Genomic DNA, 54,456 nt, shown 5'->3' on the forward strand with positions numbered 1-54,456 from the left:
CCCCCCCCCCCCCCCCCCCCCCCCCCCCCCCCCCCCCCCCCCCCCCCCCCCCCCCCCCCCCCCCCCCCCCCCCCCCCCCCCCCCACGCCGGGCCGCGTATTGATGCTGCGTTCCGGCATCTGTTTCCTGTGCCTTTCCAGCTGCCGCGCAGCTGCGAGTCTCCTGTTTGCGAAAGGGTCAGTATACGCGACAGGCGACGTCGTTCTGGCGATGCGGCCACTCGCCGGTGTCGATTTCTCCGATCACGTCGACGTCGACGTGATTGCGCCACGACGTCATCTGGGTGTCGTCGCAGTCGTGACGCGCGACGGTGCGGTCGCCGCTTCCGGTGTAGGGCCGTAGTTCCCTGGTCGACGAGCAGGCCTTCTGCCGCCAGGTGTTGTCCCGGCCGCTCTCTGGTGTGCAGCCGATCAGAGCCGTGTCTGCGGCCGTGCCGGTGGTCGTGGCCATCGGGATCATCCGGCCGGCGCGGTCCAGATATGTTGCGGTGCCTGCGGAACCCGACGGCGCGATTCCCGGCACCGCGACCGCAGTGTCCGTTGGCTCAGCCATCGCCTGTGCGGGCGTGGCAACGCCGACGAGGGCGAGGGTGGTTGCGGCCAGGGCGCTGAGCACCCGTGTTGCTTGTTTCATTGATCCTCCCCGTGCTGGAACAATTGAGGACACGCTACTGAGATAGCATTTCCTGCAGTCAGGGGTGAATTGTCGGCCGGCGAGTGGGGGTTGATCAATTCGCCCCGTACGACGACCAACGACCACGACGCTAATCGATTGACTCTCGAGGTGCAACCCGGGGTCGACGTGAAGCAGACCGATCATGAAAGCAGACCGATCATGAAACATGGGTGCGCCGGTGCGGCTCAGCTTGCGGACGCGGTTTCACCAAATGGTCGCCGACGCTTTGGATGCTCTGCGGACCGGCCTGATGGTGCAGGCGCATGTCGATGCATCTGCGTCATCAGGATGGCGGAGTCGCTTGCCCTGTCAGAGGGGCACGGTCGGGGTGACGGTCGACGGGGTGAAGGTGTGCGGGCGGCCGCAGTAGTCCGGGATCGGGGTGATGTCGAGCAGTGACACCCGGCAGACCTGGATGGCGACGCGGTCGATTCCTCGGACGGCGGCGTTCGCGCCGAGGACGAACTCGATCTCGACGACGCCGTTGTTCACCCGGCGGGCGGTCTCGTCGACGACCCGCTCGCCGGCGTACGCGGTATAGCTGGCGATGGTGTAACGGCTGTCGTCGCGGCAGACGGCTCCCGGGTCGTTCGGGAACGGACGGTCGGCGAGCATCCCGGTCACCCGTACCGCGCTGGTCGGCGGGGCGGAGCGCCACTCCAGGTGACCCAGGGTGTAGCCGTAGGTGCAGTTGTCCCCGGACGGGACGGAGAACCGCTGCAGGATCGACGGGCTGGCGGTGGCTCCGCTGGCCGCGAGGGCAGCGGCGGCGATCGCGGCGGCGAGGACGGTCGCCGCACGCAGGACTGCGCGCTTCATCTGCTTCCTTTCTGCTGTCTCGGATGCTTCGTGGACGGTCATCGGCACCTGGTGCGGGTGTGACGACAAATACATCAAAGATTACCGATGTACAGCTGTGAAGTCATCTGCTGGCCGATGGGCGTTGTGCGTGAAGGAGTCGCCTGTTGGGTACCGGCTCGGGCAGTGGCATCGACCCGACGAGTCCACCCCCGAAGGAGCCATGGCATGAGCCAGGTCACCGAGGCCGCGCCGCAGCGGTCGACCGGCGTACCCGAACCACCGACCGGCTGGCGCCGATTCCGCTACATCGGCCCCGGCGTGCTGTGGGCGCTCGCCGCCCTCGCCACCGGCGAACTGCTGTTCACTCCCCGGGTCGGAGCCCAGTACGGCTACAGTCTGATGTGGGCGCTGGTCGCCGTACTCGTCCTCAAGCTCTTCGTCACCCGGGAAATCGGCCGCTACAGCGTCGTCACCGGCCGCCGGCTGCTCACCGGCCTGGCCGGCCTGCCCGGCCCGGCCGGCTGGGCGATCTGGCTGATCCTGGTGCCGCAGCTGGTCGTCGGGATCGCCGCGATCGCCGGGATCGCCAGCGCCGCCGGCAGCGCACTCGCGCTCGCCGTACCCGGTCCGATCCAGGCCTGGACCGGCGCGGTCCTCGCGGCCGCCGCCGGGCTGGTGCTGGTCGGTCACTACACCGGCGTCGAATGGGTGTCCCGAGTCCTCGGCATCGCGCTCGCCCTCGGCGCGGTCGTCGCCGCGATCCAGGTCGGGCCGGACCTGACCGAGGCCGCCGCCGGGTTCGTCCCGGTGCCGCCGGACGATCTGCAGGTAGCCGAGATCCTGCCCTGGCTCGGCTTCCTGTCCAACGGCGCGGCCGGACTGATGTGGTACTCGTACTGGATCACCGCCAAGGGCATCGGCCACGCCGGGGTGGCGGCGGCCGACCGCCGCGACCCACGGGACCTCGACAGCCACCAGATCGACCGGGTACGCGGCTGGCTGCGGACGATGACCCTCGACTCGACGTTCGCCGTGGTGGGCGTCGCGCTGATCACCGTCGCGTTCCTGATCCTCGGCGCCGAGCTGCTGCGGCCGGAAGGCATCGTGCCCGCCGAAGCCGACGTCGCCCGCGACCTGACCCGCCTGTTCAGCGAGGTGTTCGGCAGCGTCGGCTTCTGGCTGATGGTCGTCGGACTGGTCTCGGCGTTCTGGACCGCCACCCTCACCAACATCGACGGGTGGCAGCGGCTCTACACCGACGGCGTACGGCGTGTGCTGCCGGAACGGCTCACCGAGCACAGCCTGGCCCGCCCGGCGGTGATCAGCCGGACCGCCGTCGTGGTGTGGCTGGCGACCCTGCCGTACGCCGTGTTCCTGATCTTCGGCAATCCGGTCGCCCTGCTGACCCTCGCCGGGTCGATCGAGGCCGTGCACATCCCGCTGGTCGCCGGACTCGTGCTGTGGCTCAACCGGCGGACCATGCCACGCGCGTTGCGCGCCGGGTGGGCCGCGACCGCACTGGTGGTCGCCGCCGTGGTCTTCTTCACCTGGTTCGCGCTCTACTACCTGTGGCAGCAGTTCGCCGGCTGACCGGAAGCGGCCAGCCGAAGAGGGCAGGCCGGTTGCGGTCGGTGGCCAGATCCGCCACCATGGTGGACATGATCACTTCCTACCGGAAGGGCGGAACCGCCCTCGCGCGGTGACCGCGCCCGCGCGGCGTGACGCCGCCCGCTCCACCTCCCCAGCACCAGCTTCCGATCGGCTCGTCGCCTACTGGCGGCTGGCCGAACCCGTCCGGCGCGAATGGCTCGACCACGGGCTCGACACCGCGCCCGCCGGCCGGGCCACCACAGAGGACATCCTGTCCCGCATCTATGCCCGGCACTCTCGTCGTCGACCCCGGTTCCGTTGGGTCGACTCACCACGTCAGGCACTGCCGCTGCTGGCCGGTCTGCCCACCCACGACCTGCTCCAGCAGTGGATCAGAGCTCGACAGCCGGCCGGGAAACCCCCACTAGCCAGCGACATCGCCGCCGGGCTGTCCCGGCTGCGCAGCGCCCTGGACGCGGCCGCCGACCATCCCGACCTGACCCCACCACAGGCCGGCCGGAAGAAGGACGCCCGGAAGAAGGACGCCCGGAAGAAGGACGCCTGGAAGAAGGACGCCGGCCAGAAACAGGACGGTGCCGGATCGAAATGGCCGGTGCTGCCGCCGATCGAGGCGCTCGCGGCCGGCGTACCGCTGCGGGTCGTCCTGCAGCAGGGGGTCCGCGACGCGCTGCGGACCAGCCTCGTTGACGGCTTCTCCCTACCGGTCCGCGCGGCACTCGCGGCCGTCGGGCGACAGCCCGTACCGACCGCCTGGTATGGCCAGCAGGACGCGCACTGGGTGGCGTACTACGACGTGCTGCGCCGGCTCGGGCTGGCCCGGTACCGGCGGGCCGACGAGACTCAGCTCGACGAGTGGGCGACGTTGGCCCGGTCCGCCGGCTGGTGGTGGCCGGGGGAGCGGACCTGCGTACTGGTCGAACGTCCGGCGGTGATCCGGACCGGGCCGGTGCCGGGCGCCCGGCACGGCGAGCAGCGCCCGGCATCGGGGGTGGCCGGCCCGGTCGGATACCGGGACGGCTGGCGACCACTCGGGTAGCCGTCCGGCGGCTGAGTCTGCCGGGCAGATGGTGGACAGACGCCTCCTCGCTACTGTGGTGCGGACATAGGCGATCATGATCTGCCCGGCGGCTCCCGGCCGCCGAGGCTCGAAGGGCGGTGGCTGTCCTGATGCACTCGCACCAACATGAACCCGTTGGCCGTACGCCGGGTGCTGCCCGTGGCAGCGGTGCACCTGCCCTGCGTCCGGCATCGAACCCGGCACACCACCTGCAGCGCCGGTACGGCAACCGGCAGACCAGGGCGATCATCCAGGCGAAGCTTGCGGTGGGCTCCACCACCGACCCACTCGAGCGGGAAGCGGACCGGATCTTGCGGCTGGCAACCGGCGGGTCGGCGCAGCGGGCACCCGAGGCGGTCGGGCAGGAGCCCGCGACGGCGGTGGGTGAGTCGGCGGGCGCGGCGGTGGAGCAGGGCGTGGCCCGGGCCCGGGCGGAGCAGGGCAGGGAAAGCCGGTCCGTCGCCGGGGCGGATCGGCGTCCACCCCACACGCGACCCCACGGCTCACGACCGAATCGTTAGACTGTGGACTGTGTCCAGGACCGTGAAGCGGGCGTTCAGGTACCGCTTCTACCCCACCCCCGGGCAGGCCGCCGAGCTCGCCCGGACGTTCGGTTGTGTCCGGCTGGTCTACAACATGGCGCTGGCCGCCCGCACCGAGGCGTGGACCCTGCGTCGGGAACGGGTCACCTACAACGCCACGTCGGCGATGCTGACCGGGTGGAAGAAGACCGACGACCTCGCGTTCCTCAATGAGGTGTCGACGGTGACCGTGTCGCAGGACCCGGCGGGCCGCTGGTTCGTCTCCCTGCTCTGCGACGACCGGATCGAACCGGCCCCGGCCACCACCGCCGCCGTGGTGGGGGTCGACGCCGGCCTCGACAGCTTGTTCACCCTGTCCACCGGGGAGAAGATCCCCAACCCGGGACATGAACGCCGTGACCGGCGGCGGCTGGCCCGCGCCCAGCGGAACCTCGCACGCAAGGCCAGAGGCTCGGCGAACCGGGCCAAGGCCCGGTTGGCGGTGGCCCGGGTTCATGCCCGGGTCGCCGACCGCCGCCGCGACCACCTGCACAAGTTGACCACCCGGCTCGTTCGTGAAACCCAGACGATCGTGATCGAGGACCTGGCCGTCCGCAACATGATGGCCAGTCACCGTCTGGCCCGCGCCGTCTCGGACGCGGGCTGGCGGCAGTTCCGCAGCATGCTGGAGTACAGAGCGGACTGGTACGGCCGGGATCTGGTGGTCGTGGGCCGCTGGTTCCCGTCGACCCGACTGTGCTCGGGCTGTGGCGTACTGGCTGAACACCTGCCGTTGGCGGTCCGGTCGTGGACCTGCCGGTGCGGGCAGGCCCATGACCGGGACGTGAACGCGGCCCGGAACATTCTCGCGGAGGGGCTCTCCGTGACTGCCTGTGGAGGCGGTGTGAGACCTCACCGGGAGTCCTCCTCTCGGACGGGGCGGTCGTCGGTGAAGCAGGAACCCCCTGGGGCGACCCAGGGAATCCCCGTCCCTTCAGGGCGGGGAGGATTGTCAAGGTCTGCAATGGTGCGGGCAGTGAGGTGCCCCGAGGATTCCGGACAGGGAGCGAGACGATGTCGGTGACCCCCAGCGACGGCCGGTTGGACAGGGCCAGCAGGTCGTGGACGACGCGGGGCGGGCCGACGGTAACCGGCTGGCACGGTTCGTCCGTTTCCATGCCAAGATCCACCCAGACGTGGACCGCGCTGCCGGTGGCGAGAGCGCGCAGGGTCACCGACCAGATGGCCGATCCCTGGCTGACCCGGGACTGAGCCTCGATCCCGTACATGTCGTCGCTGTCGAGGACGCGCAGGTGTAGCACCTTGTCACCGACGACGGTCTCACCGAGGTCGATCGGTGTCGCATCAGGATCGTCCAGTGCCCACCGGCTGAAACTCTCGTGTGCCAGCTCCACGACGGCCCGCTGGTCGGATTCCTCGGTGCAGTCCTTCCAAATGGCTCGGTAGAGAAGGCTCATCTGCTGCTCCCGAGTCACTCGGCGACGACACGTGGGCTGCGGACGAGCCCATCGCGTATCGCAGAGAGTACCGAGCTGATGCACGTACCGGCATCGACTGTACTTCCATGCCTGACCGACCCCGGCGTACGCCGCTACGGCGCCGAAGCGCCTACGTTGCCCCGACCCGATCCGGTGCCGACTAGCGGTAGAACGGGTAGCCCGGGTACACGTACCCGACGCCCCAGAACGGCGGGTAACCGTAGTAGCCGTACAGCTCCTCGTAGTACTTGTCCTGTGACACGAGCTCCGGATCGTAGGCCGGGGCACCGGCCACCCGCTCACTCGACTCGTTGATGTGCACGACGCCGTCGGTGATCCGGACGATCGCGTCGACCGGGACGAACGACGGAGTGGCCCCGAGACCGAGGATGCCGCCGTGCTCGACCCGCAGCAGCCGGACCTTGTGTTCTGCCTCGTCGATCAGCAGGTCGTCGACCTTACCGATGTCGTTGCCGTCCGCGTCGCACACCTTTCGGCCGCGAATGTCCTCGGCCGGATCGGCGACCATTTCGTGGGCGTCGCTCATCCTGACCAGCTTCGCCAACCCCTCGGTCATGGTGCCCCCCTCCTGCTCGCCAACTGCCTCACCCTTTCCGGGTTACCACTTCCGTCGGCCGGCAAACCCGCCGGCCGGCGGTCACAGCAGCAGGGCCCTCGGATCGGCGTCCATGGTGTGCAGGAGATGGGCGGCCTCGTGTGCGCCGGGGCAGGAAGCGGCGGAGAACGCCCGGGCCAGCGCGATCATCTCGGCAGCGGGTAGCAGGGTGCCCTCCCGGTTGCGCAGCGGCAGCCGGACGGTGCCGTCCGGGCCGCTGACGGTGAGCACCGGGGTGCTGGCGGCGCCGCCGCCGCTGTCCTGTTCCGTGCCGCTGTTCTGTTCCGTGCCGCTGTTCTGTTCCGTGCCGCTGTTCGGTTCCGCATCGGTGGTCGCGGGGGAGCCGAGCGAAATCGTCACGGTCTCGGCCGTACGCAGGTCGACGGTGCGGGTGGCGAGTCCGCGTACGGTGAGCTGGGTGCCGGACAGCCACGCCCCGGTCCGGGCGACCCGGGCGATCGGCAGGCCGATACCGGCGGACGCCCCCAGAGCGAGACCGGTGCCGAGCAGCACCGGCAGGGTCGGCTCGTCCCCGCCGCCCGAGACCACCAGCCCGAGCAGGCTGCCGAGGCAGCACCCGGCGGTGACCAGCCCGACGCCCAGTACCGACAGCACCGCGAGCCGGGTCGGCCGGCTGGTTGGGTATCCGATGGACAGTTCGAGTCTGCCGTGCCCGTGATCCATGGCGGAGATCGTGCCATTGTCGATCAAGGTCGGCGACGGCGGTGGTGGCGACCGGCCATCGCAGCGGTGGCGGTGGCCGACGGGACGGTGATGGGGAGGGATCCCGTCGGCCACCGGGATCACCCGCGCGAGGCGTGGGACCTACCAGCGTATCGGACGACCGCCGGTCTCGGCATCGGCCGGCGCGTCCACCGTCCTCGTTGGTCGGCGTCGTGGTGGGGGCCGATCGGGGCGCTGCCATCCGGATTCCGGACGACCTCCGAGGAGTCGACGAAGGTGAACCCGCAGCTGTTTCGGGGTTTTCAAACTCTCGGCGCGGTTTCACCGGCGCGTTGAGCGTTGCACCACTGTGGGTACCCTGGCAGACTCGATCTGCGTCCGCCGATGGCGGTCAATCGATGGTGTCCCAGGGTGAGGAGTTCGCGATGGCGAAAAGCCGTGGCACGCGCTGGGAGATCACCGACGGTGCTGAGCTGAATGATGCTCGGGTCGGCGCTCTCAATACGTCGCCCGGTGGCTATCCGTCACCACTGGCCGGTCTGCTCTTCTGTGCAACTTGCGAACGGCAAATGATCCCGATGGCCAGGCTCAACGGCTGGGTGTACGGTGCCCCGTGCGGCTGCCGGCTGAGCCCGGTGGACGCGCTCACCGTCGAACGTCTCGTGTTCAACGCGGTGGCGGCTCATCATCCGGATCTGTTGGCCGGCACCGCCGTCGGGGATCTTTCCTCGGCGTTCCGGGAGGTGCTCTCCGAGGTTCGGATCGGTGGTGCAGCCGACGAGTTGGAATTCATCTGGTCCACGTGACCAATGTCCGCCAAGCGCTCTCCCCGACCTGGATCTTCACGTTAGAGAAAACGACGTCCGGATCGCCTGCCGTGCTCCGGATGGCGACGCGTGCCCCCGGTGGCGCGTCCGATGATTCCGGCTGGATCGATATATATGACCTACAATGTTAAGAACGTGGAAGTTCCGGAGTTGCCGCCGGGTACGGTGCTCCGATTCGCCGTCTCCGAGTGGCAGTACGGGCGAGGTCCCGTGCCCGGCGAGCCCTTCGATCTGCTGATCACCTACGTCCGGATCGGCTCCGCCCGCAGCTACGGCGGGCAGTGGGTGTGGGTCGACGGCCACCACGTCGACTGTCGACCCGACCATCCACCTTGCCAACAGGCGCTGGTCAGCGTCGCTGCGGTGCGGCGGGCCGCCGTCGGCGAACACGCCAGTATCCAGCCGCCGCCCGCCGAGCAGGTGGTGGTCGACGGTGCCGCTGCTCGCCGATGAGTTCTTCCTGCTTGCCCACCACGATGTCACCGGTCGCGCCCGGCTGCACCCCCGGGCGGTCGGGCTCGGTCTGGCCAGCGCGGTCCTCGCCGAGCTGGTCACCGCGCAGGCCGTCGCCGTCGATGCCGGTCGCGTCTGGGTGGTCGATCCGGCGGCGCCAGCCGATGCGCTCGGTCGTTCCGCGCTGCGGCTGCTGCTCGACGAGCCGGAGCACACCAGCCTACGGGTCTGGCTGACCGTTCTGTCGGAGCGGGCCCCGGACCACGTCGCCCAGCGGCTGACTGCCGCCGGGGTCGTCCGACCCGAGCAGGTACGCCGGCTGATGCGCACCCGGACGATCTACGTACCGGTCGACATCAACCTCGCGGCCTGGCCGTGGGCGCGGTTGTCGCTGCGGCTGCGCCGGATGGAACCGCTCGACGAGCCCGACCTGTTCCTTGCCGGACTGGCTGCGGCGACCGGACTGGACGCCTATCTGCTCGACGGTGCCGAACCCGAGGTGGCCCGTCACCTCGATGTCCTGCTACGGGCGCTGCGGCCTGCGCTGCGCGACCTGTTGGGCCGGACCGGCGCGGCGGTCGGCAACGCTGTGCTGAGCGGGCGTACCTGAGCCTGAGTCGGCCAGCCGGGGCCGGCACGACCTGCCACCCGCACGATCCTCCTACCGCGCAGTCCCTCTACCGCGCGACCCAGCTGTTTCATTCCACCTGTTCCATTCCACCCACACTCACCCTCCTGGAGCGTGCCGATGAACGCGACCACACCCGCCATGACCGTCCGGGCCGCCACCCACGACGACATCCCTCAGGCGGCGACGCTGCTCACCGAGGCGTTTCTGATCGCACCGGTCTCCCAGTGGTTGGTGGGGGACATCGACGCCCGGGTCACCACGTTCCGGTCGCTGTTCACCATCGAACTCGAACACGCCATCGACACCGGTGCCGACGTGTACGTGGCGGGACCGTTCACCGGGGTGGCGATCTGGTACCAGCGTGATCAGCCGGAGTCGGCCAACCACATCACCGTCCACCAGCGTCGAATGATGCTCGCCGCCGGCATCTGGCAGCACCGCGTCGCCGCCCTGCACGGCATCCTCAGCGGACACCGGCCGGACCGGCCGCACCGGTATCTCGCGTACCTCGGGGTCACACCCTGGCTGCAGGGCCGGGGCGTTGGCACCGCCCTGCTGACCCACCAGCACCGGCAGCTCGACGCCTCGGGCACCCCGGCGTACCTGGAGGCCACCACGCCGCGCAACCGCGGCCTCTACCTTCGGCACGGGTACGTCGCCGCCGAACCGGTCCAGCTGCCGGACGGCCCGCCGATCTGGCCGATGTGGCGCGCGCCGGCTCAGGGCGACCAGCTCTCCGGCCGCGACGGCGACCAGCCCTCCGGCCGCGACGGCGACCAGTGTCGGGACCAGCGCCCCGGACCCGGGTGACGATCAGCTCTTGCCGGATCATCGGGACCGCCGGGAACCAACCGGCATCGGCGGCCGACCAATCCACCAAGCTCCCGCCCAGAGGCACCCTCGGCGGCCCGATGATCGAGAGGTAACCCGTCCATGCACTCCACCCTTCGTCGCGTCGCCCGGTCCGGTGCCGTCGCCGCCATCGCCGGCGGCGCCATCCTGCTCGCTGGCTCCCCGGCGGCGGCGCACGTCACCGTCACCCCCACCGTCACCACCGCCGACTCCTACACCGTGCTGACGGTGTCGGTGCCGCACGGCTGCGACGGCTCGGCCACCACCAAGGTGGCCATCCAGATCCCCGACCAGATCAACTCGGTGACACCCACCATCAATCAGGGCTGGACGGTCGAGAAGGTGATGGCCACCCTCGACCCGCCGGTCACCGACAGCCACGGCAACGAGCTCACCGAGCGGGTCGCGGAGATCGTCTACACCGCCAAGACCCCACTGCCCGAAGGTCACCGGGACGTGTTCGAGCTGTCCCTGCGACTGCCCGACGCGGCCGGGGAGACCCTCGTCTTCCCCTCCATCCAGACCTGCGAGCAGGGCGAGACCGCATGGGCCCAGGTGCCGGCGGACGGCCAGGACAGCCACGAGCTGGACTACCCGGCACCCTCGTTCGTCATCACCGCCGCCGACGCCGACGGCACCGCCGCCGGTGACGAGCCCGCCGACGACGCCGAGCCGACCGAGCTCACCACCGCCGGCTCCACCACCAGCGACGGCGGCTCCGTCGTCGGCTGGATCGGCCTGATCCTCGGCCTGCTCGGCTTCACCGCCGGTGGCCTGGCGCTGCAGCGCACCCGGAAGACCACATAGGCGTGTGGTCGCCGCACCGGGTACGGCGGGCCGCGCTGCTCGCCGTACCCGGACTGTTGTCCGGAAGCCTGCTCGGTCTGCTGCTCGCGCTCGCCGGGGCCGGCCCGGCCGCCGCGCACGCCACGCTGCTGACCAACGATCCGGCGGACGGCGCGTTGCTCGCCGAGGCGCCGCCGTCGGTCACCCTGACCTTCGACGAGCCGGTCCAGATCCGCGCCGAGGGCGTGCAGGTGCTCGACGCCGCCGGGTCCACGATCGACGTCACCGCCAGGTCGGTGGACAGCACCGTCGTCATCGACCTGCCGACCGGCCTGGCCGACGGCACGTACGTGGTCAGCTGGCGGGTCGTTTCCGCGGACAGCCACCCGGTGGCCGGCGGGTTCAGCTTCGCGATCGGCGCACCCACCGCCGGCAGCGTCGCGATCCCGGTCACCGAGCCGGACCTCGCCCTGCGGGTGCTCCGCCCGGCCACCGAGGCGCTGCTGTACGTCGGCGTGCTCGGCGGCACCGGGCTGGCCGTGTTCGGCCTGTCCTTCCTGCGGATCCCGGCGCGTCGACGACAGCTGCCCACAGTGGTCGGGCTCGGGGTCGTCGCCCTCGTCGCGGTGGCGGTGATGCCGCCGGTCACCACCGCATGGCAGGACGCGGCCGACGTCGGCGCGTTGGCCGGCCCGGCGCCTTGGCGGACCGGCTACCTGTCCGACCTCGGCCTGGCCGCCGCACTCACCGCCGCCGGCGTGCTCGCGGTCCTGGTCGGAGCCAGGCTGGGCAGCGGCGGTGCCGGTGCGGCCCGCCGCCCGGCCGGTGTAGCGGTGTTCGCCGGGGCCGGGCTGGCGCTCGGCGCGTTGGCGCTGGTCGGCCACACCCGCAGCTTCGGCCCGGCCTGGCTGACCCTGGGCAGCGACCTGCTGCACCTGGTCACGGCCGCGGTGTGGCTCGGCGGGATCCTCGGCCTGGGTCACCTGCTGTCCCGGCGGACCGACACCCCGTCGGCCACGCAGCGGGCCGGCGTCGTGGCCGCGTTCTCCCAGACCGCCGCGTTGCTGGTCGCCCTGCTGGCGGTGGCCGGAGTCCTGCTCGGTTGGCGGATCGTCGGCTCCTGGTCGGCGTTGCTCGGCACCACGTACGGGCTGGTGCTGCTCGGCAAGGTCGCGGCGGTGGCGGTGCTCGTCGGAATCGCCGGCTGGAACCGTTTTTTGCTGGTGCCGCGTACCCGCCGACCTGACACCGAGGCCGCCGCCCTGCGTTCACTGCGCCGCACCGTCCGGGCGGAGGCGGTACTGCTGGTCGGGGTGCTCGCCGTCACCGGTGTGCTGGTCACCCGAGACCCGACCAACCGGGCCTCCGAGACCGACAACGCCGCCACCGGTTCGGCCGACGGCCGTACCAGCTCCGTTGAGCAGGCCGTCGTCGCGGACGCCGCGCTCGGCGACGGCCGGGTGCAGATCCGGATAACCCCGGGTGCCACCGGGATCAACGCGCTGGAGTTGGCGCTGTTCGACGTCGCCGGGCAGCCGTTGGAGCCGGTCACGCCGCCGACGGTCACTGTCACGCTGCCCGAAGTCGGGGTCGGGCCGCTGGAGCGCCGGCTCGCCCAGACGGGCCCCGGAAGCTACGAGGCGGTCGCCGACTTCCCGTTGCCCGGCAGTTGGGAGGTCACCGTCAACGCGCGTACCTCCCGGTTCGACAGCCCGATCGCGATTATTCCGGTGGAGATCCGATGAACAGGTTCCGACGACGTGCCGTAGGACTACTCGGCGCGGCGCTGCTGGGCCTGGCACCGGCGGCGCTGGTGACGCTCTGGTCGGCGGCGCCGGCGGCGGCCCACACCCAGCTGGCCGGCGCGGCCCCGAACGGTGCCGGTGCCACCACGTTGACCTTCACCTTCGACCACGGCTGCGACAACGCGGACACCGACGAGCTGGTGGTCGAAATGCCGGCCGGGGCGATCGCCGGTTCGACGACCGGACAGCCGCCCGGGTGGGCTGCCGAGGTCACCCCCGGCCGGGTCAGCTGGACCGGGCCGGCGATCAGCGCCGAGCAGATCGCCGCCGGGGTCGCCGAGTTCTCGGTGCTGGTCCGGTTGACCGGGACGGCCGGGCAGACCTTCTGGTTCCCGGCGGTGCAGCGGTGCGTCGACGGCGACAGCTACGAGTGGTCGGACACCGGGCCGGGTGCTGAGCGGCCCGCCCCGTCGCTGATCGCGACCAACGCGGTGCTCGCGCCGGCACCACCGGCGGCTCCGGCCGATCAGCCGGCCGGCGGTGGCGGTGCCAGTGTGGCGCAGGCGTTGACCGCTGTAGGGCTGCTGGTGGTCGGTGCCGGTCTGGTCGGCTACCGACTGACCGGACGGTGACGGCGGAGCTTCATCGTGGCCAGTGGCCCCGGTTGATCGGCACCCGGTGCAGGGTGCGGCAGGGCAGTTCAGCGCCACACCGGCAGGTCCGCCGCCACCGGCGCCACGACCACTGTGGCCGGTGTCGGCGGGCCAGTGTCGCCGCGACGGCGAAGAGGTACTCGTCGTACGAGACCATGTCCCTCCCTCCACGACAGTCCTTCACGACGGTGCGAGCGCAACAGGGGACCGCCGAGCGGAGCCACAGGTGCGACCCGGAAGCCGGGGTGCGACACCGGGGGCTCTCCACTGACACCCGGCACCGCACCCCGTACTCATGACGGTACGAGACTGCAAGCGGATTCTGCGTAACGAGCGGTTACGTCGAATGATCCTCTGGCGAGAGTGGATCGATTCCCATCCGTACCGCGAGTTGCCGAAGCTCGTCGGAGCCACTACGGGGCGACGAGTCCCGCACGATGTGCGCGATGATCTCCCGGACGGTGGCCCGGCTGCGGGTCTCGTGCGGGGCGATCGCCTCGGCCCGCAGGAACGCCCGTACCGCCTCTTCGTTGCGCTTGGCGGCGTGGAACCCGCGCCCGGCGTCCATGTGCAACCTGGCCCGGCGCTGCGGGGTCCGCAGCGCGCTCTGGTCCACTTTGCGGGCGAGTTCCGGGGCGCGGCCCGGCTCGCCGTTCTCCAGCACCACCCCGACCCGCCACACCGCGACGTTCGCCGAGGTGAACTCCATCCGCCACGGATCACCAGCGGTACGCCGGGCGACGTCGGCGGCCTCGGCGATGTGCGTTTCGGCGACGTCGTGCTGACCTAGGCTGGCGGCGGACAGCGCGGCGTGCAGGTGCAGCATGCCGTACCACGCGCGGCCTTCGTCCGTACTTGTGTGAAGTTGGATTCGTTCGGCGGCGTCGCAGGCCAACGTCCAGGATCGCTTCCGCAGCCCGGTGGCCAGGACCGCCTGGGCCAGCGCGTAGTCGGCGGCGGCGACGCAGGCCGGGTCGTCGGCGAGCTGCGCCGCCCGGACGGCGCGCTCGGCGAGCCGCATCGCCAGGTCGACGTGGCCCTGTGGTTTGAGCGCCAGCGAACCGGTGACCAGGGCCTGCACCGCGATCCGCAGTGCGACTGGGTCTTCGTCGGCGTTGGCCGTGGAGCGGATCTCGGCGATCAACCGGGGCAGCAGGATGCCGAGGGTCGGGTTGTCGCAGGCCATCCGGGCCCGCATCGCCCGGTCGGCCTCGGCGGCGAGCAGCGCCGCCGGGCGGGCCGCAGCCGGCTCGTCGTCGTCCATCGCCTTGCGGATCGCCGGTACGGCGGCGTAGAGCGCCAGGTCGTTGCGGGACCGGGGCAGGTACGGCTGCGCGGTGAGGTCCATCGTAGAGACCCCGAGCGCGGTGGCGAGCGCGATGAGCATGGACCTCTTGGTCACCGCGCGCTTGCCGTTCTCGATCATGGAAACGTACTCGCGGCTTACCCCGATCTCGGCGGCGAGCTGTTGCTGCGTCATGCCGGCGATGTCACGCCACCGCGCGACCCGCAGGCCGATGTAATCCTCCGGCATGGGGGACCTCCCATGCTGACGGTACGGTCGAAACGGCGTGACGTCGACCAATGTAACTGGTTGTTACGCCTGTCCCGCCTGTTGGTGACCCAGGTGGTCGGCCGACCTCACTCTTCGTGGCCCGGTCAGCTGTTCGCCAACACCGCATTGGCCTGTGCGACGAACTCCTCGGCCGCCTGCCGAGGGGTCGCCGCGCCGATCTGTACGCTCTCCGCCGCCGTGACCAGTAGTGTCCGGACCGTGGTGTGGCCGGGCGGCGGGGGCACCGGTGCCGGACCGAACAGATCGGACATCTGCTGCTCGAACGCGACCGACGCCTGCATCTTCTCGTCGGCGAGCGTCGCCTGCACCGTCTCGCGGACTTTCAGGTTGGAGCTGAGGCCGCGCTCGGTGCCGAGGATGCGGCCAGCCTGCGGGTCGTTGACCAGGAAGTCGATCAGGTCCACCACTTCCTGCTGGTGCCGGGTGCCCCGGAATCCCGCCCAGTACATCGACGCCCGCGCCCACTGGCCCTCCGGGTCGCCTGGATAGGCGACCACGCCGAGGTCGGCGGTGGTGTGCTTTTGCAGCTCAGCCAGCTGATTGGACCACATGAACGACGTCGCCGCGTCACCGGTGACGACGAGTTGCTGGGTGGCGTTGCCGTTGTTCGCCGCCCTGATCAGCTCGACGCTCGGGGTGGCGTCCGCGTCGCGGGCCTGTTGCCACAGGTCGAACCAGGCTTTGAGGTCGTCGACCTCGAAGCCCAGTTGCCGTCCCCGGTACAGCTCGAGTTCGTTGCTACGTAGCCAGAGCCAGAGCGCCTTGTAGTCGGCCGACGGGTCCATCGTGCCGGCCACCTCGCCGTCGGTGAGCGCGGTGATCTGGCTGGCCCAGTCGATCAGCACCGGGTAGGTCATTCCGATCGTCGGTTCGTCGACACCGAGCTCGGCCAGCAGCGTCTTGTTGTACACCATCGCCGGGGTGTTCGCGGCGGCGGCGACCGCCACCGTCCGTCCGCCGATCTGTCCGTACTGGACCAGGCTGTTAGGGAAGCCGGAGAGGTCGAGCTCGCCGCTGTCGACGTAGGGGGTGAGGTCGAGTACGACGTCACGTTCGGCGTACTCGGTCAGGTAGTTGTCGTCGATCTGGAACAGGTCCGGCGTGTTGCCGGCGGCGGCCTGGGTGGCCAGCTTGTCGTAGTAGCCGGTGTAGCCCTGCCAGGTCACTCTGAAGGTGATCCCCGGATTGCGGGCGGCGTAGACGTCGAGCGCCTGCTGGGTCAGCTCGGCCCGGCGCTCCGCGCCCCACCAGAAAACGGAGAGTTCGATCGGCCCGTCCTCGGTCGGCTCGCCGGTGTCGTCGGTGGCGCAGGCGCCGAGTCCGATGGCGACCGCCATCAGGACAGTGAGTGTTCGGGCAACGGCTCCGCGTGTCGATACGGCGGATGATGACACGGGTTTCTCCTGATCAGGGCTGGGCTGGCCGGTCTACGGCCCGATCATTTACACAAGCGACCAGGTCGGGTGTCAACGGGCCGTCCGGCTGTTCGTGCCGCCTCCTCAGTCGATGCATTGACGGTGTGTGGGCTGATCGCGTAGCGTTCGTCCCACTGGAAAGCGTTTTCCTGAGGAATATCAGGGCCAGTACGCGTCGCTTCGTCGGCCCGGGTAACGCCGACGAAGCGGCGGCCGGCCAGGATCGAGCCCCCAACCTGGCCAGCCCGTCCGCCCGCCAGCCCGGGGCGGACGGGCACCCGTCTTCGCCGGCCGCCGTCGTGATGTACTTGCCGACGTGGAGCTGCTGCACTCGGGCAAGGTCAGGGACGTGTACGCCGACGGCAACGACCTGATCCTGGTCGCCTCCGACCGGATCAGCGTCTACGACGTGGTGCTGCCCACCCCGATCCCGGACAAGGGCAAGCTGCTCACCGCGCTGTCGCTGTGGTGGTTCGAGCAGCTCGCCGATCTTGTGCCGCACCATGTCGTCTCCGCCACCGACGTACCGGCCGAGTTCGCCGGCCGGGCCATCCGCTGCCGCCGCCTCGACATGGTGCCCGTCGAGTGCATCGCTCGTGGTTACCTCACCGGACTCGGGTTGAAGGAGTACGAGAAGTCGGGCTCGGTCTCCGGCATCGCGCTGCCCGCCGGCCTGGTCGAGGCGTCCCGGCTGCCCGAGCCGATCTTCACCCCGACCACCAAGGCCCCCGTCGGCGAGCACGACGAGTTCATCACGTACGCCGACGTCGTCACCCAGGTCGGCGCGGAGACCGCCGAGCGGCTGCGGCAGATCACCCTGGACGTCTACCGGCGCGGCGCGGCGCTCGCCGCCGAACGCGGCCTGATCGTCGCCGACACCAAGATCGAGCTTGGTTGGGCCCCCGATGGCACCCTGGTCCTCGCCGACGAGGTGCTGACCAGCGACTCCTCCCGCTTCTGGCCGGCCGACGCGTACCTGCCGGGCCGCCCCCAGTTCTCCTTCGACAAGCAGTACGTGCGGGACTGGGCCGCCGGCACCGGCTGGGACAAGCGCCCGCCCGCCCCGCAGGTGCCGGCCGACATCGTCGAGATGACCCGGGCCCGCTACGTCGAGGTCTACGAACGAATCACCGGCCACACCTGGTGATCCGGGCGCCTCGCCGCTACCGCCGAGCGCGCAGTTCGGCGACGCTGACCCCGAGTCCGGATCTCTCGAGGCGGTCAAGTACGTCGTCGAAGCTCCCAGGCGGGTTGCGCCACGAGTCGGCGATCTGCTGCACCGCGGCGTGTCCCGTGCTGCGGTCTAGACTGATCTGGTCGCGAACGAACTCGTCAGGTGACTTCGGGCCGATGTCCCAGCCGGTCAGCTCATCGGCGGGGAAATGTCGGAGGTTGCCGGTGACAGTGAGTTGAGCCCGCGCCCGGATCGCGGCGGCAAGCACGTGACGGTCGTCAGGGTCGGGCAGTTTGAGCGAGTCGACGAGCGGCTCGTAGCCGGTGATCTTCCAGTCCCGGACCGCAGTGCCCATCAACCTTCGTGTCCGTGCGAGTCTGGCCTCGTCGAGGTCTGGTCGCTGCCGGCGTAGGGCGGCGAAACCTCATTGAAGAATCTGCTCGGTCCATTTGGCGTCGACCAGACCTGACTGGGCGATTCGCAGCAGTAGATCCCGTAGCGTGCTCGGGTACGACACGCTCGCGTCGAAGATGACAACGAAGGTCATGACTCAGGTGAGGTCCATCTCCTGGGCGAGCCGGGTCAGCTCATCGGCTGCGGCACGACGGCGGGCGTCGTCCCGGTGTTTGTACGCCAGCAGTGATCCGGCGAGTACCCGCCGGTGGGTGCCCACCCTGCGGAACTGGATCTCACCCGCCTCCAGTAGGCCGATCAGATGCGGGCGGGAAACGTTGAGCAGCTCGGCTGCCTGCTGAGTTGTCAGCTCCGCGTGAGCCGGAACGACCGAGACGCTGTGGCCGTTAGCCATGTGGGCCAGAACGCGCGCCAACAACTCGATGGCTCCACGGGGCACCACGAGTGTGTCGCCAGCGCCGTCCTCCACGAGTCGAACGGCTGCCGCAGCCTCCTCGTGGGTGCGCAGGTAGGCCTGCACCCGCGTCAGCGCCTCAGCTGCCACCTCGACCGACTGCGGATCAGGCGTGACCGGACTGACCGCGAGAGTCATGATCACCTCCGGGAGGGCAGTCGAAACATGTGCAGCAAGTGTGGCAACCGAAACGACTGAGTTCGAGCGTTCGGTGAATCTGGTGGTTGGCGCCCAGACGAACCATGGGCACCAACCACCAGCACGACGACCTGACGCAAAGCGCGTTCAGCCGGCGACCGCGTCCTTCGTGGGATCCCCTGGCGACGGTTCCGGCTGCTCGGCTCGTGGCCGACGCTGCGGACCCCGGGCGAGCACGTAGCCGAACAGGAGCACCATCACCCCGACGCCCACCCACATCGCCTGCTGCCAGCCGTCGACGAACGACTGCTGTGCGGCCCGGACCAGCTCGTCGGCGTACGGGCCGGCGTCGTCGGCGGCGGCGAGAGCGGTGGCGATACCCTCCCGGGCCGCGTCGGGCGCGTCGACGGCCAGCTCGTCGAGCCGGGTGCCGACGGCGTTGCGGTAGCCGGCGGACACGATCGCCCCGAGCAGCGCGACGCCGAGCGCGGCACCGAACTCCCTGGTGACGTCGTTGAGCGCGGACGCGGTGCCCTGCCGGGCGCGGGGCAGGGCGCTGGTGATCGCCTCGGTGGAGGGGGTCATCGACAGGCCCATGCCGAGCCCCATGGCGAGCATGCCGGGCAGCACCGACAGGTAGCCGCCGTCGACGGAGACGAAGCCGGCCATCAGGGCCAGGCCCGCGCCGCCGAGGAAGATCCCGGTCGCCATGGTGGCGCGGGCACCGACCAGCGCGGCCAGCCGTGGGGCGAGGCCGGAGGCGACCATCATCAGCAGGGCCATCGGCATCATCGCCAGCGTGGAACGCAGCCCGGACCAGCCGAGGACCGCCTGGAAGTACGGGAAGAGCACCACGAAGATGCCGGCCTGTACGCCGAACACCGCGAGCAGCGCCACCGAACCGCTGGACAGGCCCCGATCACGGAACAGCCGGACGTCGAGCAGTGGTGCCCGCCGGCGCAGCTCCCAGGCGACGAAGACGGCGGCGCCGGCGACGCCGACGAGCAGACCCGCCAGCGTGGCGGGCGCGGTCCAGCCGTGTTCCGGACCCTCGTGCAGGACGAAGATCAGCCCGACGGCGGCCAGCACCGACGACAGCGAACCGACGGTGTCGAACGGGTGGTCCGACTCCTCGCGGGAGTTCGGGACGTACCGGATCGTCAGGCCGGCGGCCACGACGACCAGCGCGACCGGGAGGGCGAACAGCCAGCGCCAGTCCGCCACGTCGACCAGCAGCGCCGACAGGTACATCCCGAGCAGGCCGCCGCCACCGGCGACAGCGGTCCACGCGCCGATCGCCCGGGACCGCTCCTGGTCCGGGAAGGTCGAGGTGATCACGGCCAGCGTGATCGGCATGATCATCGCCGCGCCGACGCCGCTGAGCAGCCGTGCGGTGATCATGATCTCGGTCGAGGTGGCGAGGCCGGCGGCGGCGCTGGCGGCCCCGAAGACGACCAGCCCGGCGAGCAGTACGGGTTTGCGGCCCCACCGGTCGCCGACCGCGCCGAGCGGCAACAGCAGTGCGGCCAAGGTGATCGTGTAGATGTTGATGATCCACAGGACGGTGCTCTGCGAAGCGCCGAACGCGACGGCGAACTCCTGCTGGGCGACGTTCAGCCCGGATACGGAGGCGATCACCGCCATCAGCGCGATGCAGACCGCGATGAGGACGGCGCGGCGTCGACGCGGATCGTGGATCGTCGGGTCGGAATCGGCCGCAGCGGCTTCCGTCCCGGCGGACACCTGCGGAGACAGGCTTGGAGAGGTCATGCGGGAAAGCTAACGCCGGCTTGCTCAATCGGCACCAAGGCTTGCAGTAATGGCAAGACTAACTGGTTGGGGCGTCTCCCGACGACTGCGCGTGTGCCCGCTCGCCGTCCTGGTCGAAGATGGTGAGGATCTCCACCGGCCCGTTCACCGCGCCGATGGAGTGCGGGATCATCGTGGAGAACTCTGCCGCGTTCCCTTGGCCGACCGGGATCTGCCGCTCACCCAGGTGCAGCAGTGCGGTGCCGCTGAGCACGAAGAACCACTCCCGCCCTGGGTGCACGCTCAGATGCCCCGGACCGGTACGGCGCTCCGGAGTGATCCGCATCTTCGCCACCATGCTGCCGCCGGGCTGGCTTGAGCCGCGCGACAACACCCAGGTGGCCAGACCCGGCTCCTGGTGCTTCATCGGCCGGATGATCACGTCGGCATCGTCGACCGGCTCGACGAGCTGGTCGATCGTGGTGTCCAGGGCCCGGGCCAGGGCGACGAGCTGGTCGAGGTCGATCCGCCGGTGGCCGGTCTCGATGCGGCTCAGCGTGGACGGGCTCAGGTGGCAGCGTGCGGCGAGGGAGTCGAGACTCCAGCCGCGCGCCTGCCGCAGGCCACGGATGCGCTGCCGGACCACGTCGGAAAGCTCGACCCCTGACACGCCCACCATGCTAGGTGCCCCCGCTGCCGGGCCTCGCTGTTGTACGGCACCTTCTTGCGGAAACCGCATGAACTCTTCCGATTGCCGAAAGGCTCACTACCGTCGAAGCATGACCAACGAGACCCACGCGGGCCATCCCGCGTTCAGTGCCGACTGGTGGGAGCAGCACTATCAGGCGCACCCGGCGGGACACGTCTCGCCAGGACCACAGCTGGTCGCCGAGGTTGCGGACCTGCCCCCCGGTACGGCGCTCGACGCGGGCTGCGGCACCGGCGCCGACGCGATCTGGCTCGCCGGCCGGGGCTGGCAGGTGACCGCCGTCGACGCCTCGTCGACAGCGGTCGGCCGCGCCCAGAAGCTTGCCGCGCAGCAGGAACCGGGCGTCGCGCAGCGGATCACCTGGCTCACCACCGACCTGACCAGCTGGGAGCCGTCGCAACGCTACGACCTGGTGACCAGCCAGTACGTCCACCCCGACCTGCCGTTCGACCAGTTCGTGGCACGGCTGGCCGCCGCCGTCGCCCCCGGCGGGACGCTGCTGGTCGTCGGCCACGACCACGCCGACACCCACTCGGCTGCCCACGCCCCACAGGCCGCGTCGATCGGTCTGGACGCCGTCGTCGGCTCTCTACCCGAAGCGCAGTGGAAGGTGGTTGTGGCGGAGTCCCGTACCCGCGAGGTGCACCACGACTCGCGCCAGCTGACCATCCACGACTTCGTCGTTCGGGCCCACCGCACGCCGTTGCCCTGAAGAACCAAGCTATACGTTGCCGGGCTGGCCGATCCCGGCCCCCCCGGCAGCCGTTCGTCAGTACGCAGTTAGCCTGCCGGGCGGCGCGTCAGTTCCCGCCGTCGGCGTAGGGCAGCTCCACGTACGCCGTCCAGTAGCAGAGGTCGGCCCGGTGCTCGACCAGCGTGACCGGCTTGCCGCAGTGCTCGGAGATCAGCGTCGCCGCCTCGTCGAGGTCGGATACGTCCGCCTCCCAGTGGTGGTCCAGGTAGAGCTTGAGCCCTGGGTTCTCCCGGCCGAGGTCGAGGACCTCCGCTTCCTCCGGCGGCACCAGGATCACCGTGTAGCGGGCTGCCGTGTGCTCCGCCTCGCTGAGCTGTTCGGGCAGGTCCGGGCCGGGCCGGAAGCGGTCGATCACCGACGGGATCGGTCCCGGGCTGTCCGCCGGGTCGTACGCCCGCACCTTCACCAACATCACTGGCTCACCTCATTCATGCTGTGGCTTGCTGAGGAGCAACGTTGCGTACAACATGGCTACAGGGTTAGGCTCGTGTCAAGAGGTTGGGACAGGAGGATTTCGATGACCAAGCCGACGCCGCCCACAATTGCCATCCGCGGCCTCGCTGGCGAACTACGCGCGCTGCGGCAAGGTAGGAAGCTGAGTGTCCGTGGGGTGGCGGCGAGACTTGGCTGGCCGGCGTCGAAGTTGTCCAGGATGGAGACCGGCCGGCAGGGCAGCAAGCTGGAGGACGTCGCGTCCCTACTGGTCATCTACGGTGTCACCGGTGAGGAACGGCAGCGGCTGCTCGCCATGTCGGAGCGTTCCGAGCCCGGCTGGTGGGAGGTGCTGGGTGGTCTCCCGGTCGAGTCCCGGACGTTGATCCAGTTGGAGGCCGAGGCGTCGGCGATCGTCGACTTCGAGCCACTGCTTGTGCCGGGGCTGCTCCAGACCCCGGACTACACCAGGGCAGTCTTGCAAGGCTGCGGCGTTCCGGAGGCCGACGCGCAGACCAGAGTTACCGCTCGGCTTGGGCGCCAAGCCATTCTGGCGAGGTCCGAACCCCCGGCGCTGCATGCCATCCTGGACGAGTCGGCGCTGCGTCGGCCGCTCGGCGGTCCATGGGTGATGGGCCGGCAACTACGGCACCTTGTCGACGCCGCCGACCGCCCGAACGTCACCCTGCAGGTCGTGCCGTGGTCGGTTGGTGGCTACACGGGTCTGGACGGAGCATTCGCCATCTTGGACTTCCCCCGTAATCGGACGGTTGTGCACCTTGAGCACAAGATCTCCGGATTGTTCCTGGAGGAGCCCGAGCAGGTGAGCTTCTTTCGCGAGGAACTGGATAGGCTGCTCACGGTGGCGCTGAGCCCTGCCGAGTCGATCGACCTGGTGGCCCGGCTCGCGGGAGAACACGAGCGTGAGCGAGGCGAGGATGGACGCAGCCGAACTGCCTGACGGGACGTGGCGCAAGTCGAGTCAAAGCGGTTCAAACTCCAACTGCGTCGAGGTGGCTGGGCTTCCCGGGGTGGTTGGGTTCACTGACCAGGGTGTCTCTGGTGCGCTTGGCGTCGCGGTGCGGGACTCGAAGGATCCGTACGGCCCGGTGTTGTCCTTCTCCGGCGACTCCTGGACCGGCTTCGTGACCGCCCTCCGGCGCGGCGGCCCCGCCTCGGCCTGACGTGCTCCGTGCCGAGGTGAGGCTGACGCACGTTAAATCGCGAAATGAGGTGCGCCAGCCTCACCTCGACGGGCGCGATGTGGTCAGCTGGCGCGTTCGGCGATCGCGCGCCGTACCTTTTGGGCGACTTGTTCTTCTCGTCGGAGTACGTCGTCGGCCGTGAAGCGGAGCGCGATCCAGCCAGCTTCCCGCAGCGCGTTGAAGCGGTACACGTCCTTGCGGAACGCGGCCCGCTCCCGGTGATGGTCACCTTCGTACTCGATGGCGATCCGCCATTGCGGGTACGCCAGGTCGACCCGGGCGACGAACCGCCCCTTGCCCGCAGAAGGAGCCTTCACCCTGTACTGCGGAGTGGGTTTTGGCAGGCCGGCGTCGTGCAGCAGCAGGCGGAGCCGGCTCTCCATCGGTGATTCGCTCAACGGTTCCGCGAGAGCAAGAAGATCCCTGACCTGTAGCAGGCCGCGCAGCCCGGAGCGGGTGTCGATGTATGCGGCAAGGCTGTTGCGTGTGACAAGGCGGCGGTGGAGGAACGCGTCGAGGGCGCCGAGCGCAGCGGCACGCGGCAATGATCGGCCCAGATCGAACGCGGTACGGACTTCAGTGGTCAAGGGAAGCCCACTCAAGGAGGTGATGTCGTCCGGGGTGAGCGTCCGGGATGCGTACCTGATCCTGGGGTGCGGATCAGGCCGGGCGGTCTTCGGCAGCGCGACGTGCACCGGTACCACCGTCTGTCTCGGGCCGCGTAGCGGCAGAAGATCAATCCCCCAGAGAAAAGCCGCGCTGAGCTCGTGGATCGCCGCGCCGGGCGGCAGTCGTGCGGCGGCGGCTACACACCACATCCGGTGGTCCTCGGGTCGGTACGAACCTTCGTGCACGTAGACGTCGGGCAGGATGCGGCGCCAGTGCGGGCCGTTGAGCATCCGTCGGGTGATCAGGCCGGCGGCGATGGCGCGGCTGCCGGAGAACGGCTCGAAGCTCAACTCGCGGGGCACCGTGGCGGGGCGGGACATCGGACGAGCTTGCCGGGTCGTCGCCGTCGTTTTCTGCCCGGTACGCCGGTCCAGTCGCGCATCCGACGCAAGAAAACCACCGCAATAGAAACCATCGCCGGCTCCAGACGCACCCGCCGGGTACAGGAGCACTGCCGGCAGCGTGGCCTTCGTAGTTCAGCCGCGTGGGGCGTACATGATGACGGCGACGCCGATCAGGCAGATCGCCGCGCCGGTGATGTCCCAGCGGTCCGGCCGGAACCTGTCCACGACGACGCCCCAGACGAGTGAACCGGCGACGAAGACCCCACCGTAGGCGGCGAGGATCCGGCCGAAGTGCGGGTCCGGCTGCAAGGACGCCGCGAACCCGTACAGCCCGAGCGCCATCACCCCGGCGGCGATCCACAGCAGGCCGCGGTGCTCCCGCCAGCCCTGCCAGATCAGCCACGCCCCACCGATCTCGGCCAGCGCGGCGAGGACGAACAGGACCAGGGATCGCGTGACGGTCACGGCGCTGACCCTACCCAGACCTTCGCCGGCACCTGGGGGCGCCGCACCGCCGTCGTCCGCCGCATCGAGGTGAGGCTGACACACCTCAAATCGCGAAATGACGTGCGTCAGCCTCACCTCGACGGTGTGACCACTCCGCACTTTAATGACTTGCGTGTGTACGGGAACGCTTTGAGTATCGTGTCCATGACGAGCAGTGACCTGTGGGGCGAGCAGGCAGCGCAGGCGTACGACAAGGGCTCGGCCGAGATGTTCGCCCCACACGTACTTGCGCCGACGGTGAAGTTTCTGGCTCAACTGGCCGGCGCCGGTCCTGCGCTGGAGTTCGCAATCGGCACCGGTCGGGTGGCGATCCCGCTTTCCGCGAAGGGCATTCCGGTGAGCGGGATCGAGCTGTCGCAGCCGATGGTCGATCAGCTGCGCCGCAAGGTTCCGCTGGCCGAAGACCTGCCGGTCGTCGTCGGCGACATGGCGACGGCGACGGTTCCCGGGCGGTTCTCCCTGGTATACGTCGTGTACAACAGCATCGGAAACCTGCGTACGCAGGACGAGCAGGTGGAGTGCTTCCGCAACGCCGCCCGGCACCTGTCGCCCGGCGGGCGGTTCGTTGTCGAGCTGTGGGTGCCGGGCATCCGGCGCTTCCCGCCGGGGCAGTCGGCGGTGCCGTTCGAGGTGACGGATCGGCACGTCGGCTTCGACACCTTGGACATGGTTACCCAGCAGGGCACCTCGCACCACTACCGGCGGCGCGACGATGGCAGCGCCAGCTACGGCAACAGCAACTTCCGCTACATCTGGCCGGCCGAGTGCGACCTGATGGCCCGGCTCGCCGGCCTGACGCTGGAGCAGCGGGTAGCGGACTGGGACGGCTCGCCGTTCACCTCCGACAGCGAGAAACACGTCTCCGTCTGGCGCATGCCATCGACTGGCCCGGGGAGCGAGACCGATGAAAGATAGTGGGAACATCGTCGGTGAGGTGGCCGCTGACGCCGATTCCGATCGGCGTGCCGAGCTGCTGGAATCCCTTCGTGATCTACTCGACCGGCTCGACGTCGACCTCATCGAGCAGGACGAAGCCGACGACCACCAGACTCTCGCCGATGGCGGTCGGAATCCGGATGCGGACGGCGACGGTGAGCGGTTAGCGTCTGCAGACAACAGCGACGACGGAGCCGAGTAGCGGTTGCGCCCACCGGAGTGACAGAGAGCCGCCCACAGCTGAGAGGGCGGACTCCGGCCCAGCCGTGAAGACCCTCCTGAGCTGCGGGAAAGAACGGCCCGTCCGGGCTCAGTAGACTCCCGCCGACTCGCCCACGTCACGGGTAAGCGAAGGCCGCGCCACGCGTACACGACGCGGTGGCGCGGTGAAGGTGTGGTGGCACCGCGAGGATCCCGCTCGCCCACACCTCTCTGGGGACGCGTTGCGCACACCGGAGGAGGTCACCACATGCAACGCATCCTTTCCGCTCGTCTACCGGACTTCATTGGCCAGCCCGTACGGCTGGCTGGCTGGATTCACCCGGCGGCGGCTGCTGAAATCCGTCGCGTTCCTGATCCTGCGCGACGCCGCCGGGCTCGCCCAGGTCGTCGTCACCGACCCGGCGGTACGGGCACAACTCGAGCACCTGCCGGAGGAAACCGTCGTCGCTGTCGTTGGGACCGCGACCGCCCAGCCGACCGCCCCCGGTGGCGTCGAGGTCACCGGGCCGACGATCACCCCGCTCAGCGACCCGGCGGCGCCCGTACCGTTTGATCTGTATCGGCCGGACCTGCGGGCGAACCTGCCGACGATCCTGGACCACGCGCCGGTCGCACTGCGGCACCCGAAGCTGGCCGCGACGCACCGGATCGCGGCCGCCGCCGTCGCCGGCTTCCGAAAAACACTCACGACGATGGGGTTCGTCGAGATCCACACCCCGAAGATCGTCGGTACGGCGACCGAGAGCGGCGCGAACGTCTTCGCCCTGGACTACTTCGGCCGCCGGGCCTATCTTGCCCAGTCACCGCAGCTCTACAAGCAGATCATGGTGGGCGTCTTCGAGCGGGTTTTCGAGGTGGGGCCGGTGTTCCGGGCCGAGCCGAGCGACACCGCCCGGCACCTGGCCGCGTACACGTCGCTCGACGCCGAACTCGGCTTCGTCGACGACCACCGGGACGTGATCGCTGTCTGCCACGCCACGGTGGCCGGCATGCTGGCGGCGGTCACCGAGCGCGCCGGGCCGGCGCTGGAGCTGCTCGACGTACGGCTGCCGGCGTTGCCGGCCGAGCCGGTGATCGTGCACTTCGCCGACGCCCTCGACATGGTCAGCGCGGCGACCGGCCGGGACGTCACCGGCGAGCCGGACCTGGCCCCGGAGCACGAACGCTGGCTGGGGGAGTGGGCGCTGCGCGAGCACGGTAGCGACTTCGTCTTCGTCGAGGGCTACCCGACCCGGCACCGGGCGTTCTACACCCACCCGGACCCGGCCCGGCCCGGCCACTCCCGGGCCATCGACCTGATCTTCCGGGGCGTGGAGCTGGTCAGCGGCGGGCAGCGGCTGCACCGGTACGGCGACTACGTCGACGCGCTCGCCGAGCGGGGCGAGACCGACCTCACCCCGTACGCCGGTTACCTGGACGCGATGCGGTACGGCATGCCGCCGCACGGCGGCTTCGCGTTCGGGTTGGAGCGGTTCGTGGCCCGGCTGCTCGGCGTACCGAACATCCGCCAGGTCACGCTCTTCCCGCGCGACCTGCACCGCCTCGCCCCCTGACCCTCGACGGTGTCGTCCGGTGTCCCGCGACCAGCAGGGCACCGGACCACCGCCGGTCGTCAGGGTCGCCGGAGCCGGACGGCGACGAAGGACGGCGACTGGCACAGCTTGTGGTAGGCCGCCTCGTCGACATCACGGAGACTGGGCACCGGGCGCGGTTCGACGAGCCGCTCCAGGCGCAAGCCGGCGTCCAGCAGCTCGCCCAGGAACGTCTCCAGCGTCATCCGTTGATAGTGGATCGACATCTGCCCGCCGGCCAGCGAAAGGTCCACCCAGTCGTCGGCGAAGTACGAGCCGCCGAAGTGTCGCCAGTCGGCGGTCGGGTGGGTCGTGGAGACCAGCAGCCACCCGCCCGGCCGGAGCACCCGTCGTAGCTCGCCGAGTAGCTGTCGCGTAGTGCCCGGCCCCGCAGCCGACGTCGAGGATTCGCTGCCCGGCGACGTCCCCGGCGAGGGCGACCATCGCGGGCCGGTCGACGTAGGCGTTGTACGGGCTCGTGTCGGCGTGTCGGGCGAAGTGGTCGCCGAGCTCGTCGTGGTAGGCGGTGCGGGCGGGCATCCGGACAGCATCCCCGTCGTGCGCCGTCCAATGCGAACTGTTTAGCCGCGCCCGGTTGCCGGGCTCCGGGAACTCCAAGGTGCCGTCGCGGACTTGATGCCACAGGTGCATCTTGATGCACCTGTGGCATCAGGCTCGACGGGTGGACCCGACCCGAAGAGGTGACGCTACGTGAATTTCTGGAAGCTGAACGGCGATGAAGCTGCCGTCAGTCGTCGACCCAGTCGAGGGTGCGGCTGACGGCCTTGCGCCACTGGGCGTACTCCCGGTCCCGGTGCGCCGACGACATCGCCGGCCGCCAGTGCGCGTCGGCCCGCCACTGGGCGCGCAGCGTGTCCAGGTCCGGCCAGAAGCCGACCGCCAGCCCGGCCGCGTACGCCGCCCCCAGGCAGGTGGTCTCGCTGACCGCCGGGCGGACCACCGGCACGTCGAGGACGTCGGCGAGGAACTGCATCAGCAGCCCGTTGGCGGTCATCCCGCCGTCGACCCGCAGCCGGCGCAGCGCCACGTCGGAGTCGGCGTTCATCGCGTCGACCACCTCACGGGTCTGCCAAGCCGACGCTTCCAGCACCGCGCGGGCCAGGTGTCCCTTGGTGATGTAGCCGGTCAGCCCGGTGACCACGCCCCGGGCGTCGGCCCGCCAGTGCGGGGCGAACAGTCCGGAGAACGCCGGCACGATGTAGCAGCCGCCGTTGTCGTCGACGCTGCGGGCCAGCTGCTCGATCTGCGCCGCGCTGGAGATCAGCCCCAGATTGTCGCGGAGCCACTGCACCAGCGAGCCGGTCACCGCGATCGCACCTTCGAGCGCGTAGTGCGCCGGGGCGTCACCGATCTGGTAGGCCACCGTGGTCAGCAGCCCGTGTTGCGAGGTGACCGCACTCGTACCGGTGTTGAGCAGTAGGAAGCTGCCGGTGCCGTAGGTGCATTTCGCCTCGCCGGGCTGGAAGCAGGTCTGCCCGAACAGCGCCGCCTGCTGGTCACCGAGCGCACTGGCGACCGGCACGCCGGCCAGCGCACCGCCAGCCACTGAGCTGTCCGCCGTACCGTAGATCGAGGCCGACGGGACGATCTGCGGCAGCATCGCGGCCGGAATGCCCGCCGCGGACCGGATCTCCTCGTCCCAGCGCAGCGTGCGCACGTCCATCAGCAGGGTACGGCTGGCGTTGGTGACGTCGGTGACGTGCCGGCCGGTGAGCTTCCAGATCAGCCAGGACTCCATCGTGCCGAACAGCACCTCGCCGCGTTCGGCCCGCTCACGCAGCCCGTTGACGTGTTCCAGCAGCCACATCGCCTTCGGCCCGGCGAAGTACGTGGCCAGTGGCAGCCCGGTGCGTTCCCGCAGCCGCTGCTCGCCGACGGCCGCGCCGAGCCGCTGCAGCTGCGGCCCGGTGCGGGTGTCCTGCCAGACGATCGCGTGGTGCACCGGGCGGCCGGTGGCCCGGTCCCACACCACGGTGGTCTCCCGCTGGTTGGTGATGCCGATCGCGGCGAGCTGGCCGGCACCAGCGCCGGCACCAACGCCGGCATCGGCCAGTGCCTGCCGGACCACCTGCTCGACGTTGGCCCAGATTTCCTCGGCGTCGTGCTCGACCCAGCCTGGCCGGGGGAAGATCTGCCGGTGCTCCCGCTGCGCCATGGCGACGATCGCGCCGTCCGCATCGAAGACGATGCACCGCGACGAGGTGGTGCCCTGGTCGATGGCGGCGACGTACCGCCCGGCGGTGGCCACGCTGGTCTGCTCCGTCATCGGGCCAGTATGGCCGTAGCCAGGGCCGGCATGGCCGCAGACATCGGTCCCCGTCGGGTCGGCCGGCGCTGGTAGCGTGCCGCCATGGCCTGGTTCGATCTTCCCCTCGATCAGCTGCGGCGCTACCAGCCTGAGCTGTCACCCCCGGCGGATCTGCGCGAGTTCTGGGACGAGACGCTGTCCGATGCCCGGTCGATGGCGGTGCCGCCGGTGGCGACCCCGGTGGAAACCGCGCTGCGCATGATCAACACGTACGACGTCAGCTTCACCGGCTTCGCCGGCCAGGAGATCAAAGGCTGGCTCAACGTGCCGTCGGGCGCCGCCGGGCCGCTGCCGGTCGTCGTCGAGTTCATCGGGTACGGCGGCGGCCGCGGCCGCCCACACGAGTGGCTGCTGTGGGCCTCGGCCGGCTTCGCCCACCTGGTCATGGACACCCGGGGCCAGGGCGGGTCGTGGCGCGGCGGGGACACCCCGGACGCCGGGCCGGACGGGTCCGGGCCGACCACGCCGGGCTACCTGACCCGGGGTGTGCTGGACCCGGCCGGCTACTACTACCGCCGGCTGATCACCGACGCGGCCCGAGCGGTGGAGATCGCCCCTGACCTGCCCGATGTCGACCGGTCCCGGATCGCCGTGGTCGGGACCAGCCAGGGCGGCGGGTTGGCGCTGGCCGCCGCCGCGCTCGCCGGGGACCGGGTCGGCGCGGTGGTGTCCCGGGTGCCGTTCCTGTGCCAGATCCGCCGCGCCGTCACGATCACCGACGCCGACCCGTACAACGAGCTGGTCCGGTTCTGCCGGATCCAACCGGAGCGGGCCGCGGCGGCGTTCACCACGGTCGACTACGTCGACGCCGCGCACCTGGTGCCGTGGGCCACCGCCCCGGCGCTGTTCAGCGCGGCGCTGATGGATCAGACCTGCCCGCCGTCGACAGTCTTCGCCGCCCACCACGCGTACGCCGGCCCGAAGGAGATCGAGGTGTACGAGTGGGACGGGCACGAGGGTGGCCGGGCGCACTTCGACCAGCTGTCGATCGAGTTCGTGCGCAAGCAGCTCGGCTGAGCCCGGCCGAGGGTCTCGCCGACTGCGCCCGTCCGGGGCTGACCTACCATCACCTGGTGCGTGACATCGCAGTGTTCAGTGGCAGCGCCCACCCCGAGCTGGCTGCGGAGATCTGCACCCACCTCGACGTGCCGCTGCACCCGGTGCGGGTGTCCCGGTTCGCCAACGACTGCCTGGAGGTGCAGCTGCAGGCGAACTGCCGCGAACGGGACGTGTTCCTGATCCAGCCGCTGGTGCCGCCGGTGCAGGAGCACCTGGTGGAGCTGCTGCTGATGCTCGACGCCGCCCGGGGCGCCTCCGCCGGCCGGATCACCGTGGTGCTACCGCACTACGCGTACGCCCGGTCGGACAAGAAGGACGCCCCACGGATCTCGATCGGTGCCCGACTCGTCGCCGACCTGTTGGTCTCCGCCGGTGCCGACCGGGTGCTCGCGATGACGCTGCATTCCCCGCAGGTGCACGGCTTCTTCAGCGTTCCCGTCGACCACCTGCACGCGCTGCGCGAGCTCGCTGCGCACTTCCACGACCAGGACCTGACCGACACCGTGGTCGTCTCACCCGACCTGGGCAACGCCAAGGAAGCCGCCGCCTTCGCCCGGATGCTCGGTCTGCCGGTCGCGGCCGGGGCCAAGCAGCGGTTCAGCGACGACCGGGTGCAGATCAGCGCGGTGATCGGCGACGTCGTCGACCGCGACGTGATCGTCCTCGACGACGAGATCGCCAAAGGCAGCACGGTGATCGAGCTGATCGACCACCTGCGGGAGCTGAAGGTCCGGTCGATCCGCATCGCCTGCACCCACGGGCTGTTCTCCAGCGGTGCGCTGGACCGACTCAGCGACCAGGACGGCGTGCTGGAGATCGTCTGCACGAACACGGTGCCGATTCCGGCCGCCAAACGGGTGCCGAAGCTGCAGGTGCTCTCCGTCGCGCCGGCGCTGGCCGAGGCGATGCGCCGGATTCACAACGGCGAGTCGGTCAGCGCCCTGTTCGGCTGACCGGATCGTCCACCCCGGCCCCGGACGCCGCAGTCTCGGACATCCCGGCCCCGGACGCCGCAGGGCCGGACAGTCCGAGGCTGATCCGTACCGTGGTGCCCTCCGGGCCGGTGGCGACTGCCATGGTGTCGGTCAACCGCTCGGTGAGCCACAGTCCCCAGCCGCCCGCCGTGTTCGGCGCCGGGCGGTCCCGGTTGCGCAGCCGGTCGGACCCGATGCCCTGCCCGTTGTCGGCGACCTCGCAGTTCATCGACTGTGTGTCACGCCACATCCGCAGCCAGCCCTGGCCGCCGCCGTGCCGGACCGCATTGGTGATCAGCTCGTTGACGGCCAGCACGAAATCGTCGAGCCGCTGGCCGCTCATCCCGGCCGAACTGGCGCACGATGCGACGTGATGTCGCAGGTCAGTGACCTGCGACCGGTCGAAGGCCTCGCTGAGCAGATCCATCGGGTCGATAGGCACGACCGTACGCGATGACGGGGGATCTGCGTCGGTCATGGCCCATCCGGCTGCTGATCGTCAGTGCTTTCGCGGCATTCTCACCCTACGTTGACCTGTGGGGAAATGCACATCGGTCCGGGCGTGTTAGGCCGACCAGCCCTCGCCGGCCGCTCGGCTGTGTGCCATCGTCGGCGGGTGCGGCAGAGCCCCGCCCCGGTAGGCACCCTGATCGTCCCGTTGTGGCGGGCTCTCGCGGTGTTCCGGTTCACCGCCCTCGGCTATGTGCTGGTGCTGTACGCGCGCAACGCCGCCGACTACGCCCATCCGCTCGTCGCCGTCCCGGTCCTGCTCGGCATGATCGCCTGGACGGTCGCCGCCAGCTGGGCGTACGCCCGGCCCCACCTGCGTCGCTGGCCGCTGCTCGCCGCCGACCTGTTCGTCGCGTTGGTCCCGCTGCTGGTCAGCCCGTGGATCATCGGGCGGCCCGCGTTGGCCGGCGGGGTGCCGACCATCGCGGTCGCCTGGCTCGCAGGTCCGGTGCTGGCCTGGGCGGTCGCCGGTGGCCGGCGCCTCGGGGCGACCGCCGCCCTGGTGCTGACCGCCGCCGACCTCGCGGTACGGGACCGGCTCAACGAGTCGTCGGTCACTCCCGGTGTGCTGATGCTGCTGGCCGGCATCGCCGTCGGGCACGTGGCCCGGCTGATCGGCGCGGCCGAGGACCGGTTGCAGCGGGCGGTCGAGCTGGAGGCGGCGACCCGGGAGCTGGCCGCCGCGACCCGGGAGCGGGAACGGCTGGCCCGTGACATCCACGACTCGGTGCTGCAGGTGCTGGCGATGGTCGCCCGGCGCGGGGCCGACCTCGACGGCGAGGCCGGTGAGCTGGCCCGGCTCGCCGGGGAGCAGGAGGCCGCGTTGCGGGCGCTGGTCACCAGCCGGGTCACCGTACCGCCGGACAAGCCCGCCGCGACGGCGGCGGACGGGCGGACAGCGGCCGACCCGCCGGCGGCGCTCGTCGCCGGGCCGGTCGACCTGCGGTCGGTGGTCAACGGGTACGCGTCGTCGCGGGTCTCGGTCGCCACCCCGGCCGAGCCGGTGCTACTGCCCGGTCGGCTCGCCGCTGAGCTGGGTGCGGCGCTCGGTGCCGCGGTCGACAACGCGGTGCGCCACGGCGGTCCGCAGGCGCGGGTGTGGGTGCTGGTCGAAGAGGAGCCGGACGCGGTTACCGTGTCGATCCGGGACGACGGGTGCGGCATCCGACCCGGTCGGCTGGCGGAGGCGGCCGCGCAGGGTCGACTCGGGGTGAGCCAGTCGATCGAGGGGCGCGTCGCCGAGATCGGCGGCACGGTACGGATCGTCTCGGAGCCCGGCGCGGGCACCGAGATCGAGCTGCGGGTGCCGAGCCCGGACACGACGGTGGAGGAGTACGGGTGACGGCAGGTGCGCCAGCGGATGCGGTGGATCCGATCCGGGTGATGGTGGTCGACGACCATCCGATGTGGCGGGAAGGGGTGGCCCGGGACCTGACCGAGGCCGGCCACGAGGTGGTCGCCACCACCGGGGAGGGGCGCCAGGCCGTGCGGATCTGCGCGGCGGCCCGACCTCAGGTGGTGGTGCTGGATCTGCAGTTGCCCGACATCTCCGGGGTGGAGGTGATCCGCGGCATGCTGGCCGAGCAGCCCGGCGTCCGGGTGTTGATGCTGTCGGCCAGCGGAGAACAGCAGAGCGTGCTCGACGCGGTCAAGGCCGGCGCGACCGGCTACCTGCTGAAGTCGGCCGGCCCGGCGGAGTTCCTCGACGCGGTCCGGCGGACCTCGACCGGGGAGGCCGTCTTCACGCCGGGACTGGCCGGACTGGTGCTCGGCGAGTACCGCCGGCTGGCCGCCGCCGCGCGGCCCGCCGGGGACGAGCCCCGGCTCACCGACCGGGAGACCGAGGTGCTGCGGCTGGTCGCCAAAGGGTTGTCGTACAAGCAGATCGCTGGCCGGCTGGGGCTGTCCCACCGGACGGTGCAGAACCACGTGCAGAACACCCTGGGCAAGCTGCAACTGCACAACCGGGTGGAGCTCACCCGGTACGCGATCGAACGGGGCCTGGACGACTGACGGAACCGTCGCCAGCCGGCTGGCGACAGCTCCGTCAGCGCCCGATCGGGTGGTCCTCGGGCGACTCGGCCTCGTGGACCGCCAGTTCCTCGGCACTGGCCCCGCCACCGGCGGCTCCCGCGTCGGCAGCCACCGAGTCCGGTTCGTCGTCGGTGTGTGCTCCCTCGTCGGCTTCGACCAGCCGCCCCACCGTTCCGTTGTCCGCCCCACCGAGCCGACCGTGGTCGTAGAGCGAGACCGGTGAGTTCGGGTCCGAGTACGGGCCGGGGTCGAGCACGTCAGCGTCGCGTTGCGCCTGGGCGGCGGCCTGTTCGCTGTTGGCCTCGTCGCCGAGCGCCTGGTCGACCGGCCCACTGAGTGGATCGTCCACCGGCCTGCCCAGCGCCTCACGGGCGAGTTTGTAGTCCAACGACTCCCCGTCGAGCTGTTCCTGGGCGGTGTTGCCGAAGTGGTCCACCGCCACCGGCACGTCGCCCGGGATGCTCTCCGGGTCCGGACCGTCGGCCTCGCGGCCGCTGGCCACGTCGTCGTACGCGGTCGAGTCGTCGTCCGCGGTCTGCGGGATTCCTTCGGACTCCGGGTCGGAAACCGGCCGGGGGAAGTCGTCTGTACGCATGCCGTCCCATTACCCGGGTCGGTGGCGGTCACACACCTGGCCGGGGCGGGTCGGGGCGCCGGCGCGCCGGCGGCGGCGCGTCGTCACCGTCCGCGCCGGTCGGCACGGCCGGGTCGCCGACCGGTGCCGCCGGCGTCGCCGTGGTCCGACCGGCCGGCACCTGGTACGGGTGCGAGGCGGTGGTCGCAGATGATCCGCTCACCACGTCGGCGGCGAACTCCTCGTCCGCCGGCCGTCCCGGGTGGTACCCGAGGTCGGTCCCGGGCCGTTGACCGGCAGGCGCCACCGCTGGCCGTACCCGCACCGGGCCGGCGGCCGGCGGCTGGCCCATCGCGGCTCCGGCCGTCGGCTGGTCCACGGCCGGCCCCGTCGTGACGTCGGTTCCGCCGGACCTGGCCCGGCTGCCGAGCAGGTAGCCGACCGCCACCCCGGCCAGCAGCAGGGCGAGCCGGGCCGGGCCGGTCGAACTGTCGTGCCGTCCCACTGTCAGTCTCCGTCCTGTGGATGGTCCGCCGGATCGATGGCCGCCCAGACGAGTTTGCCGCCGCGCAGCGGGGTACAGCCCCACCGCCGCGCCACCGATTCGACCAGCATCATGCCCCGACCGCCCAGCGCGTTCGGTGCCACCGGGACCGGCCCGGCCGGGGTGGGCAGGCCGTCCGAGCCGTCGCGCACCGACATCCGCAGCCGGCCGTCCCGGAGGCCGATCCGCACCGACATCGGCGTGCCGGCGTGCACCATCACGTTGTTCACCAGCTCGGTGAGCGCCACGGCGGCCGGATCGGCCAGCTGCGGCAGCCCCCACCGGCGGCAGCCCTCGGCGAGCAGCGCCCGTGCGGTCCGCGCCGCTCCGACGACCGGATCCAGCTCGGCGCTCAGTGGCGCGGCCGGCGGAGCGCCGTCGACCAGCGCCGCCGCCAGGGTGGTGTCGGGCAGTACGGTCAGCCCTGCCGCAGACCAGGCCCGGCCGGTGCCGGGTGGCGCGGCGCAGCAGACGAAGCCGCCGGCCGGCCACTCGGCGACCGTACGGGCGAGCTCGCCGAGCCGCAGCAACGCGGCGGGCGCGGCGTCGCGTACTGCGGAGACGTCCACCGCGACCGGGGCCGCCCGGTCGGCCAGGCAGTCCAGCAACGCTGCTCGGACGTCGTCGACGGCGTGCCGGTCCAGCACCCCGACCAGCCGGATCACCGGATCGGTCGGGTCGCACTCCAGCACGCATCGCAGGTCGGTCGGCACGTTTCTCCTCCCGGCACCCCGTACCGGCCCGGCGACAAGGACATCGGGCCCGGTCCCATCAGGCCCGATCGTCAGCCGCCCCGACGTACCCGTTGGGCGGAAGCGGCTGCTCTGCGTCCCGGTCGCTGCCATGCGTACGGGTACCCCGATTTGGGCGTGTCATACCACCGGCGTGGTCGTCGTACTTCACCCGTGGATCTCACCCGAGGGTGGTGCTCGCCGGAACCGGAGGAATCCTCGTACCGCAGGGGTTAGAAAGAACCGCTAGCACCCGTGACGAGCAACGGAGGTGAAGATGCGCGTCGGTCTGGTGTCTGCCCACGATGGAGCTGCGATGGGTCACCCCGTACACCGTGACCTCGCACAGCGTGACCCCGGACGTCTCGACACCGCCGGGCAGCCGGTCACCGGCACCCGGCAGCACGTCGCCCGGCTCGCCACCGAACTGGCCGCTCTCGGCCACGACGTCCGGGTCTACCAGCGGCGGACCGGACCGGACGAGCCGGACGGCGAGTCGTCGTCCGGCTACCAGTTGGTCCGGGTGCCGGTCGGTCCGCCGACCAGGCTCGGCACCGCCGCACTGCTGGCCCACCTGCCGGAATTCGGGCGCTGGCTGGCGGGTCAGTGGGACGACGGGGAGTGGACGCCGGACGTGGTGCACGGGCACTTCTGGCCGGGTGGTCTCGCGGCCGCCAGCGCGGTCGGCCGCAGCCGGGTTCCGCTGGTGCAGACCTTCCACAGCATCGGTGGTCAACAGCAGCGGCAGTTGGGTCCGGGCTACCGGGGGCCGCGGCAACGGATCGCGCTCGAGCAGGCGCTGTGCCGGGTGGTCGACGCGGCCGTCGCGCAGTGCAACGAGGAGGTGGACGAACTGGCCCGGATGGGGCGGGACCGCGCGTCGGTCGCGATGATTCCCCCTGGGGTGGACACCGTTCGGTTCGCGCCGGACCCCACGCCGCCGGTCCGGCGGCGTCGCCGGCTGCTCGCCGTCGGCGACCTCACCCCCGGCTCCGGGCATGACGAGCTGATCGGCGCGCTCCGGTTGGTCGGCGACGTCGATGTGCTCATCGCCGGCGGGCCCGACCGGGCCGAGCTGGCCGGGCATCCGGAGGCGCGGCGGCTGCGGGAGGTGGCCACCCGGTACGGGGTGGCCGACCAGATCGAGCTGATCGGCGCGGTTCCGGCCGGGGAGATGCCGCAGCTGTACCGGTCGGTCGATGTGGTCGCCTGCACCAGCCGGTACGTGCCGGTGGGCACGGTGGCGTTGGAGGCGATGGCGTGCGGCGTGCCGGTGGTGGGGTACGCCCACGGCGGGGTGGCCGATTGCGTGGTGGACGCGGTGACCGGTCGGCTGGTGCCGCCTGGCGACGTCCGGGCGCTCGGCGTCGCGCTGCGGCGGCTGCTCGCCGATGAGGCCGAGCGGTTCGCGTACGGGCACGCGGCGGTCGACCGGGTCCGGTGCCGGTACGGCTGGGACCGGACCGCCGCCGCCATCGAACGGCTCTACCAGCGGGTGCTCGGGTCGCGCCACGGCGGCCCGGTGCCGGCGGGGTCGAGCGGCGTCGTCTCCGGGCAGTTGCCCGACGGCGATTCGGTCGAGCCGGTCGATGTGGAGATCGATCTGGCGGGGATCGAGGCGACCGCACCGGCGGAGGCCGCCGCCACGCCGATCCGGGCCGGCTGACCTGTGCTGTCGGTCCGGTCTGCCTGGCCCGGGCTACCGGCCCAGGCCGGCCGCGTGGTCTCGGGCGCGTGCTGGGTCGTCGCGTACCGGGTCAGACCGAGCACGGCGGCCAGCGTGATCAGGAAACCGACCGCGGCCAGCCACTCGCGTCCGGGCCAGATCTTGTCGTTGAGCAGCAGCAGGCCGACGATGGCGGCCGGGACCGCGCCCGCCGCGTCCATCGCCGCGATGGCGGCGGTGACCGAACCGCGCTGCATCGCCAGGCCGATCAGCCACTGACCGATGGCTGAGTGCACGATCAGCAGGTAGAGCAGTGGTTCGGTGACCAGGTCCCGGTAGCTGGCGGTGCCGGCGAGCGGCCGGGAGGCGACCGCGGCGGCGGAGAAAGCGAACCCGGCGAGCAGTCCGAGCAGGACGGCTGCGGCCGGGCCGTCCAGCCGGGCGGCCCCGGCACCGAGAGCGGAGATCAGCAGGCCGGCTAGGGCGATGACGGCCACCGCGCGGGGGCCGAGCGGGTGCGCCGACGCGGGTCGGGCGGCGACGACCAGCGCGGTGACTCCGACCAGCAGCAGCACCAGCAGGACCACCTCGGCGGCTGGCAGCCGCCAGCCCATGGTCAGCACCCCGAGCAGGGCGGTCACGCCGAGCGCGGCGGCCACGCTCGCCTGGACCAGGAACAGTGGCAGGTCCCGCCGGGCGAGGAAGGCCAGCACGAAGGCGAGGCACTGGCAGCCGAGGCCGATCAGGTACACCGGCTGCCGGGCGAGTCGCAGCAGCAGACCGGGGTCGAAGCAGCGGCGGACCGTGGTGCGGGCGGCGGCCACCGCCTGGAAGAGGTGTGCGACGCCGTACGTGGCGATCATCGCCGCGAGAAAACACCAACCGGTCGACGTCACCCGGCGAGGATAGACGGTCGCTCGATTCGCTCCATCTGAGACCGGCTGCGGTCAGCTGAGCCGGTGCAGCAGGTCGGAGTGCAGCCTGCCGTTGCTGGCCACGGCGCTGCCGCCGGCCGGGCCAGCCCGGCCGGTCAGATCGGTGAAGGTGCCACCCGCCTCGGTGACGATGGGAATCAACGCTGCCAGGTCCCACAGCGACAGCTCCGGTTCGACCATCGCGTCCACCGCGCCCTCGGCGACCAGCATGTAGCCGTAGAAGTCTCCGTAGGCCCGGCTGCGCCACACCGACCGCATGATGTCCAGCATGGCCGGTAGTCGCCCGGACTCCTCCCAACTGGTCAGCGAGGAGTAGCAGAAGCTGGCGTCGGCGAGGCGGCGGATCCCGGAGACCCGGATCGCGGTCGCGGCGGCTGTGTGTCGTCCTGCGTACGCTCCGTGACCGACTGCGGCCCACCAGCGTCGGCCCAGCGCCGGTGCCGAGACCAGGCCGACCACCGGCTGATCCCCTTCCATCAGGGCGATCAGCGTGGCCCACACCGGTACGCCCCGGATGAAGTTCTTGGTGCCGTCGATCGGATCGATCACCCACTGCCGGTTGCCGGGTCCCGCCGCCGCGACCGACGCGCCGAACTCCTCGCCCAGCACCCCGTCGCGGGGTCTGGTCCGGGCCAGGGTGGCGCGTAGCGCCTTCTCCACGGCGGTGTCCGCGTCGGAGACCGGCGTGAGATCCGGCTTCGCTTCGACCCGCAGGTCGAGCGCCCGGAAACGGGCCATCGACATCGAGTCCGCGGTGTCGGCGAGCAGATGGGCTAGGGAGAGATCGTCGGCGTACCGGGCCATGGCGGGAAAGGTATCTGATTACTCACCGCAATGGTCGGATGTCCTACCGCGCAAGGTTCGGCCGGCTCACTCGCGGGTCGCGGTACGGCCCGTCTCGGTGTCCCCGGACCGCGAGTCCAGCAGCCGTCGGTACGACGCCAGCCGGCGCGGATCGGCGTTGCCGGCCGCCACCCAGCCGCCCAGCCGGCACCGGTCGGCGTCGCCGGTGTGCTCGCAGTTCGGCGGGCAATCGAGGCTCCCCTCGACCAGGTCGGCGAAGCCGTGCAGCAGGCTCTCGGCCGACACGTGGGCCAGCCCGAAACTGCGTACGCCGGGCGTGTCGACGATCCATCCGGGATCGCCGGCCGGGACGACCCGCGCGTCGGCCCGAGTACCCACATCGGCATCGTCGGCCGGCGTGTCGGCACCGTCGGGCGACACGCCGGAGTACGGCAGCCGCAGGGCGACCGCGCTGGACGAGGTGTGCCGTCCCCGGCCGATCGCGCTGACCGTGCCGACCGCTCGCAACGCCTCCGGCACGAGCCGGTTGACCAGCGTGCTCTTGCCGACCCCGGAGTGCCCGACCAGCACCGAGAGCCGACCGGCCAGGCGGCGCCGCAGGTCGGTCAGGTCACCGCCGGGTCGGCACAGCACGTACTCCAGGTCGAGGTCCCGGTAGTAGTCGACAACCGGCGCCGGGTCGGCCAGGTCTGCCTTGGTCAGGCAGAGCAGTGGGTCGATCCCGGCGTCGTATGCGGCGACCAGGCAACGGTCGATGAACCCGGTCCGGGGCGGCGGGTCGGCCAACGCGCTGACGATCACCAGTTGGTCGGCGTTGGCGACGACCACCCGTTCCAGCCGACCTTCCGGCGTGCTCTCGTCGTCGTCGGCGGTACGGCGCAGCACCGAGGCCCGTTCGTCGATCCGGACGATCCGGGCGAGACTGCCGGCGTCACCCGAGACGTCGCCCACCAGCGCGACCCGGTCGCCCACCACCACCGCGCGCCGGCCGAGTTCCCGGGCCCGCATCGCGGTCACCACTGGAGGCGGGCCGGCGACCGGCTGGGTGGCCGGCGGGCCGGTGAGCACGCAGCCGTAGCGGCCCCGGTCGACCGTGACCACGAAACCGTCGACCGCGTCGTCGTGCGCCGGGCGGGTGCGGGTACGCGGCCGGGACGACCGGCGGGGTCGTACCCGCACGTCGTCCTCGTCGTACTCCCTGCGCCTGCCGGCCAGGATCGGCTCCTTCCCGTCGCGGTCAGTTTCCTGCCGCCACCGCCGACCATAGTGCCGGAAATTCCGGCAGCGTCTTGGCCGTGCACGCGACGTCGGTCAACTCGACGCCCGGCACCGCCAGCCCGAGCACGGCGGCGGCGTGCGCCATCCGGTGGTCGTCGTAGGTGCGGAACACCGCGCCGTGCAGCGGTTCGGGGGCGATCTCCAGCCCGTCGGGCAGCTCGGTCACCGCGGCACCGAGCCCGGTCAACTCGGCGGCGAGCGCGGCCAGCCGGTCGGTCTCGTGTCCACGGATGTGGGCGACGCCGGTCAGCCGCGACGGCGCGTCGGCGAGTGCGGCGAGTGCGGCGATCACCGGGGTGAACTCGCTGACCTGGCGCAGGTCGACGGTGACGCCGTGCACCGTGCCGGTGCCCCGTACGGTCAGCCCGTCGGCGTCGACCGTGACCGAGCCGCCGAGCTGCTCGATCAGCTCGATCAGCAGGCCTACCGGCTGGGCGCTCTGCGCCGGCCAGTCGGCCAGCGTGACCGTGCCGCCGGTGACCAGCGCGGCGGCGAAGAAGGGCAGCGCGCCGGACAGGTCGGGCTCGATCGGCCAGTCCCGCCCGCGCAGTTCGCCCGGCTCGACCCGCCAGGTCTGTGGCACCGAGTCGTCCACCACCGCGCCGGCGGCGCGCAGCATTTCGACGGTCATCCGGATGTGCGGGGCGGACGGCAGCACCGCTCCGGTGTGCCGGACCAGCACCCCGCCGGTGAACCGGGGCGCGGCCAGCAGCAGCCCGGAGACGAACTGGCTGGACTTCGAGGCGTCGACGTCGACCTCGCCGCCGGCGACCTGCCCGGTGCCGTGCACGGTGATCGGCAGGCCGCTGGTCGGTGCGGCGTCGATGCGCAGCCCGAGGTGGCGCAGACCGTCGAGCAGCGGGCCGAGCGGGCGGGCCCGGGCCTGCGGGTCGCCGTCGAAGGTGACCGGGCCGTCGGCCAGCCCGGCCACCGCCGGAAGGAACCGCATGATGGTGCCGGCAAGGCCGACGTCGACGTGCGTCGGGCCATGCAGTGCGGCCGGGACGACCGGCCAGCGCTGCGCGGAGCCGGTGTCGATCCCGGTCCCCATCGCGGCCAGGCCGGCGGCCATCAGCGTGGTGTCCCGGGCCCGGAGCGGGCGGACGACGCCGCCGGGGGTGGTGCCGAGCGCACTCAGCACCAGGGCGCGGGCGGTCATCGACTTCGAGCCGGGCAGTCGGAGGGTGGACCGGACCGGACCGGCGGCGCGGGGTGCGGTCCACGGTTGGTGCAGCGGGACGCTGCTCAGTTCAGGCACCCGTACAGTGTGCCAACCCCGCCGGGCCGACCAACTAGCCTGGGCACCATGTGTGGGCGGTACGCGACCACGCGCAGCGCGGCGGATCTCTCCGCGTTGTTCGAGGCGCTGGACGACACGGGCGGCCCGCTGGCGGCCGACTACAACGCGGCACCCACCGATCCGGTGCCCATCGTGCGGTTGTCCCGGGGCGACCGGGCCGGCCAGCCGCAGCCGCGCGCCGATCCGGCGGCCGCCCGCCGGGTGGTGAGCGTTGCCCGGTGGGGCCTGGTACCGCCGTGGGCGGCCGACCCCCGGATCGGCGCGCGGATGATCAACGCGCGGTCGGAGACGGTCGCGACCAGTAGGGCGTTCGCGCCGTCGTTCGCCCGCCGTCGCTGCCTGGTGCCGGCCGACGGCTGGTACGAGTGGGTACGCCCGCCCGGTGCCCGGCGCGGCGGCGGGCAGCCGTACTTCATGACCCCGGTCGACAGCCGGGTACTGGCGTTCGCCGGTCTCTGGTCGGTATGGGGCCGGGCCGAGCCAATGATCACGAGCAGTGTGATTACCACTGCGGCGGTCGGGCCGTTCGCCGAGGTTCATGATCGAATGCCGCTGTTGCTGCCGGAGGACCGCTGGGCCGAATGGCTCGATCCGGACGTGGACGGCACCGCCCTGTTGGCTGCGCCGGATGACAATTACCTGGACCTCATCGAGATTCGGCCGGTGGGCACAGCGGTCGGCAACGTCCGCAACAACGGCGCTGAACTGGTGCAACGGGTCGCTCCGGGGGGCGGGTCGGGGCCGGCTGGTCCGACGGCGCAGCCGGAGCTCTTCTGACCCTGCGGATGGTACCGCTCCCACACGCGGCGGCGACACCAGGGTCCCGCGTTCGGTGATCGGCCGACTACGCAGGTGGAGGTTTGCCAGTGTTGGGACCGAATCGCCAGACGTATTTTCCCCAGAATCGATGCAGGCCCTTGTCTGCGCCTGCCGAAGTGCGATAGAAACCAGCGCCGAGAGTGGATTCCGATTCGCCGCAGATGAACGATGTTGATCAATGTCTAAGTTCCCACGGGGGAGGTGGGTAATGACACGGGCGCGAATGCCCCGTCCACACGAGGTCGCTGCCGCGCGCCGCGACCCCAGGCTGCTCACAGCGATGGCGGAACGCCGCCTCGACGAGGCCTGGCGGACTCATGGGGTCTGTCAGAGCGTCGACCCGGAGACGTTCTTTCCCGCGCCGAGCGAACCGGCCGACGCGGCAGTCGCGCTCTGCCGTACCTGTCCGGTCCAGGGGCCGTGCCTGGCCTGGGCGCTCGACGCCGGGGACAGCCACGGCGTCTGGGGGGCGACGACCCCACGGGAACGCCGGGCGATGCAGGTGGCCTGGCGGGACTCCGGTGGTCCGGATCCCGGTCCGGTCGACGAAGCCGGCCCACCGGTCCGCGACCGGTTGCTCACCCTGGTGCCGCTGAGCTGATTGGGGCGTTGCCAGGCGGGTACGCCCGGCGACCACGGCACAATGGTCCGGTGAAGCGAAGCCACCCGGACCAGCCGGAGGCGGTGGACCCGGGCGGGCCGGTGGGCCGGGGCGAGCCGGCCGACCCGGGCGCAACCGTGGGCCCGAGCGTCGACCGGCGGTCGGTGCCGACGCCGCGCGGGACCGCCTGGGTCGACCTGACGGTCCCGCCGGTGCCCCCGGCTGGTCTGCTGGTGCTCGGGCACGGTGCCGGCGGCGACGTGACCGCCGCCGACCTGTCCGCAGTGCGCTCAGCGGCGTCCCGGGCAGCGGTTGCGGTGGCCCTGGTGACCCAGCCGTACCGGGTCGCCGGTCGGCGGGCTCCCGCGCCGGCCCACCACCTGGACGAGGCCTGGCGTGCCGTGGTCACCGAGGTGGTCGCCGGGCTCACCCCCGCGCCACCGCTGATCGTCGGCGGACGGTCCAGCGGGGCGCGGGTGGCCTGTCGTACGGCTGCGGCGGTGCACGCCGACGCGGTCGTCGCCCTCGCCTTCCCGCTGCATCCGCCCGGTCGTCCGGAGCGGACCCGGGCGGACGAGCTCGACACCGGTCGGCCGACCCTGGTGGTGAACGGCGACCGCGACCCGTTCGGGGTGCCGGACCCGGCGGCTGGCCGAGACGTGGTGGTCCGGCCGGGTGAACGGCACGATCTGCGGGTCGACCCGGCCGGCACGGCCGACGTGGTGGTCGACTGGCTGGTCCGGCACGGCTGGGCGGGCCGGTGACCGCACGGCCGGGCCGTGTCCGGTGCCCGGTACCCGTCGTTGCATCGGGTGTCCGCGACGCCGAGCCGGCGTCCGGAGCGCCGCGGTGGCGACACCGCCGCGGGAACTCCCAGGCCCTTCCCGGTTCCGGAGCCCGTCACCGGGTTCCGGGGCCGGGACGGGTTGGAATGCGCTACCACCCGGCCCGCGTTACTACCCCGGGAGCTAAGTCTCGATGAAGGGGTGGAGAACCGGTGCGCATCCACATACGCGGCGCGACGCAGCCCGCGGGCCAGCCCGACGGTGGCCGTCGACTGCGGGACGCCTTCGAATGGTCACCCGAATTTCGGACCCTGGAAGGGCTTGCCGCGCCGGGGCCGTCCCGACCCCTCGGACCGGTCCGGCCGGCGTCAGCCGCGCGGCGGGTCGGTGAGCCCGCCCCGCGTTGGACGGGTCAGCCTGCCACACAACCGGTGAGTACGGGCACACCTGGTCGAACCGCGACGGCCGGCCAGCCTTTGCGCGTATCCTCGGCGGGACAGTCGAGGGGGGACGAGCGGTTGACCCGATCAGAGCGGACAGACGAGCGGCGCGCGCGGTTCGAGCGTGACGCGTTACCCTTCGTCGATCAGTTGTACGCGGCCGGGCTGCGGATGACCCGCAACCCGGCCGACGCCGAGGACCTGGTGCAGGAGACGTACCTGAAGGCGTTCTCCGCCTTCCACCAGTTCGAGGAGGGCACCAACCTCAAGGCCTGGCTCTACCGCATCCTGACGAACACGTACATCAACTCCTACCGTCGGCGGCAGCGCCAGCCGGTGCAGGCGCCGACTGAGGAGATCACCGACTGGCAGCTCGCCGCCGCCGAGTCGCACACCTCCAGCGGACTGAAATCGGCCGAGACCGAGGCGCTGGAGCGGTTGCCGGACAGCGACATCAAGCAGGCCCTGCAGCAACTGCCGGAGGATTTCCGGCTCGCCGTCTACCTTGCCGACGTCGAAGGCTTCTCCTACAAGGAGATCGCGGACATCATGGGGACTCCGATCGGGACGGTCATGTCCCGGTTGCACCGCGGGCGGCGCAATCTGCGCGGGATGCTGGAGCGCTACGCCACCGATCGCGGCCTCAACCGGGTCCGCTCGACCAAGCCCGCCGCGGCCGGCCAGGAGGTGTGACGATCGTGCAAGGCGGTGACTCGTTCGACCAGGACTGCCGTCAGGTACTCGCCGAGGTCTACCTCTACCTGGACCTGGAGTGTGCCGAGGAGCGGCGGGAACTCATCCGGCACCATCTCGACGAGTGCTCCCCGTGCCTGCGGGAGTACGGCATCGAGCAGGAGGTCAAGGCGCTCGTCGCGCGTTGCTGTGGCAACGAGACGGCACCGGCCGAGCTGCGGGACCGGCTGCGCGCCAAGCTCAGCGAGTTCGTCTTCGACGCGGACTCGCGGGAGTACCTGCCGGACTGACCCTGCTGCGGGCCGCCGGCCGGGTGGCCCGACCGGCGACCCACGGCATCAGGAGTTGGGGCGCTTGCCGTGGTTGGCGGCGCTCTTCTTACGTGCCTTCTTCTTACGGGCCTTCTTGGCCATCTGTCCTCCCGTCGGACGGTGTCTCCCGTAGACCGGGAGCTGACCCGTTGATGCTAGGCGGGTCCGACGAGCGGCATGCGCGACGGGCACGTCATCGGATACCTTTCGGATGTCGCGCAACCGGCACATGCGGGACGGGCCGGTGGTTACGGGACGGGCCGGCCGATGGGCCGGCGCGAGGGACGGGGCCGCCCGGCGAGCCGGGCGTACGGAGGAGGGCCGGCCGATGGCCGAAGAGATCCGGGCCGAGATGGTGGCCAACGTCTGGAAGGTGGTGGCCGCCGCCGGCGACACCGTTTCCGACGGCGACACCCTGGTGATACTGGAGTCGATGAAGATGGAGATCCCGGTGGTCGCCGAGTCCGACGGGGTGGTGCAGAAGCTCGCCGTCGACGAGGGCGACGTGGTCCAGGAAGGCGACCTGATCGCGGTCATCGAATAGGTTCTTGCGGACCGGTCGACGGGGGATCAGGCTCGGCCCAGCAGCCGACGGATCAGACCGGGCCGGCGCTGGCGCGGGACCCGCGCTGACCGGCCGGCGATCCGGCGTGCCGTGCTGGCGGTGTCCGGGTCCAGCTCCGGGGTCGCCAGGGCCAGGTGGGCCAACGACCAAAGGATCGGCACGGTTCGGTGCCCGGCGACCTCCACCGCGTCGGCGAGCCGCTCCGCCACCACCCGGGCCACGTCCGGGCGTACCGCCGGATCCACCCAGGCGGCGGTGACCAGGGCGAACAGCGCGGCCTCGGCGGCCCAGTCCTCGACACCCCAGGCCACGTCGACGAGCACCCGGCGCCGGGTCGAGTCGGGCCAGGGTTCGTCGGTGCGGTGGTGCAGCATGCCCAGGCAGGCCCACACCTGCACGCACCGCAGCCAGCCGGCCGGGTCGGTGCCGGCGGGATCCGCTGGCGGCGGTGGGTGCACCAGCAGGCCGAGCAGGTCGTCCGCGTCGAGGGTGGCCAGGATCACCGCGCTGTCGTACGCCGCCGGCGGGTGGTGCCAGACAGGCTGGGCGATCTGCCGGATCCGCTCGCACGCCTGCGGCGACGGGTGGTCCAGCGCCGGGTCGGCCTGCCAGCCGGCGTAGCGCCAGAGCTGCCGTACCGAAGTGCGGCGTGGCTGACGGGGATCCGGTGTCGGAGTCCGCTCCACGGTGACCGGTAGTCCGGGCAGGGCCGTGCCGAGCAGCCGCATCGCGCTGGGCGGCTCCGGCTGGCGCAGCGACAGCCGGCTCGGCACCAGGCCACGGGTGAGCGCCCGTTCGAGAGTGGCGACCACCGGACCACCGGCCGCCGGCAGCCGGGCCAGCCAGGGCCGGTCGTGACAGCACTCGGCCAGGTCGTGGTGTTCGTGCGAGTCGTCCGGGTGGTCCCGCTGGAAGTCCGCCAGGGCGATCAGGTGGCGCAGGTCACCGTCCCGCCGGTAGCGCAGCCGGTACGCGGTGTGCACCGCGCAGTCGAAGGTGGGGTTGCGGGCCAGCGCCCGCTCGATCCAGTCGATTGCCTCGTCGAGGCGCCCCACGTCGGCGAGGGTGCCGGCGATGTCGGCGTAGATGGACAGGTCGTCCGGGTCGTGGGCGCTCGCCCGGCGGAGGGCGGCGATCGCCGCGCCGGTGCGCCCGGCGCTGCGGTACGCGTACCCGAGCCACACCTCGGCCAGCTTGGACGGCTCGGCGCGGACCCCTTGGGTCGCCCAGTCCAGCGCGGTGGTGATCTCCCCGAGCCGGCGGGCCAGCGCCGAACTGGCGCCGAGCAGCAGGCCGTGGTCCGGGTGTGCGGCGGTGGCGTGCCCGGCGAGCCGCAGATACGGCAGTAGTGGCGGCCGGTCGGCGGTGGGGACCGGGTCGGGCACGCTGGCGCAGATCTGCATCAGCACGATGGCGATCTGGTCCGGGTCGAGCCGGGCCGGCAGGTCCTCGGCACCCACCCAGGGCACCCCGGCCCAGTCCACGGTCGGCGCGTGCCCGGTCGCGGCGGCCAGCAGTTCGAGCCCTTCGCCGGCCCGGCCGGCGGCGGCCAGCAGATGCGCCCGGGCCACCACGGCGCCGATGAAGACCTGCTCGTCCAGCGGGAACAGGTCGAGCCCGCCGCCGGTGCGCGTGGCCAGCCGGGTGAGCATCTCGTGCACCTCGGGCAGGGTCGGCGCGTGTGTGATCGCACCGGCGACGTGGTCGGCGGCGTGCCGGTAGTCACCCTCGTCGAGTGCCATCCGGGCCAGTGCCAGCTCGCCCTCGGCGGCCAGCCGCGGGTCGTGCAATCCCTCGGACACGTTCTTCCGATCCTCGTAGCCGATCGTCCCCCCTGGCTCCGGCAGCCTAGGGCACGAAGCGCCAAACGTCGTACCCCTGCGCATTGCTGCTCGCTTCATTGCGTAAGCCAGCCGAAAAGTGCAAGAATGATCACCGCTCGAGCTGAATCGCGCAGACAGGGAGGCGTCGTGACGCAGCGGAAGCCGGTGGCGGACCAGACCGGGACGGCTGACCGGGCAGCTGACGGGGCAGGTGCCGCCCGCCCCGGCGCCGGGATGGCCGCTGACATCGCCGAACAGCCGGCCGGCTACGCCCGGCTGCTGCAGCCGGCGTACGCCGAGCCGATCGCCGAGGTGGCGGCGGCGATCGCCGGCCGCCGCCCACGCCACGTGGTGTTCACCGCCCGGGGCACCTCCGACCACGCCGCGCTGTACGCCGCGTACCTGAGCGAAATCAGGCTCGGGCTGCCCGCCGGGCTGGCCTCACCGAGCGCCGTGACCCTCTTCGGCGCCCGCCCCGACCTGCGGGACGCGCTCGTCGTCGGGGTCAGCCAGAGCGGCGGCTCACCGGACCTCGCCGAGGTGCTGGCGGTGGCCCGGGAGCAGGGCGCGCTGACCGTGGCGGTGACCAACACCCCCGAATCGCCGCTGGCCGCCGCCGCCGAGCTCACTGTCGACATCGCCGCCGGCCACGAGCGGGCGGTCGCCGCCACCAAGACGTACACCGCCGAGCTGCTCGCCCTGCTGATGCTGGTCGAGGGGATTCGGGCCGGCGACGGGGTGCTGCCGCCCGACCAGCGGGCTGCCCTCGACGCCCTGCCCGCGCTCGCCGACCGGGTGCTGGCCGATCCCACTGCCGCCGAGCTGGCCCCGCGCTACCGGTTCGCCGCCCGGCTGGTCACCACCGGGCGCGGGTACGGCTACCCGACCGCGCGGGAGACCGCCCTGAAACTGATGGAGACGTCGTACCTGCCGGCGCTCGCCTTCTCCGGAGCCGACCTGCTGCACGGCCCGCTGGCGATGACCGACCCCGACGTGCCGGTGCTCGCCGTGGTCGGCTCCGGGCCCGGCGGCACCGCCATGCGCGACGTGCTGCGCCGGCTCGGTGAGCGGCGGGCCGACGTACTCGCCATCGGGGCCGGGGCCGGCGCCATCGGGACCGGCCCGACCGGTCCGGCTGCGGTGACCGGTCCGGCCGCGGTGATCGGGGTGCCCGACGTCGACGAGCGGTACGCGCCGCTGCTGGACATCCTGCCCGCGCAGCAGCTGGCCCTGGCCCTCGCGCTGGCCCGGGGCGAGGACCCGGACGCGCCCCGTGGGCTGGCCAAGGTCACCTCCACCCGGTGACGGCTGTGCCCGCCCCGCCGCCGCATGGCAGGCTACGAGGGTGTCCACGCTGCGTGATCTCGTCGAGGAGCACACCTCCCTCGGGCCGGTCGACATCGACCACCTGCACCGGCTCGCCGGGGAGTGGCAGCTGCTCTCCGACCTGTCCTTCGCCGACCTGCTGCTCTGGGTGCCGGTCGACGCCGACAGCTCGTTCCTGTGCGTGGCCCAGGTCCGGCCCACCACGGCGCCGACCGCGTACCAGGACGACCAGGTCGGGCGGACGGTGGACGGCCCGGAGGTGGCGCACCTGACCATCGCGTACGACCAGGGTCGGATCTGGCGCGAGGGCGACCCCGTCTGGTACGGCAACACGCCGGCCCGGCACGAGGCGATGCCGGTCCGGATGCGCCCGACCGTCGGGGAGACCGGGCGGGTGATCGCGGTGGTCGGCCGGGACACCAACCTGTCCACCGCCCGCACCCCCAGCCAGCTCGAACTGAACTACCTGACCACCGCCGACGACCTCGCCCAGATGGTCGCCGACGGCACCTTCCCGCCAGCCCGGCACCCGGGCGAGACCACCTCGGCGCCCCGGGTCGGTGACGGGCTGATCCGGCTGGACGCCAGCGGCAAGACCACGTACGCCAGCCCGAACGCCCAGTCGGCGTTTCGCCGGCTCGGCTTCTCCGCACACCTGGTGGGTGAGGACCTCGCCGCGCTGTGCCACCGGCTCGCCGACGACCCGCTGGAGGGCACCGACGCAGCCAACCGGATCCTGGCCGCGCTGCGCGGCGAGGCGCCGGCCCGCAAGGAGATCGAGGCCCGTGGCGCCACCATGCTCACCCGGGCGCTGCCGTTGATGCCGGCCGGTGTGCCGATCGGTGCGTTGGTGCTGGTCCGCGACATCACCGAGGTACGTCGTCGGGACCGAGCGCTGATCACCAAGGACGCCACCATCCGGGAGATCCACCACCGGGTGAAGAACAACCTGCAGACGGTGGCGGCGCTGCTGCGGCTGCAGGCACGTCGGGTGGAGCAGCCGGCGGCGCGGGCGGCTCTGGAGGAGTCGGTACGCCGGGTCGCGTCGATCGCCCTGGTGCACGAGACCCTCGCCATGTCCAGCGACGAGGCGGTCGAGTTCGACGGCATCCTGGACCGGGTGGCCAGCGCCGCCACCGAAGTGGCCGCCACCGAGGTCGAGGTGGTCATGCGCAGGGAGGGCACGTTCGGCGTACTGCCGGCGGAGATCGCCACCTCGCTGGTGATGGTGCTCAACGAGCTGCTGCTCAACGCGGTCGAGCACGGCTTCCCGCCGGCCGGCGAGGGCGGCGGAGCGTCGCAGCCGGCCGCCGAGGTGGTGGTGACGGTGCACCGGTTCCGCAAGCAGTTGCACGTGACGGTGGTCGACAACGGCCAGGGACTGCCGGCGGAGTTCGACGCGACCGCGGGCGGCCGGCTCGGCCTGCAGATCGTGCGGGCCCTGGCCACCGGCGAGCTGCGCGGCACCATCGAGCTGCGCAACCGGGCGGGCGGCGGCACCGAGGCGGTGCTGGTGGTCCCGCTGGCCCGCAGGTGACTCCCTGACCCCGCCGGCCGCAGGTGAGCCGGCCCACAGCCCGCCCGTCATGTGGGACGTCGGCTACGGTGCGCTGGTCTGACCGGTACGGATGTGGCAACATTCGTGCCATGACCGCTGCCGTTGAGCGCCGCTTCGTGGCCCGCCGCCACGTCGATTACGGTCGCGTCCGCAGCGCCATCTGTCCGGCTAACTGAGGCACGCCCGACCTTTTTGTGTTCCGGGCGGCATTCCGCGCCGGCCTTCCTTCTGGCCCCGTCGTCGATGACGGCGCAGGTGCCCGTGCCGCCCACCGAGATCGACCCGCAGACACGGAGGACGCCGCGATGGCGCGCAGCAGCACCCCGACCCGACCCGGCCGCCGGCGTGGCGAGGGACAGTGGGCGCTCGGGCACCGCGAGCCGCTCAACCCCAACGAGCGGACCAAGAAGGACGACGATCCGCTCAACGTCCGGGCCCGGATCGAGAACATCTACGCCCACCGGGGCTTCGCCTCGATCGACCCGGCCGACCTGCGCGGCCGGTTCCGCTGGTGGGGCCTGTACACCCAGCGCAAGGCGGGCATCGACGGCGGGCGCACCGCCGTGCTGGAGCCGCACGAGCTGGAGGACGAGTACTTCATGCTCCGGGTGCGCATCGACGGCGGCCAGCTGAACCTGGCCCAGTTGCGCACCATCGCCGACATTTCGCAGCGGTACGCCCGGGGCACCGCCGACGTCACCGACCGGCAGAACATCCAGCTGCACTGGATCAGGGTCGAGGACATGCCGGCGATCTGGAAGGCCCTGGAGGACGTCGGGCTGGAGACCACCGAGGCGTGCGGCGACTGCCCCCGGATCGTGCTCGGCAGCCCGGTCGCCGGCGTCGCCGCCGCCGAGAAGATCGACCCCACCCCGGCGATCGACGAGATCGTCCGCCGGTACGTGGGCAGCAAGGAGTTCTCCAACCTGCCCCGCAAGTTCAAGTCCTCGATCTCCTGGCTGGCCGACACACCGTACGAGGTCAACGACATCTCGTTCGTCGGCGTCGACCACCCCGACCACGGCCCTGGGTTCGACCTGTGGGTCGGCGGTGGGCTGTCCACCAACCCGATGATCGCCCAGCGGCTCGGCGTCTGGGTGCCGCTGGCCGAGGTGCCCGACGTGTGGGCCGGCGTGGTCGGCATCTTCCGCGACTACGGCTACCGCCGGCTGCGGCACCGCGCCCGGCTGAAGTTCCTGGTCGCCGACTGGGGCACCGAGAAGTTCCGCGAGGTACTGGAAAAGGAGTACCTCGGCCGGACCCTGCTGGACGGGCCGGCTCCGGAGCTGCCGGCCAAGCCGCTGGACCACATCGGGGTGCACCCCCAGGCCGACGGCCGCCGCTACGTCGGAGTCGCCCCGGTGGTCGGGCGGGTCTCCGGCGGCCAGCTCGCCGCCCTGGCCGACCTGGCCGCCGAGCACGGCTCGGACCGGGTACGGCTCACCCCGTACCAGAAACTGCTGGTGCTCGACATCGCGCCGGACCGGGTCGAGTCGCTGGTCACCGGGATGCGCACGATCGGCCTGGAGGCCCGGCCGTCCACCTGGCGGCGCGGCACGATGGCCTGCACCGGGATCGAGTTCTGCAAGCTGGCCATCGTCGAGACCAAGCGGCGTGGCGAGGAGCTGGTGGCTCACCTGGAGCAGCGGCTGGCCTCGGCCGGTCTCGCTGAGGACGCCGACATCTCGATCCACATCAACGGCTGCCCGAACGCCTGCGCCCGTACCCAGGTTGCCGACATCGGGCTCAAGGGCCAGCTGGTCGTCGGGCCGGACGGCCAGCAGGTCGAGGGTTACCAGATCCATCTCGGCGGGGGCCTGGGCATGGCCCAGGGGCAGACCGCCGGCTTCGGGCGCAAGGTACGGGGTCTCAAGACCACCGCCGACGAGCTGCCCGAGTACGTCGAACGCGTGGTCCGCCGCTACCTGGCCGGTCGTACCGACGGCGAGCGGTTCGCCAGCTGGGTCGTCCGGGCCGATGAGGAGGAGTTGCGATGAACGAGCGAGGTGAGGTGCGGTGAGCACCGAGACACGCGCGGCACCGCTCTACTGCCCGTACTGCGGGGAGGAGAACCTCCGCCCGCACGCCGACGCGCACACCGCCTGGGAGTGCCACGACTGCGCCCGGGTCTTCACCGTCAAGTTCACCGGACTGCTGGCCCGCAAGGGGGTGTCCCGATGAGCCCGGTGCTCGCCGCCGACCTGAACCTGATCCGGCTCGGCCCGGCCGCCGACCAGCAGCCGACCCGACGCAGCCCGGCCGAGCTGCAGGCCCTTGCCGACCGCGCCGGCCGGGAGCTGGAGGATGCCCCGGCCGAGGAGATCGCCCGGTGGGCGGTGCGGACCTTCGGTGACCGGTTCTGCGTGACCAGTTCGATGGCGGACGGGGTGCTGGCGCATCTGGTCTCCCGGGTGGCACCCGGCGTCGACGTGGTGTTCCTCGACACCGGGCTGCATTTTCCGGAGACGCTGCGGGTCCGTGACCAGGTGGCCGCGACCATGCCGGTGAACCTGCGGTCGATCCGGCCCCGGATGACCGTCGGCCAGCAGGACGGCGAGTTCGGTCCCCGGCTGTTCAACCGGTCACCGGACGAGTGCTGCGCGCTGCGCAAGGTCGAGCCGCTGGAGCGGGCGCTCGGCGACTACGACGCCTGGGCCGCCGGGCTGCGCCGTGACGAGTCGCCTACCAGGGCGAACACCCCGGTGGTCGGGTTCGACGCCCGACGCGGCCGGGTCAAGGTGAATCCGATCGCGGCGTGGACCCAGGCGGATGTGGACGCCTACGTGTCCCGGTGGAACATCCCGGTCAACGAGCTGTTCAAGCAGGGGTACACCTCGATCGGCTGCTGGCCGTGCACCCGGCGTACCACCGCCGGCGAGGACCCGCGGGCCGGCCGCTGGGCGATGTTCGAGAAGACCGAGTGCGGCCTGCACGGATGACCGGGCCGATCGTGCTGGTGGCGCACGGCAGCCGGGACCTGCAGGCGGCGACGGCAACGCGGGCGCTGGTCCGGGCGGTCGCTGCGGCCCGGCCGGGGGTCGACGTCCGGGCCGCGTACCTGGACCACGCCGGACCGCGTCCCGGGGCGGTGCTGGCCGACCTGCAGACTGCCGGCTA

General features: G+C 71.5%; 60 protein-coding genes and 2 pseudogenes (1 of these 62 only partly in view). 35 read left to right on the forward strand and 27 right to left on the reverse strand.

Going from position 1 to position 54,456, the window contains the following annotated elements:
* Positions 1–177: 177 nt before the first annotated feature.
* Both ACXAHD_RS06355 and ACXAHD_RS06360 read right to left on the reverse strand, forming a co-directional pair.
* Positions 178–633 (reverse strand): hypothetical protein, encoded by a 456-nt coding sequence (locus ACXAHD_RS06355; protein WP_475049120.1) that lies wholly within the window; start codon positions 631–633, stop codon positions 178–180.
* 351 nt (positions 634–984) lie between these two features.
* Positions 985–1,494, reverse strand: coding sequence for a hypothetical protein (locus ACXAHD_RS06360; protein WP_289212269.1), 510 nt, complete (start codon positions 1,492–1,494; stop codon positions 985–987).
* Between the two features lie 207 nt (positions 1,495–1,701).
* On the opposite strand from ACXAHD_RS06360, the gene ACXAHD_RS06365 reads away from it, so the two are divergent.
* The 4 genes from ACXAHD_RS06365 (at position 1,702) to ACXAHD_RS06380 (ending at position 5,749) form a co-directional block, all read left to right on the forward strand.
* The gene (locus ACXAHD_RS06365) at positions 1,702–3,066 is read left to right on the forward strand and encodes an Nramp family divalent metal transporter (protein WP_281553447.1); all 1,365 of its coding nucleotides are present in this window, start codon (positions 1,702–1,704) and stop codon (positions 3,064–3,066) included.
* A 109-nt stretch (positions 3,067–3,175) separates the two neighbouring features.
* A complete protein-coding gene (locus ACXAHD_RS06370) occupies positions 3,176–4,123 on the forward strand; it encodes a DUF6745 domain-containing protein (RefSeq protein WP_281553448.1) in 948 nt (315 codons plus the stop codon).
* A gap of 131 nt (positions 4,124–4,254) precedes the next feature.
* Complete coding sequence (locus ACXAHD_RS06375) at positions 4,255–4,665, forward strand: hypothetical protein (RefSeq protein WP_281553449.1); 411 nt, start codon at positions 4,255–4,257, stop codon at positions 4,663–4,665.
* 10 nt (positions 4,666–4,675) lie between these two features.
* Positions 4,676–5,749, forward strand: coding sequence for an RNA-guided endonuclease InsQ/TnpB family protein (locus ACXAHD_RS06380; RefSeq protein WP_475049126.1), 1,074 nt, complete (start codon positions 4,676–4,678; stop codon positions 5,747–5,749).
* Positions 5,750–6,324: 575 nt separating this feature from the next.
* Here the strand turns inward: ACXAHD_RS06380 and ACXAHD_RS06385 are convergent.
* Both ACXAHD_RS06385 and ACXAHD_RS06390 read right to left on the reverse strand, forming a co-directional pair.
* Positions 6,325–6,741, reverse strand: a complete 417-nt coding sequence (locus ACXAHD_RS06385; protein WP_281553451.1) for a PRC-barrel domain-containing protein — start codon at positions 6,739–6,741, stop codon at positions 6,325–6,327.
* A gap of 81 nt (positions 6,742–6,822) precedes the next feature.
* A complete protein-coding gene (locus tag ACXAHD_RS06390; protein ID WP_475049128.1) occupies positions 6,823–7,464 on the reverse strand; it encodes a hypothetical protein in 642 nt (213 codons plus the stop codon).
* A gap of 200 nt (positions 7,465–7,664) precedes the next feature.
* On the opposite strand from ACXAHD_RS06390, the gene ACXAHD_RS06395 reads away from it, so the two are divergent.
* The 7 genes from ACXAHD_RS06395 to ACXAHD_RS06425 all read left to right on the forward strand — a co-directional run bounded on the left by ACXAHD_RS06395 (position 7,665) and on the right by ACXAHD_RS06425 (position 13,390).
* Positions 7,665–8,270, forward strand: coding sequence for a hypothetical protein (locus ACXAHD_RS06395; RefSeq protein ID WP_281553453.1), 606 nt, complete (start codon positions 7,665–7,667; stop codon positions 8,268–8,270).
* Between the two features lie 135 nt (positions 8,271–8,405).
* A complete protein-coding gene (locus ACXAHD_RS06400; protein WP_281567429.1) occupies positions 8,406–8,744 on the forward strand; it encodes a hypothetical protein in 339 nt (112 codons plus the stop codon).
* Positions 8,725–9,354: a GOLPH3/VPS74 family protein gene (locus ACXAHD_RS06405; protein WP_475049132.1), complete on the forward strand. Its 630-nt coding sequence runs from the start codon at positions 8,725–8,727 to the stop codon at positions 9,352–9,354. The genes ACXAHD_RS06400 and ACXAHD_RS06405 overlap by 20 nt, the downstream gene beginning before the upstream one ends.
* Before the next feature lie 138 nt (positions 9,355–9,492).
* Positions 9,493–10,185, forward strand: coding sequence for a GNAT family N-acetyltransferase (locus ACXAHD_RS06410; RefSeq protein ID WP_475049135.1), 693 nt, complete (start codon positions 9,493–9,495; stop codon positions 10,183–10,185).
* Between the two features lie 123 nt (positions 10,186–10,308).
* Positions 10,309–11,034 (forward strand): YcnI family copper-binding membrane protein, encoded by a 726-nt coding sequence (locus ACXAHD_RS06415; RefSeq protein WP_281553457.1) that lies wholly within the window; start codon positions 10,309–10,311, stop codon positions 11,032–11,034.
* Positions 11,035–11,036: 2 nt separating this feature from the next.
* Positions 11,037–12,758: a copper resistance CopC/CopD family protein gene (locus tag ACXAHD_RS06420; RefSeq protein ID WP_475049139.1), complete on the forward strand. Its 1,722-nt coding sequence runs from the start codon at positions 11,037–11,039 to the stop codon at positions 12,756–12,758.
* On the forward strand, positions 12,755–13,390 hold the full coding sequence (locus tag ACXAHD_RS06425) for a DUF1775 domain-containing protein (RefSeq protein ID WP_475049142.1): 636 nt from the start codon (positions 12,755–12,757) through the stop codon (positions 13,388–13,390). Before ACXAHD_RS06420 ends, ACXAHD_RS06425 begins: the two co-directional genes overlap by 4 nt.
* Before the next feature lie 10 nt (positions 13,391–13,400).
* On the opposite strand, the gene ACXAHD_RS06430 is transcribed toward ACXAHD_RS06425, so the two are convergent.
* The 3 genes from ACXAHD_RS06430 to ACXAHD_RS06440 form a co-directional block, all read right to left on the reverse strand.
* Positions 13,401–13,568 carry a hypothetical protein gene (locus ACXAHD_RS06430; protein WP_199757933.1) on the reverse strand — a complete coding sequence of 56 codons (168 nt, stop codon included), beginning with the start codon at positions 13,566–13,568 and terminating at the stop codon, positions 13,401–13,403.
* Between the two features lie 180 nt (positions 13,569–13,748).
* Positions 13,749–14,945, reverse strand: coding sequence for a helix-turn-helix domain-containing protein (locus ACXAHD_RS06435; RefSeq protein WP_281553460.1), 1,197 nt, complete (start codon positions 14,943–14,945; stop codon positions 13,749–13,751).
* A gap of 125 nt (positions 14,946–15,070) precedes the next feature.
* A complete protein-coding gene (locus ACXAHD_RS06440; protein ID WP_281553461.1) occupies positions 15,071–16,324 on the reverse strand; it encodes an ABC transporter substrate-binding protein in 1,254 nt (417 codons plus the stop codon).
* A 394-nt stretch (positions 16,325–16,718) separates the two neighbouring features.
* On the opposite strand from ACXAHD_RS06440, the gene ACXAHD_RS06445 reads away from it, so the two are divergent.
* Positions 16,719–17,549, forward strand: a complete 831-nt coding sequence (locus ACXAHD_RS06445) for a phosphoribosylaminoimidazolesuccinocarboxamide synthase (RefSeq protein ID WP_281553462.1) — start codon at positions 16,719–16,721, stop codon at positions 17,547–17,549.
* Between the two features lie 16 nt (positions 17,550–17,565).
* Here the strand turns inward: ACXAHD_RS06445 and ACXAHD_RS06450 are convergent, their stop codons facing one another.
* From ACXAHD_RS06450 to ACXAHD_RS06470, 5 genes are all read right to left on the reverse strand, one after another.
* Positions 17,566–17,931 (reverse strand): VapC50 family PIN domain-containing toxin, encoded by a 366-nt coding sequence (locus ACXAHD_RS06450; protein WP_475049147.1) that lies wholly within the window; start codon positions 17,929–17,931, stop codon positions 17,566–17,568.
* Positions 17,932–18,000: 69 nt separating this feature from the next.
* Positions 18,001–18,123, reverse strand: coding sequence for a hypothetical protein (locus ACXAHD_RS06455; protein WP_281553464.1), 123 nt, complete (start codon positions 18,121–18,123; stop codon positions 18,001–18,003).
* A gap of 3 nt (positions 18,124–18,126) precedes the next feature.
* On the reverse strand, positions 18,127–18,582 hold the full coding sequence (locus ACXAHD_RS06460; protein WP_281553465.1) for a helix-turn-helix domain-containing protein: 456 nt from the start codon (positions 18,580–18,582) through the stop codon (positions 18,127–18,129).
* A 147-nt stretch (positions 18,583–18,729) separates the two neighbouring features.
* Positions 18,730–20,352 (reverse strand): MFS transporter, encoded by a 1,623-nt coding sequence (locus ACXAHD_RS06465; protein WP_475049150.1) that lies wholly within the window; start codon positions 20,350–20,352, stop codon positions 18,730–18,732.
* Between the two features lie 58 nt (positions 20,353–20,410).
* Complete coding sequence (locus tag ACXAHD_RS06470; RefSeq protein ID WP_421357467.1) at positions 20,411–21,001, reverse strand: helix-turn-helix domain-containing protein; 591 nt, start codon at positions 20,999–21,001, stop codon at positions 20,411–20,413.
* 109 nt (positions 21,002–21,110) lie between these two features.
* On the opposite strand from ACXAHD_RS06470, the gene ACXAHD_RS06475 reads away from it, so the two are divergent.
* Positions 21,111–21,752: a class I SAM-dependent methyltransferase gene (locus ACXAHD_RS06475; protein ID WP_281553468.1), complete on the forward strand. Its 642-nt coding sequence runs from the start codon at positions 21,111–21,113 to the stop codon at positions 21,750–21,752.
* Positions 21,753–21,840: 88 nt separating this feature from the next.
* Here ACXAHD_RS06475 and ACXAHD_RS06480 read toward each other — a convergent pair whose 3' ends face one another.
* Entirely contained in the window at positions 21,841–22,206 is a 366-nt protein-coding gene (locus ACXAHD_RS06480; RefSeq protein ID WP_475049154.1) for a hypothetical protein, read from the reverse strand.
* Between the two features lie 105 nt (positions 22,207–22,311).
* Here ACXAHD_RS06480 and ACXAHD_RS06485 point away from each other — a divergent pair, with 105 nt between their 5' ends.
* Both ACXAHD_RS06485 and ACXAHD_RS06490 read left to right on the forward strand, forming a co-directional pair.
* Entirely contained in the window at positions 22,312–23,187 is an 876-nt protein-coding gene (locus ACXAHD_RS06485; protein WP_416567601.1) for a helix-turn-helix domain-containing protein, read from the forward strand.
* Positions 23,165–23,410 carry a DUF397 domain-containing protein gene (locus tag ACXAHD_RS06490; protein ID WP_475049157.1) on the forward strand — a complete coding sequence of 82 codons (246 nt, stop codon included), beginning with the start codon at positions 23,165–23,167 and terminating at the stop codon, positions 23,408–23,410. Before ACXAHD_RS06485 ends, ACXAHD_RS06490 begins: the two co-directional genes overlap by 23 nt.
* Before the next feature lie 83 nt (positions 23,411–23,493).
* On the opposite strand, the gene ACXAHD_RS06495 is transcribed toward ACXAHD_RS06490, so the two are convergent.
* Together ACXAHD_RS06495 and ACXAHD_RS06500 are read right to left on the reverse strand one after the other, a co-directional pair.
* Positions 23,494–24,420, reverse strand: a complete 927-nt coding sequence (locus tag ACXAHD_RS06495) for a DUF559 domain-containing protein (RefSeq protein WP_475049160.1) — start codon at positions 24,418–24,420, stop codon at positions 23,494–23,496.
* 156 nt (positions 24,421–24,576) lie between these two features.
* Positions 24,577–24,909, reverse strand: coding sequence for a YnfA family protein (locus ACXAHD_RS06500; RefSeq protein ID WP_281553472.1), 333 nt, complete (start codon positions 24,907–24,909; stop codon positions 24,577–24,579).
* A gap of 126 nt (positions 24,910–25,035) precedes the next feature.
* Between ACXAHD_RS06500 and ACXAHD_RS06505 the strand changes: the two genes are divergently transcribed.
* The 3 genes and pseudogenes from ACXAHD_RS06505 (at position 25,036) to aspS (ending at position 27,662) form a co-directional block, all read left to right on the forward strand.
* On the forward strand, positions 25,036–25,866 hold the full coding sequence (locus ACXAHD_RS06505) for a class I SAM-dependent DNA methyltransferase (RefSeq protein ID WP_475049163.1): 831 nt from the start codon (positions 25,036–25,038) through the stop codon (positions 25,864–25,866).
* On the forward strand, positions 25,856–26,089 hold the full coding sequence (locus ACXAHD_RS06510; RefSeq protein WP_475049166.1) for a hypothetical protein: 234 nt from the start codon (positions 25,856–25,858) through the stop codon (positions 26,087–26,089). The genes ACXAHD_RS06505 and ACXAHD_RS06510 overlap by 11 nt, the downstream gene beginning before the upstream one ends.
* Before the next feature lie 267 nt (positions 26,090–26,356).
* Positions 26,357–27,662 (forward strand): annotated as a pseudogene (aspS, locus tag ACXAHD_RS06515) (aspartate--tRNA(Asn) ligase).
* A gap of 59 nt (positions 27,663–27,721) precedes the next feature.
* Here the strand turns inward: aspS and ACXAHD_RS06520 are convergent.
* Both ACXAHD_RS06520 and glpK read right to left on the reverse strand, forming a co-directional pair.
* On the reverse strand, positions 27,722–28,027 hold the full coding sequence (locus tag ACXAHD_RS06520) for a hypothetical protein (RefSeq protein ID WP_281553476.1): 306 nt from the start codon (positions 28,025–28,027) through the stop codon (positions 27,722–27,724).
* A 401-nt stretch (positions 28,028–28,428) separates the two neighbouring features.
* Positions 28,429–29,967, reverse strand: a complete 1,539-nt coding sequence (gene glpK / locus ACXAHD_RS06525; RefSeq protein ID WP_475049169.1) for a glycerol kinase GlpK — start codon at positions 29,965–29,967, stop codon at positions 28,429–28,431.
* An 84-nt stretch (positions 29,968–30,051) separates the two neighbouring features.
* Between glpK and ACXAHD_RS06530 the strand changes: the two genes are divergently transcribed.
* Positions 30,052–31,026 (forward strand): acetylxylan esterase, encoded by a 975-nt coding sequence (locus ACXAHD_RS06530; RefSeq protein WP_281553479.1) that lies wholly within the window; start codon positions 30,052–30,054, stop codon positions 31,024–31,026.
* 56 nt (positions 31,027–31,082) lie between these two features.
* Entirely contained in the window at positions 31,083–32,021 is a 939-nt protein-coding gene (locus tag ACXAHD_RS06535) for a ribose-phosphate diphosphokinase (protein WP_281553480.1), read from the forward strand.
* On the opposite strand, the gene ACXAHD_RS06540 is transcribed toward ACXAHD_RS06535, so the two are convergent.
* Positions 32,002–32,520, reverse strand: a complete 519-nt coding sequence (locus ACXAHD_RS06540) for an ATP-binding protein (RefSeq protein WP_281553481.1) — start codon at positions 32,518–32,520, stop codon at positions 32,002–32,004. The two genes, ACXAHD_RS06535 and ACXAHD_RS06540, sit on opposite strands and share 20 nt — an antisense overlap.
* Positions 32,521–32,658: 138 nt before the next feature.
* Here ACXAHD_RS06540 and macS point away from each other — a divergent pair, with 138 nt between their 5' ends.
* On the forward strand, positions 32,659–33,894 hold the full coding sequence (macS, locus tag ACXAHD_RS06545) for a MacS family sensor histidine kinase (RefSeq protein ID WP_281553482.1): 1,236 nt from the start codon (positions 32,659–32,661) through the stop codon (positions 33,892–33,894).
* Between the two features lie 41 nt (positions 33,895–33,935).
* Positions 33,936–34,565 (forward strand): response regulator, encoded by a 630-nt coding sequence (locus ACXAHD_RS06550; protein ID WP_289213709.1) that lies wholly within the window; start codon positions 33,936–33,938, stop codon positions 34,563–34,565.
* Between the two features lie 34 nt (positions 34,566–34,599).
* Here ACXAHD_RS06550 and ACXAHD_RS06555 read toward each other — a convergent pair whose 3' ends face one another.
* The 3 genes from ACXAHD_RS06555 to ACXAHD_RS06565 are packed head-to-tail and all read right to left on the reverse strand — an operon-like array spanning position 34,600 to position 36,417.
* A complete protein-coding gene (locus ACXAHD_RS06555; RefSeq protein WP_281553483.1) occupies positions 34,600–35,181 on the reverse strand; it encodes a DUF5709 domain-containing protein in 582 nt (193 codons plus the stop codon).
* Between the two features lie 28 nt (positions 35,182–35,209).
* Entirely contained in the window at positions 35,210–35,665 is a 456-nt protein-coding gene (locus tag ACXAHD_RS06560) for a hypothetical protein (RefSeq protein ID WP_281553484.1), read from the reverse strand.
* A 2-nt stretch (positions 35,666–35,667) separates the two neighbouring features.
* Positions 35,668–36,417: an ATP-binding protein gene (locus ACXAHD_RS06565; RefSeq protein ID WP_475049175.1), complete on the reverse strand. Its 750-nt coding sequence runs from the start codon at positions 36,415–36,417 to the stop codon at positions 35,668–35,670.
* Between the two features lie 295 nt (positions 36,418–36,712).
* Between ACXAHD_RS06565 and ACXAHD_RS06570 the strand changes: the two are divergent.
* A pseudogene (locus ACXAHD_RS06570) lies at positions 36,713–37,945 on the forward strand (glycosyltransferase); the annotation flags it as partial.
* Here ACXAHD_RS06570 and ACXAHD_RS06575 read toward each other — a convergent pair.
* From ACXAHD_RS06575 to aroA, 4 genes are all read right to left on the reverse strand, one after another.
* A complete protein-coding gene (locus ACXAHD_RS06575; RefSeq protein ID WP_475049187.1) occupies positions 37,921–38,964 on the reverse strand; it encodes a hypothetical protein in 1,044 nt (347 codons plus the stop codon). The pseudogene ACXAHD_RS06570 and the gene ACXAHD_RS06575 overlap by 25 nt on opposite strands.
* Before the next feature lie 84 nt (positions 38,965–39,048).
* Entirely contained in the window at positions 39,049–39,840 is a 792-nt protein-coding gene (gene hisN / locus ACXAHD_RS06580) for a histidinol-phosphatase (RefSeq protein WP_281553487.1), read from the reverse strand.
* 66 nt (positions 39,841–39,906) lie between these two features.
* Positions 39,907–41,055 carry a ribosome small subunit-dependent GTPase A gene (rsgA, locus tag ACXAHD_RS06585; RefSeq protein WP_281555453.1) on the reverse strand — a complete coding sequence of 383 codons (1,149 nt, stop codon included), beginning with the start codon at positions 41,053–41,055 and terminating at the stop codon, positions 39,907–39,909.
* 22 nt (positions 41,056–41,077) lie between these two features.
* The gene (gene aroA / locus ACXAHD_RS06590) at positions 41,078–42,376 is read right to left on the reverse strand and encodes a 3-phosphoshikimate 1-carboxyvinyltransferase (RefSeq protein WP_281553488.1); all 1,299 of its coding nucleotides are present in this window, start codon (positions 42,374–42,376) and stop codon (positions 41,078–41,080) included.
* A gap of 48 nt (positions 42,377–42,424) precedes the next feature.
* On the opposite strand from aroA, the gene ACXAHD_RS06595 reads away from it, so the two are divergent.
* The 5 genes from ACXAHD_RS06595 (at position 42,425) to rsrA (ending at position 46,046) form a co-directional block, all read left to right on the forward strand.
* On the forward strand, positions 42,425–43,195 hold the full coding sequence (locus tag ACXAHD_RS06595; RefSeq protein ID WP_281553489.1) for an SOS response-associated peptidase: 771 nt from the start codon (positions 42,425–42,427) through the stop codon (positions 43,193–43,195).
* Between the two features lie 250 nt (positions 43,196–43,445).
* Positions 43,446–43,838, forward strand: coding sequence for a WhiB family transcriptional regulator (locus ACXAHD_RS06600; RefSeq protein WP_281553490.1), 393 nt, complete (start codon positions 43,446–43,448; stop codon positions 43,836–43,838).
* 137 nt (positions 43,839–43,975) lie between these two features.
* On the forward strand, positions 43,976–44,602 hold the full coding sequence (locus ACXAHD_RS06605; protein ID WP_281555454.1) for an alpha/beta hydrolase family protein: 627 nt from the start codon (positions 43,976–43,978) through the stop codon (positions 44,600–44,602).
* Between the two features lie 332 nt (positions 44,603–44,934).
* On the forward strand, positions 44,935–45,756 hold the full coding sequence (locus ACXAHD_RS06610; protein ID WP_348650132.1) for a sigma-70 family RNA polymerase sigma factor: 822 nt from the start codon (positions 44,935–44,937) through the stop codon (positions 45,754–45,756).
* A gap of 5 nt (positions 45,757–45,761) precedes the next feature.
* On the forward strand, positions 45,762–46,046 hold the full coding sequence (gene rsrA, locus ACXAHD_RS06615) for a mycothiol system anti-sigma-R factor (RefSeq protein ID WP_123607142.1): 285 nt from the start codon (positions 45,762–45,764) through the stop codon (positions 46,044–46,046).
* A gap of 48 nt (positions 46,047–46,094) precedes the next feature.
* On the opposite strand, the gene ACXAHD_RS06620 is transcribed toward rsrA, so the two are convergent.
* A complete protein-coding gene (locus tag ACXAHD_RS06620) occupies positions 46,095–46,169 on the reverse strand; it encodes a 50S ribosomal protein bL37 (RefSeq protein WP_370461611.1) in 75 nt (24 codons plus the stop codon).
* A gap of 226 nt (positions 46,170–46,395) precedes the next feature.
* Between ACXAHD_RS06620 and ACXAHD_RS06625 the strand changes: the two genes are divergently transcribed.
* A complete protein-coding gene (locus ACXAHD_RS06625; RefSeq protein ID WP_123605236.1) occupies positions 46,396–46,611 on the forward strand; it encodes a biotin/lipoyl-binding carrier protein in 216 nt (71 codons plus the stop codon).
* Between the two features lie 26 nt (positions 46,612–46,637).
* Here ACXAHD_RS06625 and ACXAHD_RS06630 read toward each other — a convergent pair whose 3' ends face one another.
* Complete coding sequence (locus ACXAHD_RS06630; RefSeq protein WP_281555455.1) at positions 46,638–48,374, reverse strand: tetratricopeptide repeat protein; 1,737 nt, start codon at positions 48,372–48,374, stop codon at positions 46,638–46,640.
* Positions 48,375–48,689: 315 nt separating this feature from the next.
* On the opposite strand from ACXAHD_RS06630, the gene ACXAHD_RS06635 reads away from it, so the two are divergent.
* The 6 genes from ACXAHD_RS06635 to ACXAHD_RS06660 all read left to right on the forward strand — a co-directional run.
* Positions 48,690–49,760 (forward strand): SIS domain-containing protein, encoded by a 1,071-nt coding sequence (locus ACXAHD_RS06635; RefSeq protein ID WP_281567485.1) that lies wholly within the window; start codon positions 48,690–48,692, stop codon positions 49,758–49,760.
* Between the two features lie 40 nt (positions 49,761–49,800).
* Positions 49,801–51,318, forward strand: a complete 1,518-nt coding sequence (locus tag ACXAHD_RS06640) for a sensor histidine kinase (protein ID WP_281553491.1) — start codon at positions 49,801–49,803, stop codon at positions 51,316–51,318.
* Positions 51,319–51,644: 326 nt separating this feature from the next.
* Positions 51,645–53,336, forward strand: coding sequence for a nitrite/sulfite reductase (locus tag ACXAHD_RS06645; RefSeq protein WP_281553492.1), 1,692 nt, complete (start codon positions 51,645–51,647; stop codon positions 53,334–53,336).
* Between the two features lie 19 nt (positions 53,337–53,355).
* Positions 53,356–53,520, forward strand: coding sequence for a hypothetical protein (locus ACXAHD_RS06650; RefSeq protein ID WP_281553493.1), 165 nt, complete (start codon positions 53,356–53,358; stop codon positions 53,518–53,520).
* On the forward strand, positions 53,517–54,278 hold the full coding sequence (locus ACXAHD_RS06655; protein ID WP_281553494.1) for a phosphoadenylyl-sulfate reductase: 762 nt from the start codon (positions 53,517–53,519) through the stop codon (positions 54,276–54,278). Before ACXAHD_RS06650 ends, ACXAHD_RS06655 begins: the two co-directional genes overlap by 4 nt.
* On the forward strand, positions 54,260–54,456 hold the 5' portion of the coding sequence (locus ACXAHD_RS06660; protein ID WP_281553495.1) for a sirohydrochlorin chelatase. The gene runs 562 nt beyond the window's last position; only the first 197 of its 759 coding nucleotides appear in the window; the start codon lies at positions 54,260–54,262; its stop codon lies beyond the right edge, outside the window. Before ACXAHD_RS06655 ends, ACXAHD_RS06660 begins: the two co-directional genes overlap by 19 nt.

The sequence above is a fragment of the Micromonospora sp. ABR4_055 genome, assembly GCF_056160425.1.

Excerpts from the sequence above, each read along its gene's own strand:
- ACXAHD_RS06360 (WP_289212269.1), bottom strand. The coding sequence starts at position 1,494 with ATGAAGCGCGCAGTCCTGCGTGCGGCGACCGTCCTCGCCGCCGCGATC.
- ACXAHD_RS06435 (WP_281553460.1), bottom strand. The coding sequence starts at position 14,945 with ATGCCGGAGGATTACATCGGCCTGCGGGTCGCGCGGTGGCGTGACATC.
- ACXAHD_RS06430 (WP_199757933.1), bottom strand. The coding sequence starts at position 13,568 with ATGGTCTCGTACGACGAGTACCTCTTCGCCGTCGCGGCGACACTGGCC.
- ACXAHD_RS06480 (WP_475049154.1), bottom strand. The coding sequence starts at position 22,206 with ATGTTGGTGAAGGTGCGGGCGTACGACCCGGCGGACAGCCCGGGACCG.
- ACXAHD_RS06635 (WP_281567485.1), top strand. The coding sequence starts at position 48,690 with ATGGCCGCTGACATCGCCGAACAGCCGGCCGGCTACGCCCGGCTGCTG.
- ACXAHD_RS06645 (WP_281553492.1), top strand. The coding sequence starts at position 51,645 with ATGGCGCGCAGCAGCACCCCGACCCGACCCGGCCGCCGGCGTGGCGAG.
- ACXAHD_RS06575 (WP_475049187.1), bottom strand. The coding sequence starts at position 38,964 with ATGATCGCCACGTACGGCGTCGCACACCTCTTCCAGGCGGTGGCCGCC.
- ACXAHD_RS06365 (WP_281553447.1), top strand. The coding sequence starts at position 1,702 with ATGAGCCAGGTCACCGAGGCCGCGCCGCAGCGGTCGACCGGCGTACCC.
- ACXAHD_RS06415 (WP_281553457.1), top strand. The coding sequence starts at position 10,309 with ATGCACTCCACCCTTCGTCGCGTCGCCCGGTCCGGTGCCGTCGCCGCC.
- ACXAHD_RS06375 (WP_281553449.1), top strand. The coding sequence starts at position 4,255 with ATGCACTCGCACCAACATGAACCCGTTGGCCGTACGCCGGGTGCTGCC.
- ACXAHD_RS06490 (WP_475049157.1), top strand. The coding sequence starts at position 23,165 with ATGGACGCAGCCGAACTGCCTGACGGGACGTGGCGCAAGTCGAGTCAA.
- ACXAHD_RS06355 (WP_475049120.1), bottom strand. The coding sequence starts at position 633 with ATGAAACAAGCAACACGGGTGCTCAGCGCCCTGGCCGCAACCACCCTC.
- ACXAHD_RS06455 (WP_281553464.1), bottom strand. The coding sequence starts at position 18,123 with ATGACCTTCGTTGTCATCTTCGACGCGAGCGTGTCGTACCCGAGCACG.
- ACXAHD_RS06600 (WP_281553490.1), top strand. The coding sequence starts at position 43,446 with ATGACACGGGCGCGAATGCCCCGTCCACACGAGGTCGCTGCCGCGCGC.
- ACXAHD_RS06510 (WP_475049166.1), top strand. The coding sequence starts at position 25,856 with ATGAAAGATAGTGGGAACATCGTCGGTGAGGTGGCCGCTGACGCCGAT.
- ACXAHD_RS06460 (WP_281553465.1), bottom strand. The coding sequence starts at position 18,582 with ATGACTCTCGCGGTCAGTCCGGTCACGCCTGATCCGCAGTCGGTCGAG.
- ACXAHD_RS06390 (WP_475049128.1), bottom strand. The coding sequence starts at position 7,464 with ATGGATCACGGGCACGGCAGACTCGAACTGTCCATCGGATACCCAACC.
- ACXAHD_RS06495 (WP_475049160.1), bottom strand. The coding sequence starts at position 24,420 with ATGTCCCGCCCCGCCACGGTGCCCCGCGAGTTGAGCTTCGAGCCGTTC.
- ACXAHD_RS06630 (WP_281555455.1), bottom strand. The coding sequence starts at position 48,374 with ATGGCACTCGACGAGGGTGACTACCGGCACGCCGCCGACCACGTCGCC.
- ACXAHD_RS06425 (WP_475049142.1), top strand. The coding sequence starts at position 12,755 with ATGAACAGGTTCCGACGACGTGCCGTAGGACTACTCGGCGCGGCGCTG.
- ACXAHD_RS06595 (WP_281553489.1), top strand. The coding sequence starts at position 42,425 with ATGTGTGGGCGGTACGCGACCACGCGCAGCGCGGCGGATCTCTCCGCG.
- ACXAHD_RS06625 (WP_123605236.1), top strand. The coding sequence starts at position 46,396 with ATGGCCGAAGAGATCCGGGCCGAGATGGTGGCCAACGTCTGGAAGGTG.
- ACXAHD_RS06465 (WP_475049150.1), bottom strand. The coding sequence starts at position 20,352 with ATGACCTCTCCAAGCCTGTCTCCGCAGGTGTCCGCCGGGACGGAAGCC.
- ACXAHD_RS06385 (WP_281553451.1), bottom strand. The coding sequence starts at position 6,741 with ATGACCGAGGGGTTGGCGAAGCTGGTCAGGATGAGCGACGCCCACGAA.
- hisN (WP_281553487.1), bottom strand. The coding sequence starts at position 39,840 with ATGGCCCGGTACGCCGACGATCTCTCCCTAGCCCATCTGCTCGCCGAC.
- ACXAHD_RS06550 (WP_289213709.1), top strand. The coding sequence starts at position 33,936 with ATGGTGGTCGACGACCATCCGATGTGGCGGGAAGGGGTGGCCCGGGAC.
- ACXAHD_RS06655 (WP_281553494.1), top strand. The coding sequence starts at position 53,517 with ATGAGCCCGGTGCTCGCCGCCGACCTGAACCTGATCCGGCTCGGCCCG.
- ACXAHD_RS06450 (WP_475049147.1), bottom strand. The coding sequence starts at position 17,931 with ATGGGCACTGCGGTCCGGGACTGGAAGATCACCGGCTACGAGCCGCTC.
- ACXAHD_RS06410 (WP_475049135.1), top strand. The coding sequence starts at position 9,493 with ATGAACGCGACCACACCCGCCATGACCGTCCGGGCCGCCACCCACGAC.
- ACXAHD_RS06530 (WP_281553479.1), top strand. The coding sequence starts at position 30,052 with ATGGCCTGGTTCGATCTTCCCCTCGATCAGCTGCGGCGCTACCAGCCT.
- glpK (WP_475049169.1), bottom strand. The coding sequence starts at position 29,967 with ATGACGGAGCAGACCAGCGTGGCCACCGCCGGGCGGTACGTCGCCGCC.
- ACXAHD_RS06400 (WP_281567429.1), top strand. The coding sequence starts at position 8,406 with ATGACCTACAATGTTAAGAACGTGGAAGTTCCGGAGTTGCCGCCGGGT.
- ACXAHD_RS06485 (WP_416567601.1), top strand. The coding sequence starts at position 22,312 with ATGACCAAGCCGACGCCGCCCACAATTGCCATCCGCGGCCTCGCTGGC.
- ACXAHD_RS06475 (WP_281553468.1), top strand. The coding sequence starts at position 21,111 with ATGACCAACGAGACCCACGCGGGCCATCCCGCGTTCAGTGCCGACTGG.
- ACXAHD_RS06440 (WP_281553461.1), bottom strand. The coding sequence starts at position 16,324 with ATGGCGGTCGCCATCGGACTCGGCGCCTGCGCCACCGACGACACCGGC.
- ACXAHD_RS06540 (WP_281553481.1), bottom strand. The coding sequence starts at position 32,520 with ATGACCGACGCAGATCCCCCGTCATCGCGTACGGTCGTGCCTATCGAC.
- ACXAHD_RS06555 (WP_281553483.1), bottom strand. The coding sequence starts at position 35,181 with ATGCGTACAGACGACTTCCCCCGGCCGGTTTCCGACCCGGAGTCCGAA.